The 54,739-nt window shown below is 62.1% G+C and carries 61 protein-coding genes (1 of these 61 cut by a window edge); 30 read left to right on the top strand and 31 right to left on the bottom strand.

The genetic code is table 11. The features are described 5' to 3' along the window. The 4 genes from LQ231_RS00305 to LQ231_RS00290 all read right to left on the bottom strand — a co-directional run. Positions 1–1,264, bottom strand: partial view of a murein L,D-transpeptidase family protein gene (locus tag LQ231_RS00305; protein ID WP_113142608.1) — the 5' portion only. 110 nt of this gene lie to the left of the window's left edge; 1,264 of the gene's 1,374 nt are visible here — the first part of the coding sequence; the start codon lies at positions 1,262–1,264; the stop codon falls past the left edge of the window. 171 nt (positions 1,265–1,435) lie between these two features. After that, a complete protein-coding gene (locus LQ231_RS00300; protein ID WP_230169850.1) occupies positions 1,436–2,389 on the bottom strand; it encodes an acetyl-CoA carboxylase carboxyltransferase subunit alpha in 954 nt (317 codons plus the stop codon). Between the two features lie 62 nt (positions 2,390–2,451). Then, entirely contained in the window at positions 2,452–3,393 is a 942-nt protein-coding gene (gene xerD / locus LQ231_RS00295; protein ID WP_113142606.1) for a site-specific tyrosine recombinase XerD, read from the bottom strand. Positions 3,394–3,423: 30 nt separating this feature from the next. Beyond that, positions 3,424–3,621: a hypothetical protein gene (locus LQ231_RS00290; RefSeq protein ID WP_230173431.1), complete on the bottom strand. Its 198-nt coding sequence runs from the start codon at positions 3,619–3,621 to the stop codon at positions 3,424–3,426. A gap of 104 nt (positions 3,622–3,725) precedes the next feature. Between LQ231_RS00290 and LQ231_RS00285 the strand changes: the two genes are divergently transcribed. Genes LQ231_RS00285 through LQ231_RS00275 form a run of 3 tightly spaced genes read left to right on the top strand, consistent with a single transcriptional unit; the run spans position 3,726 to position 6,771 of the window. After that, positions 3,726–4,346 (top strand): shikimate kinase, encoded by a 621-nt coding sequence (locus tag LQ231_RS00285; RefSeq protein WP_230169849.1) that lies wholly within the window; start codon positions 3,726–3,728, stop codon positions 4,344–4,346. Continuing rightward, positions 4,343–5,470 carry a 3-dehydroquinate synthase gene (aroB, locus tag LQ231_RS00280; RefSeq protein ID WP_230169848.1) on the top strand — a complete coding sequence of 376 codons (1,128 nt, stop codon included), beginning with the start codon at positions 4,343–4,345 and terminating at the stop codon, positions 5,468–5,470. The genes LQ231_RS00285 and aroB overlap by 4 nt, the downstream gene beginning before the upstream one ends. Further along, on the top strand, positions 5,467–6,771 hold the full coding sequence (locus tag LQ231_RS00275; protein WP_230169847.1) for an HlyC/CorC family transporter: 1,305 nt from the start codon (positions 5,467–5,469) through the stop codon (positions 6,769–6,771). Before aroB ends, LQ231_RS00275 begins: the two co-directional genes overlap by 4 nt. Before the next feature lie 45 nt (positions 6,772–6,816). On the opposite strand, the gene LQ231_RS00270 is transcribed toward LQ231_RS00275, so the two are convergent. Beyond that, positions 6,817–7,098, bottom strand: coding sequence for a BolA family transcriptional regulator (locus LQ231_RS00270; protein WP_113142601.1), 282 nt, complete (start codon positions 7,096–7,098; stop codon positions 6,817–6,819). A 118-nt stretch (positions 7,099–7,216) separates the two neighbouring features. Between LQ231_RS00270 and LQ231_RS00265 the strand changes: the two genes are divergently transcribed. Genes LQ231_RS00265 through LQ231_RS00250 form a run of 4 tightly spaced genes read left to right on the top strand, consistent with a single transcriptional unit; the run spans position 7,217 to position 11,819 of the window. Then, positions 7,217–7,843, top strand: coding sequence for a J domain-containing protein (locus tag LQ231_RS00265; protein WP_230169846.1), 627 nt, complete (start codon positions 7,217–7,219; stop codon positions 7,841–7,843). 58 nt (positions 7,844–7,901) lie between these two features. Next, positions 7,902–8,894 carry a cobaltochelatase subunit CobS gene (gene cobS / locus LQ231_RS00260; RefSeq protein WP_230169845.1) on the top strand — a complete coding sequence of 331 codons (993 nt, stop codon included), beginning with the start codon at positions 7,902–7,904 and terminating at the stop codon, positions 8,892–8,894. A 14-nt stretch (positions 8,895–8,908) separates the two neighbouring features. Further along, positions 8,909–10,804 carry a cobaltochelatase subunit CobT gene (cobT, locus tag LQ231_RS00255; RefSeq protein WP_230169844.1) on the top strand — a complete coding sequence of 632 codons (1,896 nt, stop codon included), beginning with the start codon at positions 8,909–8,911 and terminating at the stop codon, positions 10,802–10,804. Positions 10,805–10,850: 46 nt separating this feature from the next. After that, the gene (locus tag LQ231_RS00250; RefSeq protein WP_230169843.1) at positions 10,851–11,819 is read left to right on the top strand and encodes an esterase-like activity of phytase family protein; all 969 of its coding nucleotides are present in this window, start codon (positions 10,851–10,853) and stop codon (positions 11,817–11,819) included. Between the two features lie 37 nt (positions 11,820–11,856). Here the strand turns inward: LQ231_RS00250 and LQ231_RS00245 are convergent, their stop codons facing one another. Both LQ231_RS00245 and rpmB read right to left on the bottom strand, forming a co-directional pair. Further along, positions 11,857–12,492, bottom strand: a complete 636-nt coding sequence (locus LQ231_RS00245) for a VUT family protein (RefSeq protein ID WP_230169842.1) — start codon at positions 12,490–12,492, stop codon at positions 11,857–11,859. Between the two features lie 149 nt (positions 12,493–12,641). Then, a complete protein-coding gene (gene rpmB / locus LQ231_RS00240) occupies positions 12,642–12,932 on the bottom strand; it encodes a 50S ribosomal protein L28 (protein ID WP_113142595.1) in 291 nt (96 codons plus the stop codon). 238 nt (positions 12,933–13,170) lie between these two features. Here rpmB and LQ231_RS00235 point away from each other — a divergent pair, with 238 nt between their 5' ends. Genes LQ231_RS00235 through LQ231_RS00225 form a run of 3 tightly spaced genes read left to right on the top strand, consistent with a single transcriptional unit; the run spans position 13,171 to position 15,525 of the window. Further along, positions 13,171–13,935 (top strand): DUF3108 domain-containing protein, encoded by a 765-nt coding sequence (locus tag LQ231_RS00235; RefSeq protein ID WP_230169841.1) that lies wholly within the window; start codon positions 13,171–13,173, stop codon positions 13,933–13,935. 55 nt (positions 13,936–13,990) lie between these two features. After that, positions 13,991–14,869, top strand: coding sequence for an EamA family transporter (locus LQ231_RS00230; protein WP_113142593.1), 879 nt, complete (start codon positions 13,991–13,993; stop codon positions 14,867–14,869). 11 nt (positions 14,870–14,880) lie between these two features. Next, positions 14,881–15,525: a lysoplasmalogenase gene (locus LQ231_RS00225; protein ID WP_230169840.1), complete on the top strand. Its 645-nt coding sequence runs from the start codon at positions 14,881–14,883 to the stop codon at positions 15,523–15,525. A 4-nt stretch (positions 15,526–15,529) separates the two neighbouring features. Here LQ231_RS00225 and LQ231_RS00220 read toward each other — a convergent pair whose 3' ends face one another. After that, entirely contained in the window at positions 15,530–15,958 is a 429-nt protein-coding gene (locus LQ231_RS00220) for a cupin domain-containing protein (RefSeq protein WP_230169839.1), read from the bottom strand. Next, positions 15,958–16,728 (bottom strand): hydroxyacylglutathione hydrolase, encoded by a 771-nt coding sequence (gloB, locus tag LQ231_RS00215; RefSeq protein WP_230169838.1) that lies wholly within the window; start codon positions 16,726–16,728, stop codon positions 15,958–15,960. Before gloB ends, LQ231_RS00220 begins: the two co-directional genes overlap by 1 nt. A gap of 86 nt (positions 16,729–16,814) precedes the next feature. Between gloB and LQ231_RS00210 the strand changes: the two genes are divergently transcribed. The 3 genes from LQ231_RS00210 to LQ231_RS00200 all read left to right on the top strand — a co-directional run bounded on the left by LQ231_RS00210 (position 16,815) and on the right by LQ231_RS00200 (position 19,697). Further along, positions 16,815–17,567 carry a class I SAM-dependent methyltransferase gene (locus tag LQ231_RS00210; protein WP_113142589.1) on the top strand — a complete coding sequence of 251 codons (753 nt, stop codon included), beginning with the start codon at positions 16,815–16,817 and terminating at the stop codon, positions 17,565–17,567. A 100-nt stretch (positions 17,568–17,667) separates the two neighbouring features. After that, positions 17,668–18,774 (top strand): histidinol-phosphate transaminase, encoded by a 1,107-nt coding sequence (gene hisC, locus LQ231_RS00205; RefSeq protein WP_230169837.1) that lies wholly within the window; start codon positions 17,668–17,670, stop codon positions 18,772–18,774. Next, positions 18,774–19,697 (top strand): prephenate/arogenate dehydrogenase family protein, encoded by a 924-nt coding sequence (locus tag LQ231_RS00200; RefSeq protein ID WP_230169836.1) that lies wholly within the window; start codon positions 18,774–18,776, stop codon positions 19,695–19,697. The genes hisC and LQ231_RS00200 overlap by 1 nt, the downstream gene beginning before the upstream one ends. Before the next feature lie 40 nt (positions 19,698–19,737). On the opposite strand, the gene LQ231_RS00195 is transcribed toward LQ231_RS00200, so the two are convergent. Continuing rightward, positions 19,738–20,751, bottom strand: coding sequence for a DUF2125 domain-containing protein (locus LQ231_RS00195; protein WP_230169835.1), 1,014 nt, complete (start codon positions 20,749–20,751; stop codon positions 19,738–19,740). 52 nt (positions 20,752–20,803) lie between these two features. On the opposite strand from LQ231_RS00195, the gene LQ231_RS00190 reads away from it, so the two are divergent. Then, a complete protein-coding gene (locus LQ231_RS00190) occupies positions 20,804–21,337 on the top strand; it encodes a gamma-glutamylcyclotransferase (protein ID WP_230169834.1) in 534 nt (177 codons plus the stop codon). A 21-nt stretch (positions 21,338–21,358) separates the two neighbouring features. Here the strand turns inward: LQ231_RS00190 and LQ231_RS00185 are convergent, their stop codons facing one another. From LQ231_RS00185 to ftsE, 4 genes are all read right to left on the bottom strand, one after another. After that, the gene (locus LQ231_RS00185) at positions 21,359–22,147 is read right to left on the bottom strand and encodes a 1-acyl-sn-glycerol-3-phosphate acyltransferase (RefSeq protein WP_230169833.1); all 789 of its coding nucleotides are present in this window, start codon (positions 22,145–22,147) and stop codon (positions 21,359–21,361) included. Positions 22,148–22,225: 78 nt separating this feature from the next. After that, positions 22,226–22,903, bottom strand: a complete 678-nt coding sequence (locus LQ231_RS00180; RefSeq protein WP_230173189.1) for a YdcF family protein — start codon at positions 22,901–22,903, stop codon at positions 22,226–22,228. Between the two features lie 126 nt (positions 22,904–23,029). Then, a complete protein-coding gene (locus LQ231_RS00175; RefSeq protein WP_230169832.1) occupies positions 23,030–24,043 on the bottom strand; it encodes an ABC transporter permease in 1,014 nt (337 codons plus the stop codon). Then, positions 24,036–24,695, bottom strand: coding sequence for a cell division ATP-binding protein FtsE (gene ftsE / locus LQ231_RS00170; protein ID WP_037075196.1), 660 nt, complete (start codon positions 24,693–24,695; stop codon positions 24,036–24,038). The genes LQ231_RS00175 and ftsE overlap by 8 nt, the downstream gene beginning before the upstream one ends. Before the next feature lie 201 nt (positions 24,696–24,896). Between ftsE and LQ231_RS00165 the strand changes: the two genes are divergently transcribed. From LQ231_RS00165 to LQ231_RS00155, 3 genes are all read left to right on the top strand, one after another. Then, complete coding sequence (locus tag LQ231_RS00165; protein WP_230169831.1) at positions 24,897–25,553, top strand: hypothetical protein; 657 nt, start codon at positions 24,897–24,899, stop codon at positions 25,551–25,553. A gap of 81 nt (positions 25,554–25,634) precedes the next feature. Further along, complete coding sequence (hpt, locus tag LQ231_RS00160; RefSeq protein WP_113142581.1) at positions 25,635–26,177, top strand: hypoxanthine phosphoribosyltransferase; 543 nt, start codon at positions 25,635–25,637, stop codon at positions 26,175–26,177. A gap of 152 nt (positions 26,178–26,329) precedes the next feature. Next, positions 26,330–26,689, top strand: a complete 360-nt coding sequence (locus tag LQ231_RS00155) for a response regulator (RefSeq protein ID WP_113142580.1) — start codon at positions 26,330–26,332, stop codon at positions 26,687–26,689. A 74-nt stretch (positions 26,690–26,763) separates the two neighbouring features. Here LQ231_RS00155 and LQ231_RS00150 read toward each other — a convergent pair whose 3' ends face one another. The 4 genes from LQ231_RS00150 to argH form a co-directional block, all read right to left on the bottom strand. Then, positions 26,764–29,403, bottom strand: coding sequence for a TIGR02302 family protein (locus tag LQ231_RS00150; RefSeq protein WP_230169830.1), 2,640 nt, complete (start codon positions 29,401–29,403; stop codon positions 26,764–26,766). A gap of 170 nt (positions 29,404–29,573) precedes the next feature. Continuing rightward, complete coding sequence (lysA, locus tag LQ231_RS00145) at positions 29,574–30,842, bottom strand: diaminopimelate decarboxylase (RefSeq protein WP_113142578.1); 1,269 nt, start codon at positions 30,840–30,842, stop codon at positions 29,574–29,576. A gap of 13 nt (positions 30,843–30,855) precedes the next feature. Next, entirely contained in the window at positions 30,856–31,044 is a 189-nt protein-coding gene (locus LQ231_RS00140; protein WP_230169829.1) for a lipoprotein, read from the bottom strand. A gap of 121 nt (positions 31,045–31,165) precedes the next feature. After that, complete coding sequence (gene argH, locus LQ231_RS00135) at positions 31,166–32,569, bottom strand: argininosuccinate lyase (RefSeq protein WP_230169828.1); 1,404 nt, start codon at positions 32,567–32,569, stop codon at positions 31,166–31,168. 24 nt (positions 32,570–32,593) lie between these two features. Here argH and LQ231_RS00130 point away from each other — a divergent pair, with 24 nt between their 5' ends. Beyond that, a complete protein-coding gene (locus LQ231_RS00130; RefSeq protein WP_230169827.1) occupies positions 32,594–33,265 on the top strand; it encodes a TlpA disulfide reductase family protein in 672 nt (223 codons plus the stop codon). A gap of 13 nt (positions 33,266–33,278) precedes the next feature. Here the strand turns inward: LQ231_RS00130 and LQ231_RS00125 are convergent, their stop codons facing one another. From LQ231_RS00125 to LQ231_RS00075, 11 genes are all read right to left on the bottom strand, one after another. Next, the gene (locus LQ231_RS00125) at positions 33,279–34,301 is read right to left on the bottom strand and encodes a sulfate/molybdate ABC transporter ATP-binding protein (protein ID WP_230169826.1); all 1,023 of its coding nucleotides are present in this window, start codon (positions 34,299–34,301) and stop codon (positions 33,279–33,281) included. Beyond that, positions 34,298–35,191, bottom strand: a complete 894-nt coding sequence (gene cysW / locus LQ231_RS00120) for a sulfate ABC transporter permease subunit CysW (RefSeq protein WP_230169825.1) — start codon at positions 35,189–35,191, stop codon at positions 34,298–34,300. The genes LQ231_RS00125 and cysW overlap by 4 nt, the downstream gene beginning before the upstream one ends. A gap of 4 nt (positions 35,192–35,195) precedes the next feature. Further along, positions 35,196–36,017, bottom strand: coding sequence for a sulfate ABC transporter permease subunit CysT (gene cysT / locus LQ231_RS00115; protein ID WP_230169824.1), 822 nt, complete (start codon positions 36,015–36,017; stop codon positions 35,196–35,198). 75 nt (positions 36,018–36,092) lie between these two features. After that, the gene (cysP, locus tag LQ231_RS00110) at positions 36,093–37,088 is read right to left on the bottom strand and encodes a thiosulfate ABC transporter substrate-binding protein CysP (protein ID WP_230169823.1); all 996 of its coding nucleotides are present in this window, start codon (positions 37,086–37,088) and stop codon (positions 36,093–36,095) included. Between the two features lie 149 nt (positions 37,089–37,237). Continuing rightward, a complete protein-coding gene (locus LQ231_RS00105; RefSeq protein WP_007607424.1) occupies positions 37,238–38,119 on the bottom strand; it encodes a 3-hydroxybutyryl-CoA dehydrogenase in 882 nt (293 codons plus the stop codon). A 141-nt stretch (positions 38,120–38,260) separates the two neighbouring features. Further along, complete coding sequence (locus LQ231_RS00100; protein ID WP_230169822.1) at positions 38,261–39,190, bottom strand: electron transfer flavoprotein subunit alpha/FixB family protein; 930 nt, start codon at positions 39,188–39,190, stop codon at positions 38,261–38,263. A gap of 25 nt (positions 39,191–39,215) precedes the next feature. Next, positions 39,216–39,965: an electron transfer flavoprotein subunit beta/FixA family protein gene (locus tag LQ231_RS00095; protein ID WP_230169821.1), complete on the bottom strand. Its 750-nt coding sequence runs from the start codon at positions 39,963–39,965 to the stop codon at positions 39,216–39,218. A 185-nt stretch (positions 39,966–40,150) separates the two neighbouring features. Beyond that, positions 40,151–40,948: a rhomboid family intramembrane serine protease gene (locus LQ231_RS00090; RefSeq protein ID WP_230169820.1), complete on the bottom strand. Its 798-nt coding sequence runs from the start codon at positions 40,946–40,948 to the stop codon at positions 40,151–40,153. Positions 40,949–42,632: 1,684 nt separating this feature from the next. Continuing rightward, a complete protein-coding gene (locus tag LQ231_RS00085; protein WP_230173188.1) occupies positions 42,633–43,211 on the bottom strand; it encodes a cob(I)yrinic acid a,c-diamide adenosyltransferase in 579 nt (192 codons plus the stop codon). A gap of 5 nt (positions 43,212–43,216) precedes the next feature. Continuing rightward, complete coding sequence (locus tag LQ231_RS00080; RefSeq protein ID WP_113142907.1) at positions 43,217–43,414, bottom strand: twin transmembrane helix small protein; 198 nt, start codon at positions 43,412–43,414, stop codon at positions 43,217–43,219. Between the two features lie 28 nt (positions 43,415–43,442). Further along, positions 43,443–44,267, bottom strand: coding sequence for an SDR family oxidoreductase (locus LQ231_RS00075; protein ID WP_113142908.1), 825 nt, complete (start codon positions 44,265–44,267; stop codon positions 43,443–43,445). A gap of 90 nt (positions 44,268–44,357) precedes the next feature. Between LQ231_RS00075 and LQ231_RS00070 the strand changes: the two genes are divergently transcribed. After that, entirely contained in the window at positions 44,358–45,254 is an 897-nt protein-coding gene (locus LQ231_RS00070) for a YihY/virulence factor BrkB family protein (protein WP_113142909.1), read from the top strand. Here LQ231_RS00070 and gluQRS read toward each other — a convergent pair. Next, positions 45,222–46,115, bottom strand: a complete 894-nt coding sequence (gene gluQRS / locus LQ231_RS00065; protein WP_230169819.1) for a tRNA glutamyl-Q(34) synthetase GluQRS — start codon at positions 46,113–46,115, stop codon at positions 45,222–45,224. The two genes, LQ231_RS00070 and gluQRS, sit on opposite strands and share 33 nt — an antisense overlap. Before the next feature lie 105 nt (positions 46,116–46,220). Here gluQRS and LQ231_RS00060 point away from each other — a divergent pair, with 105 nt between their 5' ends. Together LQ231_RS00060 and LQ231_RS00055 are read left to right on the top strand one after the other, a co-directional pair. Beyond that, complete coding sequence (locus LQ231_RS00060) at positions 46,221–46,865, top strand: DNA-3-methyladenine glycosylase (protein ID WP_230173187.1); 645 nt, start codon at positions 46,221–46,223, stop codon at positions 46,863–46,865. A 96-nt stretch (positions 46,866–46,961) separates the two neighbouring features. After that, positions 46,962–47,519, top strand: a complete 558-nt coding sequence (locus tag LQ231_RS00055) for an HNH endonuclease (RefSeq protein ID WP_007599738.1) — start codon at positions 46,962–46,964, stop codon at positions 47,517–47,519. Between the two features lie 48 nt (positions 47,520–47,567). Here the strand turns inward: LQ231_RS00055 and LQ231_RS00050 are convergent, their stop codons facing one another. Further along, complete coding sequence (locus LQ231_RS00050) at positions 47,568–48,080, bottom strand: disulfide bond formation protein B (protein ID WP_230169818.1); 513 nt, start codon at positions 48,078–48,080, stop codon at positions 47,568–47,570. Between the two features lie 856 nt (positions 48,081–48,936). On the opposite strand from LQ231_RS00050, the gene LQ231_RS00045 reads away from it, so the two are divergent. The 9 genes from LQ231_RS00045 (at position 48,937) to LQ231_RS00005 (ending at position 54,644) form a co-directional block, all read left to right on the top strand. Further along, positions 48,937–49,140: a hypothetical protein gene (locus tag LQ231_RS00045; RefSeq protein WP_230169817.1), complete on the top strand. Its 204-nt coding sequence runs from the start codon at positions 48,937–48,939 to the stop codon at positions 49,138–49,140. A 46-nt stretch (positions 49,141–49,186) separates the two neighbouring features. After that, complete coding sequence (locus LQ231_RS00040; RefSeq protein WP_230169816.1) at positions 49,187–51,706, top strand: DNA-directed RNA polymerase; 2,520 nt, start codon at positions 49,187–49,189, stop codon at positions 51,704–51,706. A gap of 131 nt (positions 51,707–51,837) precedes the next feature. Beyond that, on the top strand, positions 51,838–52,146 hold the full coding sequence (locus LQ231_RS00035; protein ID WP_230169815.1) for a hypothetical protein: 309 nt from the start codon (positions 51,838–51,840) through the stop codon (positions 52,144–52,146). Positions 52,147–52,162: 16 nt separating this feature from the next. Continuing rightward, complete coding sequence (locus LQ231_RS00030) at positions 52,163–52,783, top strand: hypothetical protein (RefSeq protein ID WP_230169814.1); 621 nt, start codon at positions 52,163–52,165, stop codon at positions 52,781–52,783. Next, positions 52,783–53,019, top strand: coding sequence for a hypothetical protein (locus LQ231_RS00025; protein WP_230169813.1), 237 nt, complete (start codon positions 52,783–52,785; stop codon positions 53,017–53,019). Before LQ231_RS00030 ends, LQ231_RS00025 begins: the two co-directional genes overlap by 1 nt. Positions 53,020–53,105: 86 nt before the next feature. After that, positions 53,106–53,591: a hypothetical protein gene (locus tag LQ231_RS00020; RefSeq protein ID WP_230169812.1), complete on the top strand. Its 486-nt coding sequence runs from the start codon at positions 53,106–53,108 to the stop codon at positions 53,589–53,591. 73 nt (positions 53,592–53,664) lie between these two features. Then, on the top strand, positions 53,665–53,871 hold the full coding sequence (locus LQ231_RS00015; RefSeq protein WP_230169811.1) for a hypothetical protein: 207 nt from the start codon (positions 53,665–53,667) through the stop codon (positions 53,869–53,871). Beyond that, a complete protein-coding gene (locus LQ231_RS00010) occupies positions 53,868–54,371 on the top strand; it encodes an N-acetylmuramoyl-L-alanine amidase (RefSeq protein WP_230169810.1) in 504 nt (167 codons plus the stop codon). Before LQ231_RS00015 ends, LQ231_RS00010 begins: the two co-directional genes overlap by 4 nt. A gap of 27 nt (positions 54,372–54,398) precedes the next feature. After that, positions 54,399–54,644 (top strand): helix-turn-helix domain-containing protein, encoded by a 246-nt coding sequence (locus LQ231_RS00005; RefSeq protein WP_230169809.1) that lies wholly within the window; start codon positions 54,399–54,401, stop codon positions 54,642–54,644. Positions 54,645–54,739 lie beyond the last annotated feature (95 nt).

Here is a 54,739-nt window from a genome sequence, read left to right as displayed (position 1 = left end):
CAGTTTGGGCCGTTGCTGTTGCCGCAAGCGGCGCAGCGTGTGTCGGTGCTGCGGTCTCCGTTGCCGCTATTGCCGGAGCCGGGACAGTGGTCGGAGCCGGCGTGATAGCTGCAGTTGCTGTCGTTGCCGGCGCTGCGACGGGTGCTGCCGTTGCCGTTGCAACGGGCGCCTCCGCGGTTGCGGCGCCTGCGGGCTTCTTCGCCGTCAGTTGGTTGATCGCGGCGCCAGCCGATGTCGCGGTCGCGATCTTTGCCGGATCGGTGTTGTCGATGTCGATCAGCTTGCCGGCCTTCAGCGCTGAGCCTGTCGGGGCAAAGGCGAGGTCGTGCGAGCGCGACTTGCGCAGATCGACGACCAGGGCCTTGCGTTCGGCTTCGCTCGGATCGTACCAGATCTTCCCGTCAAATTTCTTCATCGCCTTGGCATAGTCACGGTCATAGGCGCTGTTGTACTGCGCCAGGGACATTTGCAGGGCCGGCGGTGTCGACATCGGCGGGCAGGCGGCTTGCGGGTTGAAAGCCTGGCCACCTGCCGTCAACTGGTTGAAGACGTAGCCCTTGTTGCAGACGCCCACTTCCGGCGGGCGCTTGGTCACCTCGAAATTGTCGTAGCCGACCTTCAGCATCTTCCAGAAGTCATAGTGCTGGCTGTGGCGGTGGCGTGCCATGTTTTCCGCCGTCATGCGGAACGGGAATGCCTGCAACTGAATGTTCTGCTGGCCGCCCTTGAAGGCGTCGCGGGCAAAAGCATAGATTTCCAGAATCTGCGCGTCGGTCATCGAATAGCAGCCCGATGACGAGCAGGCGCCATGGATCATCAGGTTGGAGCCGTTGCGGCCGTTCGCCTGGTCGAACCGGTTGGGGAAACCGGTATTGATCGCGAGGAAATATTTCGAATTCGGGTTCAGGTGATACGGCGACAGCGGATAGAAACCTTCCGGTGCCTGCCGGTCGCCTTCCTTGACCTTGGGACCCAGTCGTCCCGACCAGGCACAGATGTCATACTGGACCACCTTGTCGAATCGATTGTTGGTCTTGGCCTTCCAGACCTCCAGCACGCCTTCTTCCTTGAAGATGCGCAGCATGATCGGCGCATTGCGATCCATGCCCTTCTGCCGGATCTCGGCGAGCAGGCGCGCTGGCAGTGGCTGTTCTATCTTGTTGGAGACCTTGGGAGAATCATACGTCGCGCTTTCCAGCGTGTCGTTGCAGCCGGCAAGCGCTGCAGTGAAGATCAGTACAAGGGCTGTCGATTTCCAACGCATTCGCAAAAGCTCTTTTCAAGAACAGATCAAGCGACCCGAGCAAGCCAGGCCTCTTTTAGTTTATGACTGCTTTCTTCACAAATTATAAACCACGGAGCAATTCATCCCGTGGGCATTTTGCTGCGATACTGTTGCAAAGCGGCAGAGTGATGGCCGGATCCGGCCGTCGCCCTAGAGATTGCGACCGATATCGAGGAATTTCTGGCGACGGTCGTTGCGCAGTTTTTCGCCCGGCAGCGGCGTCAGGTCGGCCAGTGCCGCTGCGATCACATCGCCGGTCGCCTTGATGACCACGTCCGGCGCACGGTGAGCGCCGCCGACCGGTTCCTGGATGATGCCGTCGATAATGCCGAAGCCCTTCAGGTCTTCCGCCGTGATCTTCATGTTGGTCGCCGCTTCCTTGGCGCGGGTCGAATCGCGCCAGAGGATCGAGGCTGCCCCTTCCGGCGAGATGACCGAGTAGATCGCATGCTCGAGCATGTAGACCCGGTTGCCGGTGGCAATCGCGATCGCGCCACCGGAGCCGCCTTCGCCGATGACCACCGATACCATCGGCACCTTGAGGCCGAGGCACATTTCGGTCGAACGGGCGATGGCTTCCGCCTGGCCGCGTTCCTCGGCGCCGACGCCAGGATAGGCGCCTGCGGTATCGATCAGGGTAATCACCGGCAGGCCGAAGCGATCGGCCATTTCAAGGACCCTGATCGCCTTGCGGTAGCCTTCGGGGCGTGGGCTGCCGAAATTGTGCTTGAGGCGCGACTTCGTGTCGTTGCCCTTTTCCTGTCCGATCACCGCAACCGGCTGGCCGCGGAAGCGGGCGAGGCCAGCCTGGATGGCGGCGTCCTCGGCAAACTTGCGGTCACCGGCAAGCGGCGTGAAGTCGGTGAGCAATAGGCCGGCATAATCGACGAAATGCGGACGGGACGGGTGACGTGCAACCTGCGTCTTCTGCCAGGCGTTCAGCTTGGAATAGATGTCGGCCATCGCCTCTTCGACGCGGCCTTCGAGCCGGCTGATTTCTTCCGAAGTGTCGATGCTCTCGTCCTCCTCCGCGATCTTCTTCAGTTCGCGGATCTTGGCTTCGAGGTCGGAGATTGGCTTTTCGAAGTCGAGATAATTATGCATGGAGTGCGTTCCGATCGTTTTGTCCCTTGCCTTCCGGCTGACAGGAACCGGTATTGCCGGTCCTAATCGTGGTTTTTCGCCTGTTTTGCAAGGGGGTGATGCGTTTGGACCAGTTGCTGCAGCCTCTCGTCCAGTACATGTGTATAGATTTGTGTCGTTGAAATGTCGCTATGGCCGAGCAATTCCTGCACGACGCGCAGGTCGGCACCATTGCCGAGAAGATGGCTGGCAAAGGCATGGCGCAGCACATGCGGCGACACACTTGCCGCCGGCAGGCCCGAGCGAATGGCAAGATCCTTCAGGTCGCGGGCAAAGACCTGGCGGGGCAGATGGCCCTCCTTGCTGGTGGATGGGAAAAGGAAGGGGCTGTCGGCATGGCCGGGCGTTGCCGCCCGCGTTTCGCTGTAGCGGGCCAGCGCCTCGATGGCTGTGCGCGACAGCGGCACCAGGCGCTCCTTGTTGCCCTTGCCCTTGACGACGAGAAACCGTCCCTCCTGCGCCAGCACCTTGGCCGGCAGCGACACCAGTTCGCTGACGCGCATGCCGGTCGCATAGAGCAGTTCCAGAAGCACCAGCAGCCTGAGCCGTGCAGCTTGGTCCGTGCCGGGCTGAGCCGCTTCCTGTTCGGCCAGCGCCAGCATGGTGCCGACATCCTCCACCGTCAGTGTTTTCGGCAGCGGGCGCGCCTTTTTCGGCGCATCGAGGATGGCCGTCGGATCATCGGCTCTCAGGCCTTCGGCATACAGAAACTTGTAGAACTGGCGCATCGCCGAAAGCCTGCGGGCTTGCGATGTTGCCTGAAAACCGCGTTTGGCGAGATCCGACAGATAGGCAGTCAGGTCGGCGCGGTCAGCGCTGCCGAGTGTTGCCTTGCGACTTGTCAGGAAGGACTGCAGGTCGTCGAGGTCGCGCTCATAGGACGAGAGTGTATTGGCCGCCGCGCCGCGTTCGGCGCTCATCATTTCGAGGAAAGCCTCGACCCGTGCCTGGCTCAGATCCGCCACAGAATTGGGTGTCCTTGCTGTTGTCTAGCGTTACTGTTCGACCGGGTTCACGCGTTCGGACGAGATCTTGATCGTTACATCCCGTTCCCTGGGCTCGACGAACACCGTGAGCGACCACATGATGGCATAGATGATGCCGGCGATCGTTGCGCAGATGAAGAGAAAGCGAAACAATGTCGGCATGTAGGGTCCTTGGCCTTCGAAGCGCTGAACATAGGGAATAGGCATTGTGACTTGCAAGGGTGCTGTGATCCTTGTGTCGATTTGCGTCAACGGCTTGACGCTTGCCCCGCATTTGTCAATACCGTGATGAAACAGTTGCGAACGGGCCGATGACCGATACGATCCTCAATCTTGCCTCCAGTCTGGGCGCGCGCGCCAGGGCAGCGCTCGGTAGACGCAACCTGGTTTTCGTCGGCCTGATGGGTGCCGGCAAGTCGGCGGTCGGCCGGATGGTCGCCAACCAGCTTGGCTTGCCGTTCGTCGATACCGATGTCGAAATCGAACGCGTGTCGCGCATGTCGATCAGCGAATTGTTCGCCGCCTATGGCGAGGATGAGTTTCGGGCATTGGAAACGCGGGTGATCAAGCGCTTGCTGCGCTCGGGGCCGCGCGTGGTGTCGACCGGCGGAGGAGCCTTCATCAACGAGAAGACGCGCAAGCAGATCGAGCGTGGCGGTATCTCGCTGTGGCTGAAGGCCGATCTCGATGTCCTTTGGGAGCGTGTCAACAAACGCGACCATCGGCCGTTGCTGAAGACGGAAAACCCCAAGCAGACCCTCAAGGATCTGATGGACAAGCGCTATCCGATCTACGAACTGGCGGATCTGACGATCCAGTCACGAGATGTGCGCAAGGAAGTGATTGCCAACGAAGTGCTGATGGCGATCCTCGAACAGAGTGGCATCGAAAAGACTGGTGCAGAACACAGCGGCAAAGGTGACACAGCATGAGCAAGGTGGAGAATTCGGAACGTTTGGTGCATGTGCCGCTTGGCGAGCGCGCCTATGATATCCTGATCGGGCCCGGCCTGCTTGCACGTGCCGGCGGCGAGATTTCCAGCCGGATCAAGGGCAGACGGGCGGCCATCGTCACGGACGAGAATGTCGGCGCCCAATATCTCGACGGCCTGATGGACAGCTTGCAGACGGACGGCATCGAGGCGGTTTCGGTGACCTTGCCCGCCGGCGAAAAGACCAAGAGTTTTTCCAGCCTGACCCAGGTCTGCGACGTGCTGCTCGAGGCGCGCATCGAGCGCAATGATGCGGTGATTGCGCTCGGCGGCGGGGTGATCGGCGATCTGACCGGCTTTGCCGCCGGCATCGTGCGCCGCGGCGTGCGCTTCGTGCAGATCCCGACCTCGCTTCTGTCGCAGGTCGACAGTTCCGTCGGTGGCAAGACCGGCATCAATGCAAGACAGGGCAAGAACCTGATCGGCATCTTCAACCAGCCGGATCTGGTTCTGGCCGATACCGATGTGCTCAATACGCTGTCGGAGCGCGAATTCCGCGCCGGTTACGCGGAAGTGGCGAAATACGGCCTGATCGACAAGCCGGATTTCTTCGAATGGCTGGAGACGAACTGGCGCGACGTCTTTGCCGGCGGGCCTGCCCGGATCGAGGCAATCGCCGTGAGCTGTCAGGCCAAGGCCGATGTCGTGGTAGCCGACGAACGCGAAAACGGTCGCCGGGCGCTGCTCAATCTCGGCCATACCTTCGGCCACGCGCTCGAAGCGGCGACGCACTATGACAGCAAACGCCTGGTGCATGGCGAAGGCGTGTCGATCGGCATGGTGCTGGCGCACCAATTTTCCGCCCGGATGAACCTTGCCAGCCCGGATCTTGCAAGCCGCGTCGAAGCGCATCTGCGCGCGGTCGGTCTGCCCACCCGGATGGACGAGATCCCCGGCGAACTGCCGCCGACGGACGTCCTGATGGATGCGATCGCGCAGGACAAGAAGGTGAAGGGCGGCAAGCTGACCTTCATCCTGACGCGCGGCCTTGGCGAAGCCTTCGTCGCCGATGACGTGCCGTCGTCCGAGGTCGTACGATTTATCGACGAGATGCGCCCGTCATGACCGAGGCCATCCTTTCCAACCTGTCGGATTATTGGCTGACGCTCGTGGCCATTTTCCTGCTGATCTGTGCGTCGGCTTTTTTCTCCGGATCGGAAACCGCGCTGACGGCAACGTCGCGTGCCCGCATGCACAGCCTCGAGGTCAATGGCGATGTGCGCGCCGGCCTGGTCAATTCGCTGATCGAGCGCCGTGACCGGCTGATCGGGGCGCTCTTGATCGGCAACAACCTGGTCAACATCCTCGCCTCCTCGCTCACCACCAGCCTCTTCCTCGGTCTTTTCGGCGATTCCGGCGTGGCGATTGCCACCGTTCTGATGACGGTTTTGCTTGTCATCTTTTCCGAGGTTTTGCCGAAGAGCTGGGCTATTTCGACGCCCGAGCGGTTCGCACTTTTCGTCGCGCCGGCAGTGCGACCCTTTGTCGCCGTGGTCGGCCCGTTGTCGAGCGTGGTCAACTGGATCGTGCGCAAGCTGCTCGGCATTTTCGGCGTATCAATCTCCGGTGAGGCCTCGATGTTGTCCGGCCACGAGGAGCTGCGTGGTGCGGTGGCGCTGCTGCATCGTGACGGCGCCGTGGTCAAGGCCGACCGCGACCGCCTCGGTGGCGTTCTTGACCTCGGCGAGCTGGAAGTTTCCGACATCATGATCCACCGCACGGCCATGCGCGCGGTCAATGCGGATGACACGCCGGAAAATGCGATCCGCAACATTCTCGAAAGCCCCTATACCCGCATGCCGGTCTGGCGCGGTGCGACAGACAACATCATCGGCGTCATTCATGCCAAGGACCTCATCCGGGCGCTGGCCGAGCCGAATGTCGAGCCAAAGGACCTCGACATCGTCAAGATTGCCCAGAAGCCCTGGTTCGTGCCGGACACGACCAATCTCAAGGATCAGCTCAACGCCTTCCTGCGGCGCAAGACGCATTTTGCCGTGGTGGTCGACGAGTATGGCGAAGTCCAGGGCGTCGTGACGCTGGAAGATATTCTCGAAGAGATCGTCGGCGACATTTCGGACGAACATGACCTGGAAATCCAGGGCGTTCGGCAGGAATCCGACGGATCGATGGTGGTTGATGGCGCCGTGCCTATCCGCGATCTCAATCGCGCCCTCGACTGGGATCTGCCGGACGAAGAGGCAACGACAATTGCCGGCCTTGTCATCCACGAATCAAAATCGATTCCCGAAGAACGGCAGGCCTTCACCTTTTACGGCAAGCGCTTCATCGTGATGAAACGGGAAAAGAACCGCATCACCAAATTGCGCATTCGGCCGATCGAACCCGTCAAGACAGAGGCTTGACAAGACAGCGGTGTGGCAAGACCGAGGCCTGAACGGCTGCCGGCTCTACCAGCGCGTCGGTTCGCCCGGTGCAGCCGGCTCGATCGCCAGCGCATGCAGGCCGGCATCCAGCTCCGGCTTCAGCAATTCGGTCACGGCGCGGTGGCGTGCAAGCCTGCTCAGGCCGTTGAATTTTTCAGACACGATGCGCACCCGCATATGGGTTTCGCCGGTGCCGGTAATGTCGGGCTGATGGCCGGCGTGATGAGCGCTCTCATCGATCACATCCAGCCGCTCCGGGGCAAAGCCCTGACGCAGTGTTTCCTCGATGCGGTTGCGCACGGACATGTGATGTTCCCTGTGATCTGCTGGCGTGGTCTGGCTTGCGGCAAAAGCCCCACAAAGCGCGCAACATTCCGATTTGTCAATTCTTGTCGCGCCACTGTCTAGGCACCATAATTACCGCATGAAACTCGACTCGAAATATTTCGATCGGATCCGGACCAGACGCAGACGCACTGCGGAGCCGGAGCCATCCAATCCAGTTTGCCAGTGGGACGGCTGTGAAAAGCCGGGTGCCCATCGCGCGCCCGTGGGCCGTCATGCCGAGGGCCAGTTCTTCATGTTCTGCTTCGAGCACGTGAAGGACTACAACAAGGGCTACAACTATTTTTCCGGCCTGTCGGACACAGAGATCGCGCGCTACCAGAAGGAAGCAATCACCGGACACCGGCCGACCTGGACCGTGGGTGTCAACAAGGCGGCCAAGTCCAGCCCGCTGCATTCGACGGCGCGCTCCGGTTCGGCTGCGTCACAGGCGCGCATGAAGGACCCTTTCGGCTTCGTGCAGCAGGGCAAGCCCGGCGGTTCGCGCTTTCAGCCGCAGTTGCGCAAGCTCAAGACGATGGAGGCCAAGGCGCTGGATACGCTTGGCCTTTCGGCCAGTTCGACGGCGACCGAGATCAAGACCCGCTACAAGGAGCTTGTAAAAAAACACCATCCCGATGCAAATGGCGGAGACAGGGGTTCGGAAGAGCGTTTTCGCGCTGTTATTCAAGCCTACCAATTGTTAAAGCAGGCGGGTTTCTGTTAATCCGAGAAGCAGCAGCGACGATATGCGGCCAGTCGGCAGCGCCTGGCATGGAGAAACGATGAGCAAAATTGATCTTGATATTTCCAATCTCCCCGACACGACCGTGTCGGTGCGCGAGGTTTTTGGAATAGACAGCGATATCCGCGTCCCAGCCTACAGCAAGGGCGACCCTTACGTGCCGGATTTCGATCCGGACTATCTGTTCGATCGCGACACGACGCTCGCCATCCTCGCCGGTTTTGCCCATAACCGCCGCGTCATGGTGTCGGGCTTCCACGGCACGGGCAAGTCGACCCATATCGAGCAGGTCGCCGCCCGTCTCAACTGGCCCTGCGTGCGCGTCAACCTCGACAGCCATGTCAGCCGTATCGATCTCGTCGGCAAGGACGCCATCGTCCTGAAGGACGGCAAGCAGATCACCGAATTCAAGGACGGCATCCTGCCCTGGGCCTACCAGCACAATGTCGCGCTCGTCTTCGACGAATACGATGCCGGTCGCCCGGACGTGATGTTCGTCATCCAGCGCGTGCTGGAAAGTTCCGGCCGCCTGACCCTGCTCGACCAGAGCCGCGTCATTCGCCCGCACCCGGCCTTCCGCCTGTTTGCCACGGCCAATACCGTCGGCCTCGGCGATACCACCGGCCTCTATCACGGCACGCAGCAGATCAACCAGGCGCAGATGGACCGCTGGTCGATCGTCACCACGCTGAACTACCTGCCGCACGACAACGAGGTCGGAATCGTCGCCGCCAAGGTCAAGAGCTTCGGTGCAACGACTGAGGGCCGTGACACGGTTTCGCGCATGGTCCGGCTTGCCGATCTGACCCGCGCCGCCTTCATCAACGGCGACCTGTCGACCGTGATGAGCCCGCGTACCGTCATCACCTGGGCCGAAAACGCCGAGATCTTCGGCGATGTCGCCTTTGCCTTCCGCGTCACCTTCCTTAACAAGTGCGACGAGCTGGAGCGGACGCTGGTCGCCGAACAGTATCAGCGCGCCTTCGGCGTCGAGCTGAAGGAAAGTGCAGCCAACATCGTGCTTGGCGCGTAAGGGAACGGATCAGCATGGCAGGGCGCGGCGACAACAGCAGGGCCAAGACGGGCGCAGGCGTGGACACGGAGCCTTTGCGCCGTGCGATCACCGGCTGCGTCCGCTCGATTGCGGGCGATCCGCAGGTCGAGGTGGCCTTTGCCAATGAACGACCCGGCCTTGCCGGCGAGCGCGTGCGCCTGCCGGAACTGTCGAAACGTCCGACCGCCCATGAACTCGCCGTGACCCGTGGTCTCGGCGATTCGATGGCGTTGCGCATTGCCTGCCACGACCAGAAGATCCATGCGAGCATGGCGCCGCAGGGTGCCGACGCCCGGATGATCTTCGATGCCGTCGAGCAGGCGCGCGTCGAGGCGATCGGCTCGCTGCGCATGCCGGGCGTTGCCTCCAACATCCAGTCGATGAACACCGAGAAATATGCGAAAGCCAATTTCTCCACGATCAGCCGCCAGGAAGATGCGCCGATCCAGGAAGCCGTTGCCATGCTGGTGCGCGAAAAGCTCACCGGCCAGAAGCCGCCGGAGTCGGCCGGCAAGGTGCTTGATCTCTGGCGCTCGTTCATCGAGGACAAGGCCGGCGCCGATCTCGACAATCTGCCGAATGCGATCAACGACCAGCAGAATTTTGCCCGGGTGATCCGCCATATGCTGTCGGCCATGGAAATGGCCGAGGATGTCGGTGATGATCAGGAGCAGGGCGAGGACGACGAGTCGACCGACGAGGACCAGCCGCGCAGCGGTGACGAGGACCAGGAAAGCACCGAGGAAGAGGCGGGTTCCGAATCTGCGCCGGCTGATGAGAGCGAAGCCTCTCAGGAGCAGATGGACGACGGCGAAATGGACGGCGCGGAGATTTCCGACGACGACATGGCCGACGAGGGCGAGGACGATAGCGAGACGCCCGGCGAGATGCGCCGGCCATCGACGCCGTTTGACGATTTCAACGAGAAGGTCGACTACAAGATCTTCACCGAGGAATTCGACGAGGAGATCACTGCCGAAGAGCTGTGCGACGAAGCCGAGCTCGATCGTCTGCGCGCTTTTCTCGACAAGCAGCTGGCGCATCTGCAGGGTGCTGTCGGTCGCCTTGCCAACCGGCTGCAGCGCCGCCTGATGGCGCAGCAGAACCGCTCCTGGGAATTCGACCTGGAAGAGGGTTATCTCGATCCGGCCCGCCTTGTGCGTCTGGTCATCGATCCGATGCAGCCGCTTTCCTTCAAGAAGGAAAAGGACACCCAGTTCCGCGATACGGTCGTGACGCTGGTGATCGATAATTCCGGCTCGATGCGCGGCCGTCCGATCACGGTTGCCGCCACCTGCGCCGACATCCTTGCCCGCACGCTGGAGCGCTGCGGCGTCAAGGTCGAGATCCTCGGCTTCACCACCAAGGCGTGGAAGGGCGGGCAGTCCAGGGAGAAATGGCTGGCCAGCGGCAAGCCGCCGACACCCGGCCGTCTCAACGACCTGCGCCATATCATCTACAAGTCGGCCGACGCCCCCTGGCGCCGCGCACGGCGCAATCTCGGCCTGATGATGCGCGAGGGCCTGCTCAAGGAAAACATCGACGGCGAGGCGCTGATGTGGGCGCATAACAGGCTGATGGCGCGGCGCGAACAGCGCAAGATCATGATGATGATCTCCGACGGCGCGCCGGTCGACGATTCGACGCTTTCGGTCAATCCGGGCAACTATCTCGAGCGCCATCTGCGTGCGGTCATCGAGCAGATCGAGACGCGCTCGCCGGTCGAACTGCTGGCGATCGGCATCGGCCACGATGTGACACGCTACTATCGCCGCGCCGTGACCATCGTCGATGCCGATGAATTGGCGGGTGCGATGACCGAGCAGTTGGCCTCGCTGTTCGAAGACAATGCCTCTGGCTCGGGTGGCGGACGCCGCCGTCGTGCCTAGGCCTCCTCCGGCGCGCTCCACTTCCGTCGGTCTTGGCGCACTTTCCTTGGCGCTGCTTTTGGCCTCCTGCACGCCATCGGCGCTGAAGCCGGGCGAGGCGCTGCCGATCAGCATCGAGTCCCGCGTCATCGCCACATTGGGCGGATCGCCGCGCCTTGCCGAGGGGGTCCAGTTTATCGGCGGGCTGGAGCTTTCGTCCGATGAGCCGCTGTTCGGCGCCTTTTCCTCCATTCGTTTTCTGGACGATGCCCGCTTTGTCGGCGTGTTCGACACTGGATACTGGGTCGAGGGCCGGATAGAGCGTGGCCCCGACGGCATGCTGTCGGGCGTCAGCGATGCCAGGCTTGCCGCCATGCTCGATCGGGATGGCCGCGAGAGCGCCAGCAAATACCAGGTCGATGCCGAGAGCCTTGCGATTGTCGATGGTGCGGCTCTGGTCGGCTTCGAGCAGCGCCATCGGGTCGTTGCCTATACCCCGCTTGCCTCATTGGCGACGGCGCGCCCGTCACCGGCTTTGCCGCTGCCCTTTGCGGTCTCGCGCCTGCGCGGCAATGGCGGCATAGAGGCGCTGGTGGTCTCGCCGGCCGATGGCCCGCTCGCGGGTGCGGTTGTGGCGATCTCGGAAAAGAGCGTCGATGAAGACGGCAACAACTTTGCCGGCATCCTTGATGGACCGCTTGCCGGAGAATTTCGTGTGCGCCCGCATGACGGCTTCGAGATCACCGATGGTGTCTTCCTGCCGTCCGGCGAGCTTGTGCTGCTGGAGCGGCGCTTCTCGATTGCCAGCGGGGTTGCCATGCGGCTGCGCCGCATCGATGGCGCCTCTATCCGGCCCGGCGCGATCGTCGATGGCCAGGTCATCTTCGAGGCCGACAACGCATCCGAGATCGACAATATGGAGGGGATCGACGCCGTCGTGGCGGATGATGGTTCCACGCACCTGATCGCCGTCTCGGACGACAATCATTCGATCCTGCAGCGCACGGTGATGCTGGAGTTCCGCCTGGAGCCCTGAGCGGGGTCCAGGCGGTCTTGATCCGGTTATTGCCGGATCAGGCGGTCGTGCGTGACGGCATCGGCCTGACAACGCTCATCAGCGCACCGTAGGGCAGCAGCATGACGATGCCGACCAGCATCTTCACGGCGAAGTCGCCGAGTGCCCAGGAGATCCAGCGCGGGGCTTCCGTGGCGAGCACGCCGAAGATCGGTGCCGAGGCGATGGCAAAATCGTCATTCGGGCCGATGAAGCTGAAGATCGGCGCGAAGGACAGGGAGAAGAAGATCACCGTGTCGAGAACCGAGCCGACCAGCGAACCCATCAGCGGGGCCTTCCACCAGGACAGCTGACGCAGGCGGTTGAACACCGAGATGTCGAGAAGCTGGCCGACGAGGAAGGCGGAGCCGGAGGCAATCGCGATCCGCGGGCTAGCGAGTGCGATCGACAGGGCGACGCCGACGATAAAGCCGACAAACACGACCTTCCGCGCGGTGCCCGGGCCAAACTGACGGTTGGTCAGGTCGGTGATCAGGAAGGAGATCGGATAGGTGAATGCGCCAAACGTCAGAAGGTCGGCGAGATTGATGCCTGCCAGCGTGCCGCCCAGAGGGAACTGCACGAGGAAGTTGGAGGCGACGACGATTGCCGTCATGAGCAGGCTGTAGAGAACGAAATAGCGCGTCTTCAGCATTTTTTTATCCTGGGTGATGCCACCAGTTGGAGGGACAATAATTTTTCTGGTCGTCGATGAAGCCGATGGCATCCGCCGGATTCATCTCAAACGAAAAGGCTTGTCCGGATGTCCGGCCAAGCCTTTTAAGCCTGCGTCAGCGCTTGAAATTAAGCGGCTTCGGCGGTCTTCTTGACGATCTGGCGACGCAGCAGACGAGCGCGCATGCTCAGGTCGGTTTCAGAAGCCTTGATCAGGAATGCATCGAGACCACCGCGATGCTCGACCGTGCGCAGTGCTGCAGCCGAAACGCGCAGACGGTAACGCTGGTTGAGAGCATCCGAAATCAACGTGACATCGCACAGGTTCGGCAGGAACTTGCGCTTGGTCTTGTTGTTCGCGTGGCTAACATTGTTGCCCGACTGGACGCCCTTGCCGGTCAATTCGCAACTGCGGGACATGGTACACCTATTTTTTTCTAGGCTATCGCATCGCTTCCGGCCAAATGCCGGGCAGGCAATCCAACAGCGCTTGATTGGAAAGTTGCGGTTCTATAGTCAGGCTGAACCCGCGCGTCAAGCCAAACCTTGGATTTTCCGGGCGCGCAACCGTCATTGCGTTATTTTATCGCCATAGTCCACGGTAAGATGCCGAAATCGGGATGCCGGATTTTCGGCCCCATTCGCTGAGGGTCGTTCATTGCGTACAGCCAGTCTGGTTATCGGTCTAGTCCTGTCCTCCCTCGGCGCTGCCGATGCCGCGGAGGTGCGCTACAATACAGAATACAGCGTTTCCCTCGGTGTCCTGCCGATCGCGCGGCTGTCTTTCGAGACGGCTGTCAATGATGGACGCTACACGATCGGCGGACGTTTCCGCTCCTCTGGCATTGTCGACCTCGTTAAGGAAATCTCGGCCACAAGCAGCGTTTCGGGCCAGGTCGATGGCCAGCGTTTCCAGCCCGAGCGCTACCAGCTTGAATACAAGGATGGTCGCAAGACCAGCACCTATGACGTGAAGTATCGCGGCGGCAGCGTGGTGGAAACCTTGGTTGAACCGAAGCCGAAGCCTCGGCCGGACACCTGGGTTCCGATTGCCGACGGCGATCTGAAAGCCGTACTCGATCCGATCGGTGCCTTTCTCATTCCCGGAGACGCCGATGTCTGTTCGCAGACGCTGCCGGTCTATGACGGCGAGAGCCGGATGGATCTGGTCCTGTCGCCGAAGCGGACCGAAGGTTACTCCGCCGGCAAGCTGAAGGGTGAGGCGGTGGTCTGCGGGGTCAAGTATGTGCCGAAATCCGGCTATCGCAAAGGCCGCAAGGATATCGAATACCTGCGCTCGGTCGAGGGCATGGAGATCTGGTTTGCCAAGACCGCAACCCTCAAGCTATATGCTCCGGTCTATGCGCGCGTGCCGACACGCTATGGGACGATTTACGTTTCAGCGCAGAAATTCGACGGCTAGCAGACGCGGGTTTTCATCCCAGCCTGCGGGCTGCATGGGCCGGCATGGGGGATGAATGAAGACCAAGGCGACGCTGATCGGCTTTACCGCAATCTTGATGTGGTCCTTCCTGGCGCTGATGACGGCCGCCTCCGGCACGATGCCGCCGTTCCAGCTGTCGGCGATCACCTTTGCCATCGGCAGCCTGCCGGGACTTCTGATCTTTGCGGCAAGGCCTGAACGGCTGAAGGCGCTGCGCCAGCCGGCAAAGGTCTGGCTGATCGGCGTCGGCGGGCTGTTCGGCTATCATTTTCTCTATTTCACAGCCCTTCGGAATGCACCGGCGGTCGAGGCCGGTCTGATCGCGTATCTGTGGCCGCTGCTGATCGTCGTCGGCTCGGCGCTTTTGCCGGGCGAACGGCTCGGCTGGCATCACATCGTCGGCGCGCTGGCCGGCCTTGCCGGCACAATCCTGATCGTCGCCAAGAATGGCGTCGCCTTCGATCCGGCCTATACGCTGGGTTACTTCGCCGCCTTCCTCTGCGCTTTTACCTGGGCCGGCTATTCGCTGCTCAGCCGGCGTTTCGAGGCGGTGTCCACCGATGTCGTCACCGGTTTCTGCCTCGCCACCTCGCTACTGTCGCTCGCCTGCCATCTCGGGCTGGAGACCACCGTCTGGCCGGTCGACTGGATGCAATGGGCAGCGGTCGTTGGCCTCGGTCTGTTGCCGGTCGGTGCCGCCTTCTATGTCTGGGACTACGGCGTCAAGAACGGTGATATCCAGATCCTCGGCGCCTCGAGCTATGCCGCGCCGCTTCTCTCGACGCTGATCCTGATCTTTTTTGGCTTTGGCGAGGTTAGCGTCAGAATTGGCCTGGCCTGCGTGCTGATCACCGGTGGCGCGATGCTGGCGGCGCGCGATATGGTGTTCAAACGAAGCAAGGTTCAGTCCTAGACGGAGACAGCATGGCCACGCCAGCGACCGGTGTTCTGATGCTCTCGGTCGCGCTGGGCCTCGGCTATTTCTGGGTTCTGCCGCGACCGAAGACCACGTGGCGGGCGGTGTGGAAAACACTGCCGATCCTGCTGCTCGCTGCCTATGGCCTGCTTGTCGGTGCGCCCGTTCTGCTGATTATCGCCCTGCTGCTCGGTGCTGTCGGTGATGCCTTCCTCGCCTTTGACGGTGCCCGCGCCTTTGTCGGCGGGCTCGTCGCCTTTCTCCTGTCGCATCTCGTCTATGCCGCCGTCATGGCGCCGCTCGGTATACCCGGTCTCGTGTTTGCCGAAGGTTGGCGCCCGGTTGCGGGCCTGCTGCTGCTTTTCCATACCCTGATCGTCGTCGGTCTGATCCGGCGTGAGGCCGGTCGGCTTTTGCCGGCAATCCTCGCCTATGTGGCGGTTTTTCTTTTGGTGGGCTGGACGGCGCTCAGGATCGCCAATCCCTGGGTAGTCGTGGGCACGGCCACTTTCATCGTGTCGGACACCGTGCTTGCGCTGCGCCGGTTTCGCTGGGGGCCGGATCACCGGTTCGATAGCCCGGCCGCCTATGCCGTCTGGGCGACCTATTATGCGGCGCAACTGATCCTGACCGTCACGCTGTCGGCTGCCTGATCGTTTAGTCGCCCTTACCCGGCGCCCAGCCGGGTGGCGCCATCTCGAAGGCGGAAAAGTCGAAACCGGGTGCCACGGTGCAGCCGATCAGCGTATAAGCGCCGAGGCTTTCGGCCGCCTGCCATTCATTGGCGGCAATGATCGCCTGCGGCCGTTCGCCCTCGAGGAGATCGGTGCCGAGAATGACCGTTTCGACCGTCTGTCCGTCGCTCGACCTGCTGAGCGCCAGCGGCGCGCCGGCATAATAATGCCAGACCTCGGCGGCATCCCTGACCCTGTGCCAATGCGAGCGCTCGCCGGCTTCAAGCAGGTAGTAGATCGCGGTGGAATGGCCGCGGGTGCCGCCGTTGGCATCCTTGAAGGTTTGCACATACCAGCCGCCCTCGGGATGGCGCTCCATGCCGAGGGTTTCGATGATATCGGCTGCCGTCATCAGAAATTGTCCTTGCGCTTGCGGATCTCGGCAAAGACATCCTCATTGCTTTCGGTCGGCATGCCCAGCGTCCGGCGGATGTCCGGTTCGTTGGCGCGCAGGAAGGGGTTGGTTTCCTTCTCCAACGCAATCGTCGTCGGTACGGTGAAATCGCCGCGCGCCCGCATGATCTCGATATCCTGGGCGCGCGATTTCAGGCGGCTGTTGTCGGGATCGATGGTCAGAGCAAACCGTGCGTTCGACAGGGTATATTCATGGCCGAAATAGACGATCGTTTCGTCGGGCAATTCGGCCAGCTTCTGCAGCGAATGCCACATGTCTATCGCCGAGCGCTCGAACAGGCGGCCGCATCCGAGCGCAAACAGCGTGTCGGCAGAAAACAGCAGCTTGTCTTCCGGCAGGTGATAGCAGACATGGCCCGCCGTATGGCCAGGGGTCTCGATCACGCGGACCAGATGTTTGCCGAAGGTGAACTCGTCGCCGTCACCGACGGTCCGGTCAATGCCGGGGATGGCCACGGCCTCGTTTAGCGGGCCGATGATCTCGCAATTGAACCGCTCCTTCAGGGCCAGATTGGCTTCCACATGGTCGCCGTGATGGTGCGTCGTGAAAATATGGGTGATCGTCCAATCGCGGCGCTTGGCGGCTGCCAGGATCGGTTCGAGTTCGGGCGCGTCGATGCAAGCCGTGAGGCCTGAATCCGGGCAATGCAGCAGCACGCCGAAATTGTCGCTGCGGCAGAGAAACACATCGATTTCAAGGGATTTCATTGTCCAGCCATCCGTTCCCACGTTGTTGGCGCGAATGTAGCTGGTAAACTCTTGAAGTCCAATCGCTGGCTGCTAACAATGGTGTCATGCATGTCGATATCGTTGACCTTCGCCAATTCTACTACACCATGCTCGGGCGCGTGGCTGAACAGTCGATTGCTCTGGCGCTTTCTTCGCTCTGGGCCCGGCTGCCGCAGGAGCGGCTGGTGGGGCTCGGCTATTGCACGCCGTTTCTCGATCGCTTCCGCGCCGACACCGAGCGTACCTTCGCCTTCATGCCGGCAGGGCAGGGGGCGGTGAACTGGCCGGTTGGCGAACCCTCGGCCACGGCACTGGTCTTCGAGGAAGAACTGCCGCTGCCGGATTCCTCCGTTGACCGCGTATTGATGGTGCATTCGCTGGAATTTGCCGAAAACCCGCGCGAGACACTGAAGGAAATCTGGCGGGTTCTGGCGCCCGGCGGTCGGCTGGTCATCGTGGTGCCCAATCGCCGCGGTGTCTGGGCGCGCATGGAGCATACGCCGTTCGGATCCGGCCGGCCCTATTCGCGCGGGCAGCTGACGGCCTTGTTGCGCGAGACCAATTTCACCCCCGGTGCCAGCGCCGAAGCGCTGTTTTTCCCGCCGTCAAAGATCCGTGCGGTGCTGCGCCTGCGCCGCGGCTTCGAAAAGCTCGGCGGCATGTTGTGGCCGGCATTTTCCGGGGTGATCGTCGTCGAGGCACAGAAACGGCTGTATCAGGGGCTGCCGGTGGCGTCGCGCGCGTCGCGACGGGTCTTTGCGCCGGTGCTTGCGCCGCATGGCGTGCCGACCACCAGAGCCGCCGCTGACCACCCTTGATGGCGCGGGCGAGCCTCGACAAAAGCCTTTATCCATTTTATGCCATGAGCTTATCCAGGGGTGCCGTTGCCGCACCGTTTCACGACAGAGAGACAGTCGCATGCGTGTCGCCATGACAAAGCCGATGCCACGGCCGGGCATCCTCGATATCGCCGCCTATGTGCCCGGCAAGGAACATGCGCCGGGTGTCGCCCGCGTCTTCAAGCTGTCGTCGAACGAAACACCGTTCGGGCCGAGCCCGAAGGCGATCGAGGCCTTTGCGTCGGCGGCCGTTCAGCTGGAAAAATACCCGGATGGCCAGGCCAATGCCTTGCGCGCGGCGATTGCCGATGTGCATGGGCTGAACACGGCCAATATCCTCTGCGGCAATGGTTCGGACGAGCTGCTCGGCCTGCTCTGCCACGTCTATCTCGGCCCCAGCGACGAGGGCATCGTCACCGAACACGGTTTCCTCGTCTACAAGATCCAGATCATGGCAGCAGGCGCCACGCCGGTCACGGTCAAGGAGAGCGAATGCCGGGTTGATGTCGATGCGATCCTTGCAGCGGTCACCGACAAGACGAAGATTGTCTTTCTCGCCAATCCCGGCAACCCGACCGGGACTTATGTGCCGCTCAGCGAGGTGCGCCGTCTGCATGCCGCCCTGCCGCCGCATGTCATCCTGGTTCTCGACGCCGCCTATGCCGAATACGTCCGTCGCAACGATTACGAGGCCGGCATCGAACTTGTGTCCAGCAACCGAAATGTCGTGATGACGCGCACCTTCTCCAAGGTCTACGGGCTTGCGGCGCTTCGTATCGGCTGGACCTATGCGCCGGCCGAGATCATCGATGCGCTCGACCGGGTGCGCGGCCCGTTCAACATCAACACGCCAGCGATCGCCGCCGGTGCCGCGGCGATCCGTGACCAGGCCTTCACCGCAAGGTCGGTCGCGCATAATCTCAACTGGCTGGCCCGGGTGTCGGAGGCGCTGACCAACCTTGGCCTGACGGTTACACCGTCGGTTGCCAATTTTGTCCTGATCCATTTTCCGGATATTGATGGCAAACGCGCCACCGATGCGGATGACTTCCTGACCAGCCGTGGCTTCATCCTGCGTGCGGTGCGCGCCTATGGCTTTGCCAATGCACTTCGCATGACGATCGGTAGCGAAGAGGCCAATACCGGCGTAGTTGCCGCCCTCACAGAATTCATGGAACGCACGTGATGTCTGAAATCCTGTTTAATCGCATTGCCCTGATCGGTATCGGCCTCATCGGTTCGTCGATCGCACGCGACATCCAGAAACTGGGGCTGGCGCGGGAGGTGGTGATCTCGACGCGCAGTGCCGAAACCCTGAAGCGGGCGGAAGAGCTCGATCTCGGAACATCGTATACGACATCGGCGTCAGAGGCGGTCCGGGATGCAGACTTGGTCATCGTTTCGGTCCCGGTCGGCGCATCGGAAGCGGTGGCCATACAGATCGCGTCCAGCCTGAAGCCTGGCGCCATCGTCACCGATGTCGGCTCGACCAAGGCTTCGGTGATCGCGCAGATGGCGCCGCATATGCCCGAAGGCGTGCATTTCATTCCCGGCCATCCGCTGGCGGGTACGGAAAAGTCAGGCCCGGATGCCGGTTTTGCCGGCCTGTTCAAGGGCCGCTGGTGCATTTTCACGCCGCTGCCGGATACCGATGCTGATGCACTGGCACGCCTTGGCGGCTTCTGGCAGGCGCTCGGGTCGCGGGTTGACGAGATGGATCCGCACCATCATGACAAGGTGCTGGCGATCGTCTCGCACCTGCCGCATATCATCGCCTACAACATCGTCGGCACGGCGGATGATCTGGAAGCGGTGACCGAATCCGAAGTGATCAAGTATTCGGCCTCGGGTTTCCGCGATTTCACCCGTCTTGCCGCCTCCGATCCGACCATGTGGCGCGATGTGTGCCTGCACAACAAGGATGCGATCCTCGAAATGCTGGCGCGCTTTTCCGAGGATCTTGCCTATCTGCAGCGGGCAATCCGCTGGGGCGAGGGCGACAAGCTGATCGAGCTGTTCACCCGTACCCGCGCCGTGCGCCGCTCGATCATCGAGGCCGGCCAGGATGTCGACGTGCCGGATTTCGGCCGCCATACGCTCGACAAGTAGCGTTTTAGCCCTTGCCGTCCAAGCCCTGCCGCTGTGCTCCTCAGAGCGGCGGGATGGTGCCGAGCGGGATGAAACCGAGCGAGGCAACGCCGTCGCGGATGGTGATCTCGGCCGAGCCCTTGTCCTGGCCGAAGGAGACCACGGCCAGAACCTTGGCCACGTCGTCGAACGTCTCCCTCATCTGTGGATAGGCGATGCCGAGCGCGTCGTTCCAGGCCCTTATCCCCTCGATTTCCGCACGGACCTCACCGGAAATCAGGCCGTCCTCGCCGACCGAGAACGGGCCGCTGAGGGTCAGCACACGGCCTTCGCCGAGATCGGTGACAAGCCGGCGGATTTCGCCCTTGGTGCCGTAGAGCCTCTGGTTGTGCGCATTGGCCGGCTGCAGCAGGCCACCACGGTCGGCGAAGGTCACGTCGATGCTGGCCGAGGCGGGCGGCAGGCCGACCGGATTGCCGCCGATCGCGATGACCGCGTCGCGCAGCAGGGCGGCATAATCCAGGTTGCCCTCGCGTTCGCGCAGGTGGCTTTCGGCATGCGGTGCGCTCAATTCGAGCTTGAGCGGGCTGACCGTCGAGACAAGCTGCGCCTTCAGGTCGCGGATCTCCAGCGAACTGCGCTGCAGGCCGGAGAGTGTTGCGTTGAAGCTCGACCGCAGGTCGTCCCATTCGATCGTCGAGTTGAAGCCGAGCGCCGAGCGGATTTCGGCCGGCCCATCCAGCTCCCAGACGACATGGCCGGGCGCATAGATCTGGGCCGCGGCCCGCACGGCGCCGAAGGAGGCCGAGATGCCCTGGTAGTTGTCGTCGAGCGACAGGCGATCACAATTCAGCCGGAAGCGGAACGGATAACCGCCGATCCGCGGCTGCTCGCAATTGGCGGTGATGGCTGCCGGATTGCCGCCCTCGAAGAAGGCAACGATCTGCCGGCGCAGATATTCGGCGGCAAAATACCAGGCGACGCTATAGACAGCGATGAACAGGACGATAAAAACGCCCAGACGAAACACCTTGCGGCTTGTGGCGCTTGCGGGCGCTGTGGACGGCGTTGCCATGGGGTGCTCCTGATTGACGATCAAATCCTGAGTGAATGGATTGGCCTGCGATATGGACGAATTTTGGGTCTTTGGCTACGGATCCTTGATGTGGAACCCGGGCTTTGAATTCGAGGAGCGGGTTCAGGCCCGCCTGACCGGCTATCGGCGGTCGCTCTGCGTGCGCTCCTGGGTGCATCGGGGAACCGAAGCGCGACCCGGCCTGGTGCTGGGCCTCGATCGTGGCGGCTCGTGCCGCGGCATCGCTTTTCGCGTCGATCCCGCGCAATGGCCGGAGACGCTCGCCTATCTGCGCGAGCGTGAGCTGGTCACCAATGTCTATCTCGAGCGCAGTGTCCGTCTCAGGTTCGATGACGGACGCCAGGTGACGGGGTTGACCTATGTTGTCGACCGGGCGCATCCGCAATATGGCGGCGCGGTCACGGTCGAGGAGGCGGCGCAAATCGTTGCCAGCGCGGTTGGCCAGTCGGGCCCGAACCCGACCTATGTGGCCAATACGGCTGCCCATCTGCGCGAAATGGGCATCCGCGATCACTGGCTGGAGGGTGTCGTGGCCGCGATCGAGGCGATCGGCCTGCCGGGCTGACAGGCAGCCCGGCTGTTGTTCTTACGCTGATCTTGCCTGCAGTTCCGCCAGACGCTTTACCGCCGTCGGTGGCAGCGGCACATCCGGGTTGTCACGCGCGGTCTCGATCAGCAACTCGTCGCTCGCTGCCTCGAGGCGTGCCATCAGCGTGTCGAAAAACACGTCCGGATCGAGACCCGGCTCGATGGCCGGCAGGATGCGCACCTTGAAATGGCCCGGATAGCGCTGGAACTTGCGGCGTGGCCAGAACAGGCCGGGATGCATGGCGATCGGCACGACCGGAACCCCGAGATCGCGGTAGAGGCGGGCGATGCCGTATTTGTATTCGGGCGTGGCGCCCGGCGGCCGGCGGGTGCCTTCCGGATAGATGATCAATTGGCGGCCGTTGCGCATCTCCGTCTTGGTGCGCTCGATCACGTCCGCCATGACCTTGCCCTTGGCGCCGCGGTTGACCGGGATCATACGCTGCTTGGCGACATACCAGCCGAAGACCGGGATCCACATCAGTTCGCGCTTGAGAATATAGACCGGGTCGTCGAGCCAGGGCAGCAGGGCAAACGTATCCCAGAAGGACTGGTGCTTGGGGGCGAGGATATAACCGCCCTTGGGAATGTTCTCGAGCCCCTCGATGGTGAAGGTCGTGCCGACGATCATCTTCATCAGCCAGTGCGAGGAACTTGCCCAGCCCTTCGGCACCCAGAACGCCGTCTTGCGAGGGGCGAGAAAATAGAAAGGTGACAACAGGATCATGCGAAGGATCATGTTGATGTAGAAGGCCGTGTTGAACAGGATGGAACGCAGGGTGATCATCGGGACATTTCCGTGGACAGGCGAAAACGTGCCTATCGCAAAACACCGCCAAGCAAAAGCCGGTTTACCGGGAATCGCTCAGGGCTTGATCGCCGGATCCGCGATTTCTCCCGAGGAACGCAAGCCGGGACCGACGCTCCAGCCGACAATGCCTCGGGCATAGGCGATGACGCTCTTGGCATATTCGGCCAGCATGGTCCGCATCGCATCCGGCTCACGGTACCAGGCGCGGGTCTTCAGGTCGGCATTGACGACCGGATAGCCGATGAACTGCGTCACCGTGTCGGAGCGGCGCAATTCCATCAGGCTGCGGGCCATGTGGTAATTGCTGGTGACAACAAGGACGGATTTGTAGCCGCGGTCGCGGATCCAGGTGGCTGTTTCGTTGGCGTTGCCGATCGTGTCGATGGCGGCATAGCCGATATCGATGCAGCAATCGAAGAGTTCGGGAGAACTGCGCGTGGCGCGGCGGATCTGGCCGGCGGTCGTCGACGGGTTGACGCCCGAAATCAGCAGGCGTCCGCCATAGCCGCGTTTCAGAAGGTCGATGGCCTGGTCGATGCGTTGATAGCCACCGGTCAGAACGACGATCGCGTCCGCCTTGACGTTTTCCGGTGGACGCAGATTGGCGACGTCGTCGGCGAAATGCAGGAAGCCAGCGACCAGGAGTGCCACACACAGAAGAATGAGCAGGCCGGTATAACGCAGGAAACGACGCAGCAGACCACGGCGCGCAAACAGGCTGCGGCCCGACATGTCGGGCTGGCCCCCTTGAGACGGTTGGTTTCGGGTCATCCGGTCCATGCTCATTGTCCGTGAATAGCGCGGATTTTCCACACGGAACAGGCGGCTTTAAGGCAAGTCAACAAGCTTAGTTGACGATTAATCGTCCATAAGTCCATCGGTGCGCGCCGGATCCGACCGAATGAGGTCGATCTCGTAGATGGTGCGCATCACGGTCAGGCGTGCCGTGATCGTGGTCAGCAGCGCAATCACGATCATTGTGGCGAATATCCCGAGATAACCGGTCCAGCCGATGGTGAAGGTGCCGAACAGAGCCGTTGCCTGATCGCTTTCCGGCGTGGCCATCGACCGGGTCTGCCAGAAGTTGGCAGCCGCAAACAGGCCGGCTGCCAGCAAACCGCCGGCGGCAGCACCCTTCAGGCTGATCTTGAGGAAGTGCTTCTGGAATTCCTGGGCGACGAAGCTGCTTTCCGCGCCGACAAAATGCAGCACCTCGATGATATGGCGATTGCCCGACAGCGCGCCGCGCGTGGCAAAGACCACCGTCAGCACCATGGCGGTAAATACCAGGATCAGCACGCCGGAACCGATCAGCACGGTGGTGCGCGCCATCTGCACCAGCCGGTCGACCCAGGTGCGATGGTCATCGAGAAACGCCTGCGGCACTTCGACCTTCAGCAGGTCGCGCATCGAGGCAAAGTCGGGTGGATTGCTTTCGTCGATGGTGATGACAATCAGGCGCGGAACCGGCAGGTCCTCGAGATTGAGGCCGGTGCCGAGCCAGGGCTCAAGAAGGCGTGCCGTCGCATCGTCATCCATGATCCGGCCATCGCGCGTGCCGACAAAGGTCAGCGCAAGATCGCGCGCCTTGACCAGGGCCGCCCCCATATCGAGCCCGTCCTCCGGCTTGATCTGGATGGTGACCTCGCGGGAAATCTGGCTCTGCCAGCCGGCAGCCGTTGCCCGAACCATCGACACGGCTCCGAGCGTCAGGCAGGCGAGGAATGCCATGATGGCAATGACCACCATCAGCGCATTGCCTTGAATGTTGGAGGGCGGCAGGATCGGTCCGGTCGGCCTGACCGTCATTTCGACCCGGCGTTTCTGCTTGCCATCCGGCTGCTGCGGGTTGTTGGTGCCTGTCTCACTCATAGATATCGAGCCGCCCGTCGGTGAGGATCATGCGGCGCGCATCGACCTGGTCCATCAGCGCCAGGTCGTGGGTGGCGATGACGACGGCCGTGCCCAGCCGGTTTAGTTCGAGAAACAGGCTGAGCAGGCGGCGGGCCATCGGCGGGTCGACATTGCCGGTCGGTTCGTCGGCGAGCAGGATTTCCGGCCTGTCGATCAGGGCGCGGGCGATGGCGACGCGCTGTTTTTCGCCGCCCGACAGCACGGCCGGCAGTACGTTGATGCGCTCGCCCAGGCCGACCCATTTCAACAGTTCGATGACGTCGCGCCGGTAGCTGCCCTCCTCCTTGCCACGCACGCGCAGCGGCAGGGCGACATTTTCATAGGTGGTCAGATGGTCGAGCAGGCGAAAGTCTTGGAAGACGATGCCGACGCGGCGGCGCAGCATCGGCAGTTCGCTCCTGGGGATGCGGGTGATGTCGCGGCCGAAGCTCTGGATGATGCCGCGTGTCGGCTGCAGCGACATGAACAGCAGGCGCAGCAATGTCGTCTTGCCCGCACCGGACGGGCCGGTGAGGAACTGAAAGGAGCTCTTGGGAATGTCGAAGGTCAGGTCGCGGAGGATCTCCGGTCCCATTCCATACCGAAGGCCGACATTTTCAAAGTGGATCAACGGCTGGGCCAGTCTGACGTGTCCGAGGTCTGGGGCTCGTAAACGAGGATCGTCAACGGCCGGTAAACATGCCCGCAAAACGGCAGCCTGATGGCCGACATTTTCGAAGCATTAACCATTTGAATTTACGTCTGGAGTGGATTCGTTTCAACTGCCGAGTTTCGGGTATCCGGAATTGGCTGTGCGAAAGGTACGGCTGAGATGAACGCCTTCCGTTTCCAAAAGCAGGCAGCGGCCCCGGACCATGATCTGCTGCCGCCAGACCGGGCGCGCCGCCGCATCGAGCGCCAGCATTTCCAGACGGCCAATGATGTCGTCGATGCGCATTTCGTCGTGGTGCGCGATCCGCCGCAGAGAGCCAAATTCCAGGCGGCATCAGCGGCGAGCGTTCCTGCTGCCCCGGATTTCCTCGCCGGCCTGAAGACGGCGCTGCGCAGCGTCGAGCACCATCTGCAGCGGTTGTCCGATGTCAGCTTCGCCCTTCTGGTCGCCGGCTGCTTCGCTGCCATCTTCGGCATGGCGGGACAGCTCTATTTGGGCTCCGGCTCGACTGATACCGTGCGCAACCCGCTCGACATCACCCATGTCAGCCTGACGCCGCAATACAGGAACGGCATGCAGGTCCTGCTGCTGAACGCGATTGTCGAGAATCGTTCCGGAGAAAGCGTCAGCCTGCCGAAACTCAGGGCCGATCTCTTGATCGGCGGGCAGATCATTGCCAGCACCTATATCGATGCGCCGGTCACCGATCTCGATGGCGGCCATAGCCGCGGCGTGGCCGCCCGACTCCAGCATCCTGGTGGAAAAACGCCGGAACTCAGGCTTTCCTTCGAGGATCCGGGTGTCTCGCCTTCCTGACTGTGCTAAGGGCTTGCCTTTCCGGCAGTCTCAGGCTGCCGGGCTGAAGGCCGAAACCGGCCGATCATCAAGGAGAAGTCCATGCCCGTCGTCCGCGGCAAGAATATCGAACCCCTGTTCACCGCCGCGCAGATCGCCGAGCGCAATCACGAGCTTGCCGCCGAGATCATGAAGGGTCCCTGTGACGATCTTCTGGTGATTTCGGTGCTCAAGGGCTCGTTCATCTTCGCCGCCGATCTCATTCGTGCGTTGCATGATGTCGGACTTGCGCCGGAAGTCGAATTCATCACCCTGTCCAGCTATGGCACAGGCACGGTGTCGCAGGGTGTCAGGATCATCAAGGACATCGACAGCGATGTGAAGGGCCGCAATGTGCTGCTCATCGACGATATTCTCGAGTCCGGCCGCACGCTGCTGTTCGCCAAGGAACTGATGTACGAGCGCGGCGCTGCACATGTCACCATTGCCGTGCTGCTCGACAAGAAAGTGAAACGGAAAGAAGTGTTTGAGGCTGATTTCGTCGGCTTCGAATGCCCCGACTATTTCGTCGTCGGCTACGGCATGGATGTCGCCTACGCCTTCCGCGAACTGCCGTTCGTCGGCGTGGTGACCGGCGACGCATAGCACGTATCGTTTCACGACATCTGGCCGTCTGTCACTGACAGCTTGTTAACTATGGCGCGGGACCGGGTGTCCCGCGTTTACCTCTCGACAAGGAAACTCTGTTGATTTGCCCTGACAGGCATGAAAACGGATCGCGGGAGTTGAATGCAATCATGGCGAGAATCTTGATCACCGAAGACGAAGATTCGCTGCGCACCTTCGTCGCCCGCGCCCTGCGTCTCGACGGCCACGAAACCAGCGAGGCCGCCGATGGTGAAGAGGGCCTTGCGCTGCTCTGCGAGGCGCCTTTCGACCTGTTGCTGTCGGATATCCGCATGCCGGTCATGGACGGCATCGAGCTTGCCCACCGGGCCTCGTCGCATTTCCCCGACCTGAAGATCCTTTTGATGACCGGCTATGCCGAACAGCGCGAGCGCGCCGACGACCTCGCCTCGAAGATCATCGACGTTGTGCCGAAGCCCTTCGCGCTGACCGATATCCGTGCTGCCGTGGCCAGCGCTCTGGCCGGCTGACTTGCCGCTGGGGCAACCGACCCGGTTCAGCCCACAGAACTGCTTCAATCTGCAATGCCCGACGTTGACGTCGTCTACTGGATTTCCAGCAGGCGCTCGAGATAACGCCGTTCCAGCTCGGGGCTGGAGTTCTGGCCGAGCTTTTCGCGGATGGCCTCGAGAATTTCGCGAGCGCGCTGCACGTCGATCTCGTCCGGCACCCTGACCCGTTCGCCGAAATCCGGGCCTGACGTTGCGCGCGGCCGGCCGAGCGGATCACGGCCGTTCTGGTTGCCCTGACCCATCTGCTGGCCTTCGCCCTGCTGGCCCTGCATGGCCTGCATCTGGCCCATCATGTCGCGTGCACCCTGGCGCAGCGCTTCCAGTGCGCGGCCCTGGCCTTCCACGGCACGGTCACCCTGGCTCTTGCCAAGTGCTTCGCCGGCGCCCTTCATTTCTCCCTGCGCCTGGCCGAAACCTTCGCCGGGATCAAGGCCGAGGCCTTTCAGCCCCTCCTGCAACTCGCCGAGCTGCTTGCCGAGGCCTTCCTGCTGCTGGCGCAGGTTCTTCAGCGCCTCGCGAAGCTGTTCGGCCGTCATCTGATCGGTGCCCTGCTGACCTTGTTCACCCTGCTCGCCTTGCCCCTGCGGATCCTGCTGCGGTTCGCCGTTTTCGCCCTCTTCGCCTTCGCCCGGGTCGCCGCGCTGCATGCGGTCGCGTAGCGCCTGGTCGAGCTTGAAGGTCTCGTCCATCAGCTGCTGTTGCTGCTGCATGATCTCGCCGAGCTTGTCGATTTGCTTGCGCGCCTCGCTGTTCTGCTGCTCGCCGCCGCGCTGCGGGCGTCCGGCCTGCATGTTGTTCATCATCCGGCTCAGTTCGTTGAGCAGCTGGCGCGCCTCGTCCTTGTTGCCAGAACGGGCGAGGTTTTCCAGCTGGTCGAGCAGGTTGTCGAGATCCTGCTGGCGCACGGTATTCTGGGCGCTCTGCTGTTCGCCGTTCTGGTTTTGCATGCGCTCGGCCATCGCGGTCATGAATTCCTGCATGGCGGCGCGAAGCTCGTCCATCAGCTTCTTGATTTCCTCGTCCGGGGCATCACGATCCAGCGCGTCCGCGAGGTTCTTCTGCGCGTCGCGCAGCCGCTTTTCTGCCAGCGACAGGTCGCCATCCTCGATGCCGAGCGCGATCTCCCAGAGATAATCCGCCGTCTCCTGCAGTGCCTCGGTGCCCTTGGCCTGCTGCATGCGGGCGCGGGCCGATTCGATCAGCAGGAAATGGGTGAGATTGGGGATGGTTTCGTCGGCGCGAAGGGTGATCGCTTCGTTCAGCGCAATGGCCCGCGGCATGGCGCGGGTGTCGAGCGAAAAGACCTGTCGCTGTTCGGCCACGGCGGCTGCCAGCTTCTCCGAGAAGTTTCGCGACGGCAGGACCATCTCCACCGGCGGACTGCGGCCGACCTGGCCCGCGCCATCGGTGGCGACCAGCGTGATCGATACCTTGGCGCCGGCCAGCGGATGCTCAGTGATATTGCGGCTCGAAACACCCTTGGTGTCGCGGGCATTGTTGCGCGGCAGGTCAAGCTTGTAGTCCGGCTGCGGATAAAGCGGCGTTGCGCCGGGCTTGGTTTCGAGCGGCACGATCTCCGCATGGGCCTTCTGCAGGCCGTAGTCGTCCTTGGCGGTGAAGGCGATTTCCAGGGCGCCGTTGATCGCGCGGCGCGGCGTGCCGTCGAAGGCGATCTCGGGTGCCTTGTCTGGTGTCACCTGAATGGTCCACTGGCGCTGGCCAACGCGCAGCTGGCCGGCGTCGGCCAGCTCCAGTTCGTGGGTGCGGGCGGCCAGCGGGGTCGCAGGTACCGGAGGCTGGTCGCCGGACGCCGGCGAACCGGAGGCTGGCGAACCGGTCGCTGTGGCAGTTGCAGCCTCTTCCTTGGCTGCCACCTCGATCACTTCGCCGTCGTCCGCCTTGCGATAATAGACCTTTTCGTCGGCCACCCCGCCGCTGATGCGCACGGTGATCTTCGAATGCTGCGGCACACTGACGCCGTTGTCGTCCTGGGTTCCGAGACCCGACAGGAAGACGGGCGCCTGGCCGGTATAGGCCGGCGGGGTGATCCAGGCATCGATGCGCATATCCGGCGTCTGGCTCTCGGCCACATGCTGACGGAAGGCATCGGCAATCGTGCCGGCGCCGTTCGAGCCGGAATAGGCAAGTGCCGTCACGAACAGCAAAGCCGGGATCGCCCGGAGGGCATAACGGTCGAAACGGGCGATGTCGGGCTGCGGCAGTCCGGTGTCGAGGGCGGCGATGCGCTCGGCCATGCGGCGCTGGTGTTCCTGCCAGAGCGCACGGGCAAACGGTGTCTCGAAGGCGGGCTCGTCGTCCTGCACCGCAACCGGCTGGTGCGGCAGGCCGTTGCGATCCTCCAGCAGCCGGTCGGCTTCCTGCGTGGTCGGCAGTTTCAGCCGCAGGAAGGGCAGGAGCGACGCGACAAGCGCGAAGATCAGGACAAAGACCAGCGGCAGGCGCAGATATTCAGGCAGTTCGCGATAGACGCCGAGCCAGGCAAGCGAAACGAAGACGGCGGCAATGCCGGCAACCGGGAGAAACAGCGGCAGGAGGCGTTCGGCAAACAGCACCAGCCGTGCCAGCAGGCGCTTGAAACCAACCCGGCGCGCAAGAGCAGGATCTGTCTTGAACGCGCCTTTCCGTTGGCCGGCCGGGCGGGATTGCGGCATCCGTCAGGTCTCCGAGTGCACAGGCCGCCGCATGACGACCTCAGGCCTCAAAGATAGCAGGCTTTGTGGCGAAGACGAGGGCGAGGCGGGAAAGCCGGTGGTTTTTCCCGCCATATCGCTGAAATGTGAACGCCGAGCCATTCGGTTCCGCTGGAAACCGAGAGGCCCGGTCAGTCGAGCCAGTCGGGAACGGAATCGAGTCCGATCAGCTCTTCATAGCTCGGGCGAGGGCGAATCACATGGAATTCGCTGCCCTTGACCAGCACTTCGGGGATCAGCCGGCGGGTGTTGTAGGTGCCGGCCTGCACTGCGCCATAGGCCCCGGCCGAGCCGACCGAGATCAAGTCGCCGGGCTTCGGCATCGACATTTCTCGGTCGAGCGCCAGATAGTCGCCGGTTTCGCAGACCGGACCGACGACGTCGGCGCGAATGCGCGGCGCGCTGGCAGCCGACAGGATCACCGGGCGGATCTCGTGATAGGCCTCGTAAAGCGTCGGGCGGATCAGGTCGTTCATCGCCGCATCGACGATGACGAATGTCTTGTTGCCGCCATCCTTCACATAGATCACCTCGGTGACCAGAATGCCGGCATTGCCGACAAGCAGGCGGCCGGGTTCGGTGACGATCTTGCAGTTGAGGCTGGCCAACTGGTCCTTGACGATCCGCGCATAGGCGTCCGGTTCGGGCGGCGGGTTGTTGTCGTCCTTATAGGGAATGCCAAGGCCGCCGCCGACATCGACATGGTCGATCGCATGGCCATCGGTGCGCAGGGTCTCGACCAGTTCGCGCAGCAGGCGGAAGGCTTCCTCGAATGGCTGCAGCTCGGTGATCTGGCTGCCGATATGCATATCGATGCCGCTGACCTGGATGCCTTCGAGGGTGGCCGCGCGGGCATAGACGGCACGGGCGCGCTCGTAGGAAATGCCGAACTTGTTTTCCTTCTTGCCGGTCGAGATCTTGGCATGGGTCTTGGCATCGACATCGGGATTGATGCGGAAGGAGACATGCGCCTTCTTGCCGGCCTTGATGGCGCGCTGGTTGAGGATTTCCAGCTCGGGTTCGCTCTCGACGTTGAAGCAGTAGATGCCAACCTCAAGCCCGAGATCCATCTCGCTCGGCGTCTTGCCGACGCCGGAAAACATGATGCGCGATGCCGGAATGCCGGCGGCGAGCGCACGGCGCAATTCGCCTTCCGAGACTACGTCAACGCCGGCGCCAAGGCGACCCAGCGTCTTCAGCACGGCCTGGTTTGAATTGGCCTTCATCGCATAGCAGACCATCGCGTCGACACCGTCGAAGGCTTTGGAAAAGACCTTGTAGTGGCGCTCGAGCGTGGCGGTCGAATAGCAGTAGAAAGGCGTGCCGACGGCGCGGGCGATCTCGGGGATGGCCACGTCCTCGGCATAGAGGACGCCGTCGCGATAGTCGAAATGGTTCACCGGAAAAAACCTGTCAAAGGAGCGGATCGAGGAGGAAAGGCGAGTCGGGCGTCGCCTGCGGCTTGGAATCGCGCTTGTTCTGCTGGTCGACAGGCGTGCTCGGCGGATCGAGGTCGCCCTTGCGGCCGCAGCCGGAAAGCGCAAGCGTTGCAGCCAGAAGCAGAGATACGGCGATCGTCGGGCGGTTAAGCGTTTTCACCATGATCCAATCCATCGAATTATGTTGTCCAAAGGCTCTAGCGAAAAACAGGGCGCTTGTGCACCCTGATTCTCGTGATGAATACCTGACGCCTGCGTGATCGGTCGCCCGACCTGGTGCTTGATCAGTTTCTGGCACGCCACCAGGCGATCTGCTTCCTGACTTCCGAAGGGGCCGTGCCGCCGAAGCTCTTGCGGCTGGCAACCGAGGCTTCGACCGTCAGCACGTTGAAGACATCGGCGGTGATTGCCGCGTGAATGCCCTGCAGGTCTTCGAGCGACAGTTCGGCCAGATCGCAGCTCTTGCTTTCGGCCAGCGCCACGGCGCGGCCTGTCACATGGTGGGCGTCGCGGAAGGGAAGGCCGGCTTCCCGCACCAGCCAGTCGGCGAGATCGGTCGCTGTGGAATAACCGGAGCCGGCTGCTGCCTTCATGCGGTCGGTCCGGATCGTCATGTCGGTCACCATGCCGGTCATGGCGGCGATCGCCAGTTCCAGGCTCTCGGCCGCGTCGAAAACCTGCTCCTTGTCTTCCTGCATGTCCTTGGAATAGGCGAGCGGCAGGCCCTTCATGATGGTGAGCAGCGCGATCAGCGAGCCGTTGATGCGGCCGGTCTTGGCGCGCACCAGTTCGGCCGCATCCGGGTTCTTCTTCTGCGGCATGATCGACGAGCCGGTCGAGAAGGCATCCGACAGCCGGATGAAGCCGAATTGCGGCGTCGACCAGATGACGATTTCCTCGGCAAGCCGCGACAGGTGCACGGCGGCGATCGAGGCGATCGAGAGGAATTCGAGCGCAAAGTCGCGATCTGAAACGGTGTCGATCGAGTTGCGGGTCGGCTCGCGGAAGCCGAGCGCCTTGGCGGTCATATGGCGGTCGATCGGATAACCGGTGCCGGCAAGGGCAGCAGCCCCGATCGGGCTTTCGTCGAGGTGTTCGATCGCATGGCGCACGCGCTGACGATCACGGCCGAACATCTCGACATAGGCCATGCAGTGATGACCGAAGGTCACCGGCTGGGCGGTCTGCAGATGGGTAAAGCCGGGCATGACGGTGTCGGCATGTTCTTCGGCGCGGTCGAGGAAGGCGGCGATCAGGCCGGTGAGGGCCTGTTCCGTCCGCTGTAGCTCTTCCTTGACCCAGAGGCGGAAGTCGAGCGCCACCTGGTCGTTGCGCGAGCGGGCGGTGTGCAGGCGGCCGGCGGCCGGGCCGATCAGGTCGGCGAGGCGCGCCTCGATGTTCATGTGGATGTCTTCGAGCTTGCGCGAGAAGACGAACTGGCCGGCCTCGATCTCTGACAGGATCGTGTTCAGGCCGTGAAGGATCTTGTCTTTATCTTCGGCCGAGATGATGCCTTGCTGCGCCAGCATGGTCGCATGCGCTATAGAGCCGCGGATGTCCTGGGCGTAAAGCTTCTTGTCGAAACCGATCGAGGCATTTATCTCCTCCATGATGGCTGCCGGGCCGGAGGCGAAGCGACCGCCCCACATCTGGTTGGAGGATTTGGTGTCCTTATTGTCCTCGGCCATGAAATGCCTATCCTGGAGAATGACATGACTGAAAAAAGACCGTCCGGCCTCTTCCCCGCCAAGCTGGTTGCGATTGCGGCGATTGCCGGCGTAATCGCCGGCGCGGCAGCGGTATACGTGAAGCAGACGGTGTCTGGCAATGGCGCGACGATAGCGGCTGCCGGCCAATGCGAGGGCTCTGTCGCCCGCGCCAGCGCCTTGACCCCCTACATGACCGGCGATGTCGCGGCCATGGTGCCGGTCGAACAGCCCAAACCGATCGAGGGCCTGACATTCGCCGATGCCTCCGGCAAGTCGATGACGACGGCCGATTTTGCCGGCAAGACGGTGCTTCTCAATCTCTGGGCCACCTGGTGCGTGCCCTGTCGCGAGGAGATGCCGGCGCTCAACAATCTGCAGAAGGCGGCCGGCGGCGAGACGTTCCAGGTCCTGGCGATCAATATCGACACGGGCGACGTGGAAAAGCCGAAGACCTTTCTCGAGGAAACCGGTGTCGATGCGCTCGGCCTTTACAGCGATGCCTCGATGGGCGTGTTCAACAGCCTGAAAAAGCAGGGCCTCGCCTTCGGTCTGCCGGCGACCCTTCTGATCGATGGCAAGGGTTGTCTGCTCGGCGCGATGAACGGCCCGGCCGCCTGGGACAGCCCGGACGCCAAGGCGCTTGTCGGGGCCGCCAGCACGGCGATCGGGATCTGATCGGTCCCTGTGCTCAGACGGCGTAGATGCGCGGGCGGCTGATTTCGATCACGCCGACATCATCCTTGCGATAGGGGAATTCGGGCGTGGTGTCGAATTCCACCGGCTGGCCGCCGAGGGTCTGGGCCAGCACGCGCCGTGAACCGGGCCGGTCGAGAACGCGCAGGATACGGGCGGCGATGCCTTGGCCGCCTTCGGCATGCCAGGTCGCGTCCGATGGGCGAAACAGGACCTCGGCCGGACCATCCTTGACCTCCGGCGCGTCATAGGCCACTGCCTCAACATCCGCCTTGCCGTCGAGGGCCGTGGCACTCAGGGTGTTGGCGTCGCCGAGAAAGCGCATGACGAAGGCATTTGCCGGGGTGCGGCAGACCTCTTCCGGCGTTCCCTGCTGGACGATCTGGCCCTTTTCCAGGATGACGACGCGGTCGGCGAGGTCGAGCGCCTCTTCCTGGTCATGGGTGACAAACAGCGTGGTGATGCCCAGCTCGTCGTGAATTTTGCGCAGCCAGCGGCGCAGGTCGCGGCGCACATTGGCATCCAGTGCGCCGAAGGGTTCATCGAGCAGCAGAACCTTGGGATCGACGGCCAGCGCCCGGGCGAGCGCCACGCGCTGGCGTTGGCCGCCGGAGATCTGGGCCGGGAAGCGATTGCCGAGACCGGTCAGCTGGACGAGCGCCAGCAGTTCCTCGACGCGAGTGTCGATGGCCGCCGTGTTGCGCTTGACCTTGGAAACCTTCATGCCAAAGGCGATGTTTTCAGCGACTGTCATATGCGGGAAGAGCGCATAGTGCTGGAAGACGAAACCGACGCCGCGGTCGCGCACCGGGATATTCGTCGCATCCTCGTCGCCGAAGAAGATCTGGCCGCCATCGGCGTGTTCGAGACCCGCCACCATGCGCAGAATAGTGGTCTTGCCGGAGCCCGAGGGGCCGAGAAGTGCGACCAGTTCGCCGCTCTCGATATCCAGCGAAACGCCATGCACGGCGCGAAAGGTGTCGAAGGTCTTGACGACGGTGTCGAGGCGGATTTTCACGATTTGACCTCCGGAAGAACAGCTGTGCCGGCAAGCGTGGCCGGGCGAGCGCGACGGCCTGCCCCCTGGCGCTCCAGCAGGACCTTGGCAAACAGGGTGACGATGGCAAGCGTTGCCAGAATGGTGGCGGCGGCAAAGGCGCCGATGGCGTTGTAGTCGTGGTAGAGCAGCTCGATATGCAGCGGCAGCGTGTTGGTCTGGCCGCGGATATTGCCCGAGACGACCGAGACGGCGCCGAATTCGCCCATGACGCGGGAATTGCACAGCACCACGCCGTAGAGCAGGGCCCATTTGATGTTCGGCAAGGTCACCGAGAAGAAGGTGCGCAGGCCGCTCGCGCCGAGCGAGGTTGCCGCTTCTTCGAGATCGCGGCCCTGGGCCTGCATCAGCGGAATGAGTTCGCGGGCGACAAACGGGGCCGTGACGAACATCGAGGCGAGGACGATGCCGGGCAGGGCGAACATGATCTTGATCTCGGCGCTGTCCAGCGCCGGGCCGAACAGGCCCTGCAGGCCGTAGACGAAAAGATAAGAGACGCCGGCAACGATCGGCGAGACCGAGAACGGGATCTCGATGAGGATGGTCAGCAGGCGCTTGCCGAAAAAGTCGTGTTTGGTGATCGCCCAGGCGGCGGCCACGCCAAAGACCGTGTTGATTGGCACGGCGATCAGCGCCGTCAGGACCGTCAGCATGATCGCGTGGCGCGTGTCCGGGTCGGCGATCGTCTTGGCAAAGAAGGGCAGACCCTTCGAAAAGGCTTCGATGCCGATCACCAGCAATGGCGCGACGATGACAAGCGCCACCAGGATGAGAATGACGGTCAGCAGGATGGCCTTGAACAGCGGCGCATCTCCGACCCGGGGCGGCCGTTGGCCGGTGACTTTGCTCATGACGTCAGCCCTTCACCGTGTAACGCAGCGCGCGCGCCTGCAGGATATTGGTGATCGCCAGCATCAGGAAGGCGGCGATCAGCATGACGGAGGCAATCGCGGCCGATGCCGGATAGTCGTATTCCTCGAGCCTGATGAAGGCGAGAAGGGCGGTGATCTCCGTCTCGTAGGGCTGGTTGCCGGCGATGAAGATGATCGCGCCGAATTCACCCAGGCTGCGGGCAAAGGCAAGCGACGTCCCGGCCAGCAATGCCGGCGCCAGCAATGGCAGCATCACCCAACGGAAGATCGACCAGTCGCTGCTGCCGAGCGTCTGTCCTGCCTCTTCGAGCGCCGGATCCAGTTCCTCCAGCACCGGCTGAACCGTGCGGACGATGAAGGGCAGGCTGGTGAAGGCCATGGCAATCATGATGCCGAACGGCGTATAGGCGACCTTGATGCCGATCTGGCCAAGCGCTGATCCAAACCAGCCATTGGCGGCAAACAGCGTGGTCAGCGCGATACCGGCAACCGCCGTCGGCAGGGCAAAGGGCAGGTCGACCAGGGCATCGATGATGCGGCGGCCGGGAAAGCGGTAGCGCACCAGGATCCAGGCAAGGCCGAGGCCGAAGAACAGGTTGAAGACGGTTGCCGCCAGGGCGCTGCCGATGGTGACGACATAACTCGCCACCGCACGCTCGGACGAGACGATGCGCCAGTAGTCAGCCGGGCCGAGGCTGGCCGCCTTGAAGATCAGGGCCGCCAGCGGCAGCAGGATGATGATCGCCGTATAGACCAGCGTGATCCCGAGGGACACTTTCAGGCCCGGCAAGACGCGCCGTTTCAAGGGCGGATCCTTTCCAGAAAACAGGGAAAACCGGCGGGGTTTCCGCCGGTTGATCGAGGTGGTGCGATGGCGGTCTTATCGGCTGCCATAGATCCTGTCGAGGATCGTGCCTTCGGCAAAATGCTCGGCAGACACCTTGCTCCAGCCGCCGAAGACGTCTTCGACCGTCACCAGGCGGATGTCGGGGAACTGGTCCTTGAATTTGGCGGCAACCGCCTCATCATGCACCCGGTGGCCGAATTCGGCGGCAATCGTCTGGCCTTCCGGCGTGTAGAGGAAGTCGAGATAGGATTTGGCAAGCTCGGCGGATCCCTTCTTCTCGGCGACCTTGTCGACGATGGCGACCGGGAATTCGGCGAGAAGGCTGACCGAGGGCACGACCTGGGTGAACTTGTCGGTGCCATACTGCTTGGCGATCGCCTTGGTCTCGGCTTCGAAGGTGATGATCACGTCGCCGATCTCGCGCTCGACAAAGGTGGTGGTGGCGGCGCGGCCACCGGTGTCGAAGACCGGAACATTGTCGAAGATCTTGGTGACGAATTCCTCGACCTTGGCCTCGTCGCCGGCGAACTTTTCCTTCGCATAGGCGGTGGCTGCCAGATAGGTATAGCGGGCATTGCCCGAGGTCTTCGGGTTGGGGAAGACCACCTTGACGTCGTCACGGGCGAGATCGTCCCAGTCCTTGATGCCCTTCGGATTGCCGGCCCGCACGAGGAAGGACGGGAAGGAATAGAAGGGCGAGGCATTGTTGGGGAATTCGCTCTTCCAGTTCTCGGAGACGAAGCCCTGCTTTACCAGGAAGTCGATGTCGGTCACCTGGTTGAAGGTCACAACGTCGGCTTCGAGCCCTTCGGCGATGGCGCGTGCCTGCTTGGAGGTGCCGCCATGCGACTGGTCGATGGTGACGCCGGGATGGCTCTTGATGAAGGCCTCGTTCTCGGCAGCAAAAACCTCGCGGGCGACGTCATAGGATGCATTGAGCAGGGTGTCGGCTGCCTGGGCCGGACCGGTTGCGGACAAAGAGGCGGCGAGCGCAGACAGCGCGGCCCCGATCAAAAACAGACGCTTCATCGTGTATTCGCTCCAAAAGCATTCACTATCGAGCCCGCAACCTACGGGCTTCGATCGCTGCTTCCGAGGCATGGCCGCCTAATCATCATGGCAGACGGCAAAAATCTTTGCGCCACAATCGTTTGCGCGCAAAATTCGACGCCTTTGCACTAACGGGTCGGAACCGGTACTTCGCCGCGATAGTCGTAGAAACCACGGCCGGACTTGCGTCCCAGCCAGCCGGCCTCGACATATTTCACCAGCAGCGGGCAGGGGCGGTATTTCGAATCCGCCAGGCCGTCATGCAGCACCTGCATGATCGAGAGACACGTATCGAGGCCAATGAAGTCGGCGAGCTGCAGCGGGCCCATCGGATGGTTGGCGCCGAGTTTCATCGCCGTGTCGATCGCCTCGACCGAGCCGACGCCTTCATAGAGCGTATAGATCGCCTCGTTGATCATCGGCAGCAGGATGCGGTTGACGATGAAGGCGGGGAAGTCTTCGGCGACCGTGATCGTCTTGTCGAGCGAGCGGACGAAGGTCTTGGCCGTCTCGAAGGTGTTTTCGCCGGTGGCGATGCCGCGCACCAGTTCGACCAGCTTCATCACCGGGACCGGGTTCATGAAGTGGATGCCCATGAAACGTTCCGGCCGGTCGGTCGCCGAAGCAAGCCGGGTGATCGACAGGGAAGAGGTATTGGTGGCGAGCAGTGCCTCGGGCTTCAGCACCGGGCAGAGCTGGGCGAAGATCTTGCGCTTGACGGTTTCGTCTTCGGTGGCGGCCTCGATGACGAGGTCGGTGGCGGCCATGTCGTTGATGTCGCTCGAGCCCGAGATCAGGGCAAGTGCGGCCTTGCGTTCGTCTTCGGTCAGCTTGCCGTTGGCGACCTGGCGGGCGAGATTGCCGTGGATGGTGGCAAGGCCGGCCTCGATGCGCTCCTTGGCGAGATCGTAGATTTGGACCTTGTAGCCGGCGATGGCCGAAACCTGGGCGATGCCGCAGCCCATCTGGCCTGCACCCACCACGCCTACATTGGTGATCGTCGTCGTCATCCCGCTCTCCTACCCATCGACTTTGTTATTCATCGCGAAAATACCGGACAAAAATGCCGAGCCCGCTTTCGCGAGCCCGGCAATTGATAGACCCATGCCGGGTGTTTTTCCAGCCCTTTCGCGGGTGCGAAGGGCACCGGATCACAGCGCCTTTTCAAGCTCCGGTAGGGCTTCGAAGAGATCGGCGACGAGGCCGTAGTCGGCAACCTGGAAGATCGGCGCTTCCTCGTCCTTGTTGATCGCAACGATGACCTTCGAGTCCTTCATGCCGGCGAGATGCTGGATGGCGCCCGAGATGCCGCAGGCGATGTAGAGCTGCGGGGCGACGACCTTGCCGGTCTGGCCGACCTGCCAGTCGTTCGGCGCGTAGCCGGCATCGACGGCGGCGCGCGAGGCACCGACGGCAGCACCGAGCTTGTCGGCGACCGGCAGGATGACCTGCTGGAACTTTTCCGACGAACCGAGGGCACGGCCACCCGAGATGATGATCTTGGCCGAGGTCAGTTCCGGACGGTCCGAAGACGACAATGCGTCCGAGACATGGGTCGAGAGGCCTGGATTGGCCGTGGCTGCGATCGTCTCGACGGCGGCCGAACCGCCTTCGGCTGCGGCGGCAAACGAGGCGGTGCGCACCGTGATGACTTTCTTCGCGTCGCTCGACTGCACGGTCTGGATGGCGTTGCCGGCGTAGATCGGACGCTTGAAGGTGTCGGCGGATACCACTTCGATGATTTCCGAGACCTGCATCACGTCGAGCAGGGCAGCGACGCGCGGCAGAACGTTCTTGCCGATCGATGTCGCGGGCGCGATGATCGTGTCATAGCTGCCGGCGAGCGAAACGATCAGGGCCGCCAGCGGCTCTGCGAGGTTGTTGGCAAGGCTTGCGTCGTCGGCAAGCAGGACCTTGGTGACGCCCGAGAGCTTTGCGGCGGCGTCGGCGGCTGCCTTGGCGCCGGCGCCTGCGACCAGCACATGCACGTCGGAGCCGATCTTGGCGGCGGCCGTCAGTGTCTTGGCGGTCTGGTCGGACAGCGTTGCATTGTCATGTTCTGCCAGAAGAAGAATGGCCATTTTCGTAATCTCCTATGCGTTCCGCTTACAGCACGCCGGCTTCGTTCTTGAGCTTGTCGACCAGTTCGGCGACGCTCTTGACCTTGACGCCGGCCTTGCGGCCCGACGGTTCCTCGGTCTTCAGCACCTTCAGGCGGGCCGTCGTGTCGACGCCGAAATCGGCAGGCGTCTTCTTGTCGAGCGGCTTCTTCTTTGCCTTCATGATGTTCGGCAGCGAGGCGTAACGCGGCTCGTTCAAACGCAGGTCGGTGGTGACGATCGCCGGCAAATTGACATCGATGGTCTGCAAGCCGCCATCGACTTCGCGGGTGACGGTTGCCTTGTCGGCGCCGAGATCGAGCTTCGAGGCAAAGGTCGCCTGGCTCCAGCCGAGCAGGGCTGCGAGCATCTGGCCGGTCTGGTTCGAATCGTCGTCGATGGCCTGCTTGCCGGTGATCACCAGGCCAGGCTGTTCGGCTTCGACGACACCTTTGAGGATCTTGGCGACGGCGAGCGGCTCGACGGCATCGTCGGTCTCGACGAGGATGGCGCGGTCGGCACCCATGGCCAGCGCCGTGCGCAGCGTTTCTTCCGCCTTGGCGGGGCCGATCGAGACGACAACCACTTCCTCAGCCTTGCCGGCTTCCTTCAGGCGCAGTGCTTCCTCGACGGAGATTTCGTCGAAGGGATTCATCGACATCTTGACGTTGGCCAGCTCGACGCCGGTGCCATCCGGCTTCACCCGGATCTTCACGTTGTAGTCAACAACCCGCTTTACGGTCACTAGGATTTTCATGGGTTCCTTCCTTCACTGCTTTCCGCCGGAAAATGCGCTTGAAAGCGGTCCGCCGTTTGTCGATTGGCGACATCGATACGCATTTTTTGTCCAAACACAACGCCTGACGCCGAATGCAGGGGCGTTTGATGACAGCAATAATTGACGTTGACGTTCACGTCAATAAGCGGGGCGGCGCGGACAGCTTATCGTCCCCAATGGGTGACCCGGGGCGTGGTCCGGCTTGTCGGCTGCGCTGCCGCCGGAACGACGACTTCGGCGACAGGGGTTTCACGGTGCTCGACGGCGCGCGGCGTGACGATGGTGCGGTCAAACAGCGGCACGCCCGGACGGCGCAGCACAAGCACCAGCAGGGCGCCGGCGATGATGCCGCCGACATGCGCGCCGAAGGAGACATTGCTGTCAGCGTTGAACAGCAGCAGGGCAAATTGCTGGCCGATCCACAGCGCCAGCGGGATGAAAGCGGGCAATGGCAGCGGGAAACGCATCAGCACCAGAACCCAGACGCGCACCTTGGGATGCAGCATCAGATAGGCTGCCACCACGCCGGACACGGCACCCGATGCGCCGATCAATGGCGCCTGCGAGGTGGGCGCCAGCAGTCCATGCACCAGCGCGCCGGCTGCGGCGCAAACGAGATAGAAGAACAGGAAGCGCCAATGCCCGAGCGCGTCCTCGACATTGTCGCCGAACACCCAGAGGAACAGCATGTTCGAGCCGAAATGCAGCCAGCTGGCATGCAGGAAGGCGTAGGTCACATAGGTCGTGTCCTCCGGCACCAGCACCAGCGACGGATCGAGATCGGCAAAATCGAAGACGACCGCGGCAATGAAGCCGAGGCCATAGATGCACATTTCCAAGAGCTTTTCCGGCATCAGCAGCGTCAGCACATGGATCACCACATTGGCCGCGATCAGCCCCAGCGTCACATATTGTCGTTTGATGTGCTTGAGCGCGTTGCGGTCATGCAGTGGAATAAACATCGTGCCTCGTCGCGCCTGGCTTTTCGGTTGCTGCCAGCCTAGCCGAAGCGTGGTGCAAACGACAGAGGCCTCCTGTGTGGGGTGCCACAAACCGGCAGCAACCGATCACCCTGCTCCGGCCTTGCGGTTCCACGCTATTCGTCAAGGCGAGGACCTCGTCCATGACATGGCTCCTGTCTTGCGATCCAGACGCACCGGTTCACGCAACACCGATAGTGGCTCGTTCTCCGTCGCCGCATCGCGAGGAGGAAAGGCCCGAACGGACGGGGCCTGCCGTATCGCCTGCGAATGAAGAGAACTTGCGCATGGATCCTCGGGTCAAGCCCGAGGATGACGGAGGGGAGGTGTCGGTGTTGGTGACTTCAGTCGTCGCCTTGAATATTCGCGTTCTTGGGTCATCCTCGTCCTCGGGTTAATCCCGAAGACTGCCCCGCGCTCTGTCATCCTCCTCGTCCTCGGGTTTAACCCGAGGATGACCCGAGGATCCAGACACAAGGGGTTGCAGCAGAACGCTGCCCATCTCCTTCAAACCGCCCTAAAATCCACTTCCGCGGGGATGACTTTTTCAAATCTCCCAACGTTTTCAACAAAACGCACCCCATTTCATCCCCCTCGTTTTTCCATGTGCCATACTCCCCTCCGTTCCGCTTTCGGATACACCGGGGATTGCGAGCCCGGCGAAGCGGAACCGGCGCCGGAGGGCGCGGCTGTCGCTGGCCAGATCCTCCGGGCCGGATGCAACGGTCTCCCTCCGGTGGCGGGACGGTGGATGGCGAACACCTCGGATGGTTTGAGCCAGCCCCGATCCCAACGGCCATCGGGCGTGCCTCAGGGGCACACAAACAAGGCGCCGGACCCGGTCAAACGGGTCTGGTGACAAAGACGGCGGGAGCTGGGATCGTAAATGACCCGCTCCCCGGGCGAGGGTCAGGTCGGGATGTGCGCACATCCGCCGGAAACCTGAAACCTCCCGGGCACCCGGCCAGGACGTCTCAACGAGACGTTTCGGACCCGCGCCCGGTTGACGACGAGACGCCAAGTTTCGTCGGCCAAAGCCGCCTTGCCAGAGAGACGCATGCAACCGGCAAAAATCGCCGAACGGGGCGCCGGAAGGAGCCATATAAATTATTCAACAGGTTGCTTCTGGCGCCCTGTCCGAGACTGCCACCATCCCCGGAGGAGGAAAGTCCGACCGGTGTATTGGCATGGGATTTTTGAAGGTTCTGAGTGATGAAGAGGACGTTGAACCATGTGGATGGAAGTCGAAGCGTGGCCGTAGCAACAGTCTTGCCGGCAGCCGTCAGCGCCAGTTCGCCCCCCTCTGTCGGCTCCGCCGACATCTCCCCCACACGGGGGGAGATCACCGAGACCTCGGCGCAAGGGAGAGGATGGTGACCTTGGTGCAAGGGCGACAAAACACCGACAGTCAGAAATTCCTCGTCGCACCGGCCTCATTTGCACAAGCTATCCGGTTGGACGAGCGGCCAGCCACCTGCCGATCTCCCTCCTTGTGGGGGAGATGCCCGGCAGGGCAGAGGGGGGTGTCGCCGGGTTGGATGGGTCTTGCCGAAGGGGCAAACGATCCAGAGAATCATCTGCCGCGACGAACGAACGGCAGGGCAGAAGGGGGATTGCGAGGCAGAGTTCATCGTCCGTGGGACAACTGACCGTCGAATACACCCCTCTACCGGTTCTTCCCCGGCACCCACAACACATCCGCCTTGCCGTCGTCATTGGCGTGGCGGGCGGCGACGAAGAGGAAGTCGGAGAGCCGGTTGATGTATTTCAGCGCTGGCGCGTCGACCAGTTCGCCCTCGATATGCGACAGGTCGACCATGATGCGCTCGGCCCGGCGGGCGATGGTGCGGGCGAGATGCAGGTGGGCGGCGGCCGGCGTTCCTCCGGGCAGGATGAAGGATTTCAGCGGGTCGAGGCGGGCATTGATCGTGTCGATCTCCTGCTCGATGCGATCGACCTGCCCCTGGATGATGCGCAGCGGCTCGTAACTCAGCGCCTCGCCTGTGTCGGGGGCGGCGAGATCTGCACCGAGATCGAACAGGTCGTTCTGGATGCGCATCAGCATCGCGTCGAGGTCGGCGAGACCGGCCGTGTAGAGGCGGGCGATGCCGATCGCCGAATTGGTCTCGTCGATCGTGCCGTAGGCATCGACGCGCAGGTCGTGTTTCAGGCGGCGTGGACCCGATACCAGGGCCGTGGTGCCGTCGTCGCCGGTGCGGGTATAGATCTTGTTGAGCTTGACCATCGGCTTCAGCGCCCGCCGCCGGTCAGCCACAGCGTCAGCATGATCAGCGCGATCGCGACGGCCTGCAGCACGATGCGCGCCTGCATCAGCTTGTTCGAGGTATTGCCGCTGCCGCCCTTGAGCATGGTGAACAGCCCGCGAATGAGAACGAGCACGACCAGGCCCATGACGATCAGGGTAAGCGTAGTAAGGAAGGCTGACATGGCGTGTTTATGCCCTTGTTGGTGCTGGTCAGTCCAGCGATCGCATCAATCTGTAGAAGAGGTCTGCCGGCAGCAGGCGCTTGAGCAGTGCACCCTGTTTTGCCGGCTTGGTCACGAGGTAATGTGGGCGCGCCCGCGACGCGGTCAAGGCATGAACCAGGACTTTGTAGACGGCGTCCGGGCCGAGCTTGTGGCGGTTGACCGGGCCGGTGCCGTCGAGCCGCGCCAGTTGTTTGCTGTAGTCTGCGGCGTGGGGCGAGTTCACAAGATCGATATTCTCGCGGATTTTTGCCAGCGCATTGGCGGTGAAGCGGCTTTCGATCGGCCCGGGTTCGATCAGGCTGACCTGGATGCCGCTGCCTTCGAGCTCCATGCGCAGGGTCAGGCTCAGCCCCTCCAGCGCGTATTTCGACGCGGTATAGGCGCCGCGCCAGCGATAGGGCAGGAGGCCGAGGATCGACGAGCATTGGACGATGCGGCCGTGGCCCTGAGCGCGCATGAAAGGGATGACACGCCGCGTCAATTCGTGCCAGCCAAAGACATTGGTCTCGAACTGGCGGCGCAAAACCTCGGTCGTCAGGTCCTCGACGGCGCCCGGCTGGCCATAGGCGCCGTTGTTGAACAGCGCGTCGATGCGACCGTTCGTGCGCTCGGCGACGATCTCGACCAGCCTTGCGATGCTGTCGGCGTCGGTATAGTCCATAACGACTGCTTCGATGCCTCTTGCTTCGAGTGCTTGCATCTGGTCCGGGTTGCGGACCGTGGCGAAAACCCGCCAGCCATCGCGTTTGAGGGCTTCGGCGCAATAGGCGCCGATGCCGGACGAACAACCGGTGACGATGATGCTGGGCAAACGAGACCTCGTTGTTCCTGTACAAACGGGAACGGGTTTCCCATATTCGTCGGCGCGTGACAATCGGCGCGCCGCAACCAAGGAGACGGGATGCCGGCTTTTTTCCGCATGCTCTACAAGGTCAGCTACGATGCCCTCTACCACTTCACCGAGGACGACGGCTGGGCCATGGCGAGCCATGTCTCGCTGTCGGCGCTGCTTGCGGTCTTTCCCTTCCTGATTTTCGGCACGGCACTGGCAAGCTTTCTCGGCGCAGACATGTTTGCCGAAACGGCCGTGCACATCATTTTCGACACCTGGCCCGAGACCATCGCCAAGCCGCTGTCGGATCAGGTGGTCGAGGTGCTGACCATTCCGCGTGGCGGCCTGTTGACGGTGTCGGTGCTGGCCGCGGCCTATTTCGCCTCCAATGGGGTCGAGGCGCTGCGGGTGTCGCTCAACCGTGCCTACCGCGTGCCCGAGACGCGACCGTGGTACATCACGCGCCTGGTCTCCTTCGGTTTCGTGCTCGGTGCGGTCGTGGTGCTGGCCGCCATCAGCGCGCTCCTGGTCGCCGTGCCCGTGGCGCTCGCCTTTGCCGAGACCTGGTTTCCGCTGTTGAAGGAATTCCTGCTGACGGTCGCCAACTGGCGCGTCTATGGCACGATCGGGCTCCTGGTGATCGGCCTTATGGTCTTTCACCTCGGCCTTCCGGCCGGACACCGGCATATCCTCGACGTGTTGCCCGGTGTGCTTCTGACCCTGGTCCTGTGGCTGATCGGGGCTCTGGTCTTTGCTTCCTATCTCGCCAGTTTTGCCAATTATGCCGCGACCTATGCCGGTCTTGCCTCGGTGATGATCGTGCTGGTGTTCCTCTACATGGTCGGGGCGATCTTCATCATCGGTGCCGAATTCAATGCCGCGCTGATGAAGTTTCGCGTCATGCCGTCGCGGCGCCGCAAGCCGCCGGTGCGTTCAGAGGCAGACCAGCCGGCGGATATCGGCTGAGGACCTGCCCTGCTGCCGAAGTGCTGCCAGTGCGGTATCGCCCTGGCTTTTCGACAGTTTTCGCCCATCCGGGCCGAGCACCAGCCGATGATGATAGTATGTCGGCGCCGGCAGGTCGAGCAGCAGCTGCAGCAGCCGATGCACCGAGGTTGCGTGAAACAGGTCCAGCCCGCGCACGACATGGGTAATGCCCTGCGCGGCGTCGTCGAGGGTCACCGAAAGGTGATAGCTCGACGGCGCATCGGAGCGCCACAGCACGACGTCGCCCCAGGCGGCCGGATCGGCGGCGATCAGACCTTTTTCGCCATCGCCCGTCTCCTCCCAGGCAAGTGGCGCCACACATGCCTGTCGGGCTTCGACCAGAGCCCTGTCCATATCGAGCCGCCAGGCATAACGGTCGGCGGTGGCGATCTTCTGCCGACGGATCGATGGATCGAGATGCCGTTCGTCCGTCGGATAAAGCGGCGCTCCGTCGGGGTCGCGGGGCCAGATTTCGCCACGGTCCTCGACTGCTGCAACCTTCGCCTTGACCTCGCCTCGGGTCAAAAAGGCGGGATAGACGAGGCCGCGTGCAATCAGGTTGTCGAGAGCTGCGCGGTAGAAGGCGAAATGCTCCGACTGGCGCCGGACCGGTTGTTGCCAGTCGATGCCGAGCCACCGAAGATCCTCAAGGATCGATCGTTCGAATTCGGGGGTACAGCGCAGAACGTCGATGTCTTCCAGGCGCAGCAGCAGGCGGCCGTGCATCGCCTTGGCCATATCGGCATTGGTCAGGGCGGATAGAGCGTGGCCGAGATGCAGCCGGCCGTTGGGGCTCGGGGCAAAACGCAGGATAGGCTCTTGGCGGACAATCGGGATCATGGTCCTACTTGGCACGAAACGGGTTGCGCCGAAAAGTTGCTCCGGCAAAAGATCGCGTGAGGTGAGGCCGCTGCGAATCGGCAGAAGATACAGGATGGGAAATCTCTGGTGATCATCCGGAACGATGCGGATCTCAAATTCGGGCTTGAGGCGCTGCTGGCGGTCGACCCCAGCCTTCGGACGATTGCCGAGGGCTGCGGCCAATTGCCGCTTAGGCTGTCGTCCGCCGATTTTGCCGGGCTGGCGTCGATCATCGTCTCGCAGGTGGTGTCGCGGGCCAGCGCCGATGCGATCTGGCGGCGGATGACATCGGTGCTCGGCGAGCGGCCGACTGCCGCCGGCTATCTCGCACTGGATGCGGCCGTCATCGGCGGGTTCGGGCTGTCGCGCGGCAAGGCGGAGACGCTGCGGACCGTGGCGAGCGCCGAGGCCGAGGGCCGGCTCGCGCTGGCCGAGATTGCCGGATTGGAGGCAACTGAGGCCATGCGGGCGCTGACGCAGCTGAAGGGCATCGGCCCGTGGACAGCGGAGGTCTATCTGATGTTCTGCGGCGGCCATGCCGATATTTTTCCGGCCGGCGACGTGGCGCTCCGGATCGCCGTCGGCCATGTGCTGCTGGACGGACGGCGACCGGAGATCGCCGAGGTCCGGGCAATTGCCGAGGTGTGGTCGCCGTGGCGATCGGTCGCCGCGCGGCTGTTCTGGGCGCATTATGCCGGCCTCACCGGCCGGGTCGCGGTGCCCGCCTGAGCGCAACATCGGGCATGGAAATTATTTGGGCTTCACAATGCTGTAACAACAGACCTAATATAGAAATGCAGATGCCGAATCGATCAGGAGAACGCCTTGACGATCGCAGTTTCGCCCCAGGCCCTGCCGGCGCTCGTCCTGAACGCCGACTACCGGCCACTGAGTTATTATCCCTTGTCGCTGTGGTCCTGGCAGGACGCGATCAAGGCGGTCTTTCTCGACCGTGTGAACATTATCGCCGAATATGATCAATCGGTCTGCTCACCGAGCTTTTCGATGCGGCTGCCGAGTGTCGTCAGCCTCAAGACCTATGTGCAGCCGACACGCAATCCGGCCTTTACCCGCTTCAACGTCTTCCTGCGCGACAGGTTCGAATGCCAGTATTGCGGCTCGGAAGACGACCTGACCTTCGACCATGTCATTCCGCGCGCCCATGGCGGCGAGACGACCTGGGAAAACGTCGTGGCGGCCTGTTCGCCCTGCAATCTGCGCAAGGGCTCGAAACTGCCGAGACAGGCGAGCATGTTCCCGCATCAAAAACCCTACCGACCGACGGTGCAGGACCTGCACAACAATGGCAGGCGCTTTCCGCCGAACTACCTGCATGACAGTTGGGTCGACTATCTCTACTGGGATTCGGAACTGCAGCCGTAAGCGTTCAGTGACGCTTTCAAGGCCGCAGTCAACGGCGCGTGCGGGCTGTCAACCGCGCTTGCGCACGGTGGCCCAGATGGCGATTGCGGCAAGCCCAGCACTGGTCAGCACATTCCAGCCGGCAAAGGACAGGCCGAGCACCCGAAGCGTGGCTTCGGTGCAGGATGGCGCCTTGGTGCTGTTGAGCGCTTCGAGCACATTGGTCGGTGTCGCGCCACCGGTCGCGCCGATGCTGCAGCTCGCCGGGCCGTCCCAGAACTTCCACTCGACGCCGGAATGGTAGATGCCAAGCCCCATGCCGACGAGCATCAGCACGGCGATGACGAGGAAAAGACCGCGAACGACCGCGGGCGGCAGGCGCAGCGCCGCGGCGATGATTGCCGCCAGTCCGACGCCGATGCCGATATAGTAGGGATTGCGCTGCATCAGGCAGAGGGCGCAGGGCACATAGCCGCCAAGGTGTTCGAAGCCGAGCGCCGATCCGACAATGACCGCCATGCCCAATGTGAGAAGGCAAGCTGCGGCGAGGTCGGAATTTGCAAGCGTGGCGGGAAGGCGCATCGGATTTCCTTCGAATGACGGGTTTGACCGGTGGATGCTGTTGCGCATTGCGGTCAGGGCATGGCGTTTGCTGCGCCGGGCATCGGGCAGGAGGGTCTGTGTTGCCAAGGCGGCGCGGCATGTGCCGTTTCCGATTTCAGCAGGCCGTTTCTAGTCAAGCGACCGAGGACTGTAAATGGCCAGCCCCATGGCCGCGTCATCCTGCAACGGAACTTTCATGTGATCGCCGCGCATGGCAAAAAGGTGGTTGACCAGCTCGGCTTCCTTCGTATAGTCCGGCGCTGTCCACCCGGCGTTTGACGCTTTGTGCCCCATTGGCGGAACTGGTAGACGCGCTCGACTCAAAAGCAACTCCCCATACTACGATCTTGCACACAATGTGCCGAATATGGTAAGGACCTCAGTCATGCGCTTCTGCATCGTCACTACGCATCTACAGACCCTGGTCGCTCGCATCCGCCGAGTTGTGCCACCGAATGCCACAGCCTGGAGACCCTACGCTTCGACCGGAAGCAACCTCTCTCAGGACGAAAAGTGGAGGAGCCTCAAGCTCCGTAAGCGGCGCATGAAGGTGGACTCTGAGGGACGTTGGTGGCTGATAGAGGAGCGCCAGTGCATGTACACGGGAGCCATCTTCCGGAGAACTAGAAGGATCACGGAATGAAAGACCACCACTGCCGAATCAAAACAGTGACCCTACGTCCTGGACGAGAGGTATTCCCTGCCGCCCAGAAGACCGTACGAGTTACTCCAGGGGACTACTTCCGGAAGGTATCCGCTCTGGTCTGGGAGCGTACCGACCTCTCTACCTACGTCAGAACTTCACGCTGACACTACGCATCTACATGGAGTCGAAATGATCAAAGCAGCAGCATTCACAATCTTCATCGTATCCCCGCTCGGGCACGTAGAGCCTCTCACACAGAGACCCGACCAGTATAACCGCTTTACCACGGAGGAGGCGTGTCAGGAGGCCAAAGTTCTGGTGAAGGACGCCCTGAAGCAGGAGCAGATGAACCTCCATCTTGCCTGCCTACCTTCGTCGTTCCAGAGGGACTGACCTCTCTTTAATTGCACACTACGACATTACAGCACGAGGAATATCCATGAACCAGCACGTCGAAATCGCGGCACACCTCCACACTCGCTGGGAGGATCAAGTGGCACTCGAAGAGGAGATGCTGACTGAGGGGAAGAAACGCGCCCAGCAAAGGATCGACAAGGCCAAGGAGAAGCAGGACATGACACGCCTGCGTCCGTACCGGAGTCTGGTCACCGAGTGGGTCACGCCAGTGGCAGACGGCCTGAAGGATTGGATCACGAAGGCAGGGACTAAGCGCGGCGTGAAGCCCATCGCACTACCACGTCTTCAGGAGCTTGACCCCGAAGTCGCCGCCCTGGTCGCGCTCCGAGCGATCCTCCGCATGATGGCCATTGAGCAGCGGCACGTCCTGGCCATCGCCGTAGAGATCGGCACATGGTGCGAACATGAGGCCCGCTGCAAGAAGTGGAAGGAGGAGGAGCCGGAGGACTGGAAGAAGACCGCCGCACACTATGCCGAGCGAGGCTCCAACGCGGCACACCAGCGCCGTTCCCGTATCTCCCTATTCAACAAGTACATCTGGGAGAAGATCGGATGGATCGAGTGGACCGAGACCGACCGTCAACGGGTAGGGCTGGAACTCATCAACATCGTCATCACGAAGACCCGCCGCTTCTACATCGCACAGGACCCGTCCTGGGTACCTAAGAAGGGAAAGAGCTACGGCTACATGAAGCGTCCTTACATCCTGGAGGCAGACGAGGGTCTACTCACATGGATTAAGACGGCGATGGACGGAGAGCTTGTCTTCGCACCGACCTACATGCCAACCCTCATTCCGCCCTTGTCGTGGACCGGCCCGCGTGACGGCGGATACTACACACCATTCGTGAAGCCACCCTTCATGATCCGCTTCAAGGCGAACCACCAGGACCAGCGTCAGAACGCCCTGGAGGAGTACGAGGCGCTGGACATGCCGGAGGTCTACAAGGCCCTCAACCGTGTGCAGTCCACACCGTGGAAGATCAACCAGCGGGTACTCGACGTAGCCAAGTACTTCTGGGACCGCGACCTCGCGCTTGCCGGTATCCCACATCAGGAGGAGGAAAACGTAGAGGAACGTCCAGCCCACCTCACAGACGAGGATAAGGGGACGGAGGAGTACATCGCCTGGGCACGTCGAGCCTCCGCCGCAAGGGCCAGGAATGCACAGCGGATCTCCGTCGCGATGTCCTTCGAGAGAACCCTCAATATGGCCGTCCGCTTCAGCAAGGAGCCTGAGTTCTTCTTCCCGCACATGCTGGACTTCCGGGGACGCATGTACCCGATCCCGTCCGATCTCTCTCCTCAAGGGGCAGACTTCCACCGAGGCGTCCTGACGTTCTCCCGTGGGAAGCCAATTGACGGTGACGATGCACAGTGGCTCGCCATTCACCTCGCTAACACCTTCGGGGTGGACAAGGTGGCATATGATGACCGCGTGGCATGGACGACCGAGAGGAACGACATGTGGAGGTCCATCGCGGCTGACCCGACCGGCGACCGGAGGTGGATCGGAGATGATGACGACGACAACTGGCAGCGCCTTGCGGCAATCCTAGAGTGGGCGAGGTGGCTCGAAGAGGGGGAAGGTATGGTTTCCTCCCTCCCAATCCGCGTGGACGGAACCTGTAACGGTATCCAGCATCTCAGCGCCATGGTCCTGGACGAGAAGGGTGCCGCCTCGGTTAACCTGATCCCTGGCGACAAGCCGAATGACATCTACCAGGACGTGGCCGACAAGGTGACCGAGGAGCTATTCCACCGGATGCCGGATCGCTTCGCCGGTCTCTGGCTGGAGTTGTTCGATGGGAGGGCAAAGCGCGATGTTACCAAGCGCCCCGTGATGATCCTGCCGTACGGTGGGACCAAGAACGCATACTTCCGGTACACCCTGGAGTGGCTCAAGAAGAATGACCCCGATGGGATCATCAAGGGGCTAGATCGGGAGGACAGGAATGCCGCGATCACATACCTGACAGACATCCTTTGGGTCTCCGTATCGGGTACCGTGACTAAGGCCGTCGAGGTCATGACGTGGCTCAAGGACTGCGCCAAGGTGGCATCCAAGAAGGGCCTTCCTCTCTGGTGGAGGACACCGGCTGGCTTCTACGTGCGCCAGTTCTACGCGAAGATGCAGGATGATCAGATCAAAACCAACCTTGATGGGCAGACTATAAAGTTGTCCACCCGAACAGAGACTAAGGAGCTTGACACAGCAAGTCAGGCCCGAGGGATCGCTCCGAACTTCGTCCACTCAATGGATGCCGCCGCCTTGATGCTCTGCGTCAACATCGCCGCTGATCGTGGGGTGGAAAGCTTCACGTCAATCCACGATGCCTACGGGACCGTTTGCGCGGACATGTGGCACCTCGAAGCATCGATCCGACAGGCCTTCATATGGACCTACTCCGAGCCCGTCCTGGAGAACTTCCTGGACGCCTGCCGCCAAGTCGCTGGCCCTCGCGCCGAGTTTCCCCCGCTGCCCTCCTTCGGCAACCTAAACCTAGAGGACGTCGCCTCTTCGCTCTATTTTTTCGCCTGACACTACGACATTACAAACAATAGGACTGTACTTGAAAATCCCATATCGCCAGCTTCCTTCACGACAACACAACGTCCAACACTACGACATTGTTCCGTGATGGGGCTGGCCTTTTCAAGCGAGCACGAGGAATGACCAACTCACTGTCTAACCGCCTGGACCGCGACAAACTCTTGATGATCCCCAGGGACAGGGTGGCGAGCGTTGCTCACGCCCTTCTCAGCGGAGCCAACCATGAGCCCCCCGCCGAACTGACAGCAGGGATCGCCGTCCTCTTCTACGCAATCGCGGAGCGCAATGGCACCGACCCGGAGGAACTCTACCACCTGGGCCGGAAGCTGATCACCGATCCCTCCGCCTATCACGACAAGTCCAACGCCCAGATGGAATCCCTCCGCGACTTCTTCGGTCTGAGGGTCCGCAACGAGCCCGTCATCTAAGGAGACACCGAGACACATGGCAAAGTATCACATCTCGCCGGTAGGCCCACTGATCCACCCCTGGCTCAACAAGCCTGACACCAAGTTCAATTCCGATGGTCTCTTCCACACCGACCAGCGCCTCTCTGGTGACGCCGCCGAGAAGCTGGCAGCGAAGATCGAAGCCGCTTGCGTCGCCGCACTCCAGGAGCACACCCAGGAGATGAAGCCGGGTGAGGCCAAGAAGTGGAAGCTCTACGTTCCCTTTGAGCGGATCGAAGATGACGAGACCGGCGAGCCGACCGGAGACGTTGTGTTCTCCTACAAGCAGAACGCCAAGATCCCCTCGAAGAAGGAGACCTCCGGCTTCAAGGACGTCAAGATCGAACTCCGTGACTCCAAGGACAACGTCATCGACGTGTCTGTCTGGAATGGCTCCGAGGGCCGCGTGATGTTCTCGATGCGCCCCATCGTCATGGTCTCCTCCAAGGAGGTCGGGGTACGCCTGGACTTCGCCAAGGTACAGATCACCAAGCTGGCCAGTGGGTCCGGTGGTGGCGGTCGCGGCTTCGGTGAGGTCGAGGACGGCTTCGTGGCAGACGGTGAAGACCAGGGCTTCGGCCAGTCCGCCGACGAGGAACAGGGTGGTGACTACTGATGGGGAAACCTCGTCACCCGTTCAAGCGGGGTCAGACCATCCGCTGCATCCGCGCCCCTGAAGTAGGCATCCCGATCACCGAGGGGGAGAACTACACCGTCAAGCGGGCCTTCATCGGAGACCCAGACGGATGCGAGCGGACTGAGATCCCAGGGATGGAGAACACTCCTGGTGTCGAACTCGTGGAGCTTCCGGAGAACTACTTCACCGCAGATCGTTTCGAGGAGGCGCACTGATGGAGACTCTCCTCGTCTGCATCATTCTCGGTGTCATCGTGGCGGGTATCATTGAGGACCGCTACGGGTGGGACATGGAGACCTAGATGGGAGTCTCCAAAGGTAACTGGCGACAGGCACGGAAGGTGAATGCCCCCAAGACATCCCAGGAGGTCGGACTTCGGTTCGGCTTCCGGTCGGGACTTGAGGAAATGAACGCGAAGTTCCTGGAAGACCAGGGGGTGAAGGTCAGTTTTGAGTCGTTCAAGATACCATACACGGTACCCGAGACGCGGCGGAACTACACCCCAGACTTCCCACTGCCAAACGGCATCATCGTTGAGACCAAGGGCAAGCTGGAACCTAAAGACCGGGCCAAGCATATCCTCATCAAGCTTCAACATCCGGATCTCGACATCCGGTTCGTCTTTCAGCGGCCCTTCGACAAGATCATCAAGGGCTCCAAGACGACCTACGCAATGTGGGCTGAAAAGCATGGCTTCAAGTGGGCCAGCCGGATCATCCCCAAGGCCTGGATCGAGGAGCGGGGACCGAAGCGCAAGCCTGAGGATATTTTGGGTCTTGTGAAATAATTCCTATCGACAGAGGGGCAGAGGCACGTTAGGAGAATGTTCCTAGTTTGTTCTACCCAGAGGAGATTGAGTAATGCTTCCTACACCAACCCCACCGACCCTCAAAGATCGCCTGAACGCAACCCAAATGTCGCCCCTGGGTGGCGGGACCGATAGACAGGCCATCGAGTACGCGATGGGCCACCTGGAGGACTTCGAAGCGTTGAACTTCCTCAAGGACTGGCTCAAGGGGAAGGTCTGGCCCGAGTTCAAAGCGTGGGCAAATGGAGAGACAGATTGACCGTACCAATCAAGTACAAGACGCGGGAGAAGACCAAGAGGGTCATCCTGCACGACAGCCACACCAGACCAGATGTGTGCTGCACCGAGGACGTTCCGAGATGGTCCGTCCTGGCCCATGAGGGTGGCCTAAAGATGGGCATCCTTTCCATCGGCTACCAGTTCATCATTGAGCGGGACGGCAGCGTCACAGAGTGCCGCCCGCGTGACCTCGTAGGCTCCCACACCCCCGGCCACAACATGGACTCCATAGGGGTCTGCCTTGTAGGTGGCCGCGAAGAGGACGGCGGGGAAGGGGTGGACAACTTCACCCAGGAGCAGCGCCGAGCGTTCCTCCGACTGTTCAACGAACTGGTGCAACACTACGGCCCATTGGACCTGAAGGCGCACTCTGAGGTCCAGAGGTTCCGTCACCGCGACCATCCTCCGTGCCCACCCATCGACATGGATCTCCTCCGGGAGGACGTGGCTCTCTTCGCCCAGGGTATCGACTTGGGCTGACACTACGACATTACAGGAAGACAGCAAGTGACCCAGAACTTTCTCTCGGACGCCACGATCTACAACCTCTCTCCCCAACAGCGGCTCATCTACGACTACCTGATGACTGGCCGTGCGCTGACACGTCAGGTCGCGATCAACACGCTCAACGTCCAGGAGGTGACCACACGCATCTCCGAACTGAAGCGCCTCGGGCTGGAGATCAAGTCCCAGTTCAAGAAGGACTTCGGCGGTACCCGCTACAAAGCCTACTGGGTGGAGACCGAGAAGTGACAGCAGACGCAATCGTTGTGGTGACGATCTACCTGACCATCGTCCACATCCTAGCCTTCAAAGGCCTCCTCCACTTCATTACGGGGGACTGATGA

This window comes from Rhizobium sp. CECT 9324 (genome assembly GCF_918741265.1).
GTDB lineage: Bacteria > Pseudomonadota > Alphaproteobacteria > Rhizobiales > Rhizobiaceae > Allorhizobium.
Note: the sequence above shows the minus strand (reverse complement) of the source record. Positions and strands in the feature narration are given on the sequence as shown.

Excerpts from the sequence above, each read along its gene's own strand:
- LQ231_RS00030 (WP_230169814.1), top strand. The coding sequence starts at position 52,163 with ATGGCAAAGTATCACATCTCGCCGGTAGGCCCACTGATCCACCCCTGG.
- LQ231_RS00185 (WP_230169833.1), bottom strand. The coding sequence starts at position 22,147 with ATGATCACCCTGCGTTCCATCCTGTTCAACACGGCCTTCTACATCAAC.
- LQ231_RS00035 (WP_230169815.1), top strand. The coding sequence starts at position 51,838 with ATGACCAACTCACTGTCTAACCGCCTGGACCGCGACAAACTCTTGATG.
- hpt (WP_113142581.1), top strand. The coding sequence starts at position 25,635 with ATGCCCGTCGTCCGCGGCAAGAATATCGAACCCCTGTTCACCGCCGCG.
- LQ231_RS00140 (WP_230169829.1), bottom strand. The coding sequence starts at position 31,044 with ATGGTGAAAACGCTTAACCGCCCGACGATCGCCGTATCTCTGCTTCTG.
- LQ231_RS00290 (WP_230173431.1), bottom strand. The coding sequence starts at position 3,621 with ATGCCTATTCCCTATGTTCAGCGCTTCGAAGGCCAAGGACCCTACATG.
- LQ231_RS00300 (WP_230169850.1), bottom strand. The coding sequence starts at position 2,389 with ATGCATAATTATCTCGACTTCGAAAAGCCAATCTCCGACCTCGAAGCC.
- LQ231_RS00105 (WP_007607424.1), bottom strand. The coding sequence starts at position 38,119 with ATGACGACGACGATCACCAATGTAGGCGTGGTGGGTGCAGGCCAGATG.
- LQ231_RS00265 (WP_230169846.1), top strand. The coding sequence starts at position 7,217 with ATGAAACTCGACTCGAAATATTTCGATCGGATCCGGACCAGACGCAGA.
- LQ231_RS00195 (WP_230169835.1), bottom strand. The coding sequence starts at position 20,751 with ATGGCAACGCCGTCCACAGCGCCCGCAAGCGCCACAAGCCGCAAGGTG.
- LQ231_RS00225 (WP_230169840.1), top strand. The coding sequence starts at position 14,881 with ATGGCCACGCCAGCGACCGGTGTTCTGATGCTCTCGGTCGCGCTGGGC.
- LQ231_RS00045 (WP_230169817.1), top strand. The coding sequence starts at position 48,937 with ATGATCAAAGCAGCAGCATTCACAATCTTCATCGTATCCCCGCTCGGG.
- argH (WP_230169828.1), bottom strand. The coding sequence starts at position 32,569 with ATGGCCGAGGACAATAAGGACACCAAATCCTCCAACCAGATGTGGGGC.
- LQ231_RS00190 (WP_230169834.1), top strand. The coding sequence starts at position 20,804 with ATGGACGAATTTTGGGTCTTTGGCTACGGATCCTTGATGTGGAACCCG.
- LQ231_RS00200 (WP_230169836.1), top strand. The coding sequence starts at position 18,774 with ATGTCTGAAATCCTGTTTAATCGCATTGCCCTGATCGGTATCGGCCTC.
- LQ231_RS00155 (WP_113142580.1), top strand. The coding sequence starts at position 26,330 with ATGGCGAGAATCTTGATCACCGAAGACGAAGATTCGCTGCGCACCTTC.
- LQ231_RS00165 (WP_230169831.1), top strand. The coding sequence starts at position 24,897 with ATGAACGCCTTCCGTTTCCAAAAGCAGGCAGCGGCCCCGGACCATGAT.
- LQ231_RS00230 (WP_113142593.1), top strand. The coding sequence starts at position 13,991 with ATGAAGACCAAGGCGACGCTGATCGGCTTTACCGCAATCTTGATGTGG.
- LQ231_RS00220 (WP_230169839.1), bottom strand. The coding sequence starts at position 15,958 with ATGACGGCAGCCGATATCATCGAAACCCTCGGCATGGAGCGCCATCCC.
- LQ231_RS00050 (WP_230169818.1), bottom strand. The coding sequence starts at position 48,080 with ATGCGCCTTCCCGCCACGCTTGCAAATTCCGACCTCGCCGCAGCTTGC.
- LQ231_RS00285 (WP_230169849.1), top strand. The coding sequence starts at position 3,726 with ATGACCGATACGATCCTCAATCTTGCCTCCAGTCTGGGCGCGCGCGCC.
- cysP (WP_230169823.1), bottom strand. The coding sequence starts at position 37,088 with ATGAAGCGTCTGTTTTTGATCGGGGCCGCGCTGTCTGCGCTCGCCGCC.
- LQ231_RS00095 (WP_230169821.1), bottom strand. The coding sequence starts at position 39,965 with ATGAAAATCCTAGTGACCGTAAAGCGGGTTGTTGACTACAACGTGAAG.
- aroB (WP_230169848.1), top strand. The coding sequence starts at position 4,343 with ATGAGCAAGGTGGAGAATTCGGAACGTTTGGTGCATGTGCCGCTTGGC.
- LQ231_RS00025 (WP_230169813.1), top strand. The coding sequence starts at position 52,783 with ATGGGGAAACCTCGTCACCCGTTCAAGCGGGGTCAGACCATCCGCTGC.
- LQ231_RS00175 (WP_230169832.1), bottom strand. The coding sequence starts at position 24,043 with ATGAGTGAGACAGGCACCAACAACCCGCAGCAGCCGGATGGCAAGCAG.
- LQ231_RS00150 (WP_230169830.1), bottom strand. The coding sequence starts at position 29,403 with ATGCCGCAATCCCGCCCGGCCGGCCAACGGAAAGGCGCGTTCAAGACA.
- LQ231_RS00020 (WP_230169812.1), top strand. The coding sequence starts at position 53,106 with ATGGGAGTCTCCAAAGGTAACTGGCGACAGGCACGGAAGGTGAATGCC.
- LQ231_RS00070 (WP_113142909.1), top strand. The coding sequence starts at position 44,358 with ATGCCGGCTTTTTTCCGCATGCTCTACAAGGTCAGCTACGATGCCCTC.
- rpmB (WP_113142595.1), bottom strand. The coding sequence starts at position 12,932 with ATGTCCCGCAGTTGCGAATTGACCGGCAAGGGCGTCCAGTCGGGCAAC.
- LQ231_RS00100 (WP_230169822.1), bottom strand. The coding sequence starts at position 39,190 with ATGGCCATTCTTCTTCTGGCAGAACATGACAATGCAACGCTGTCCGAC.
- gloB (WP_230169838.1), bottom strand. The coding sequence starts at position 16,728 with ATGAAATCCCTTGAAATCGATGTGTTTCTCTGCCGCAGCGACAATTTC.
- gluQRS (WP_230169819.1), bottom strand. The coding sequence starts at position 46,115 with ATGATCCCGATTGTCCGCCAAGAGCCTATCCTGCGTTTTGCCCCGAGC.
- cobT (WP_230169844.1), top strand. The coding sequence starts at position 8,909 with ATGGCAGGGCGCGGCGACAACAGCAGGGCCAAGACGGGCGCAGGCGTG.
- LQ231_RS00270 (WP_113142601.1), bottom strand. The coding sequence starts at position 7,098 with ATGTCCGTGCGCAACCGCATCGAGGAAACACTGCGTCAGGGCTTTGCC.
- LQ231_RS00085 (WP_230173188.1), bottom strand. The coding sequence starts at position 43,211 with ATGGTCAAGCTCAACAAGATCTATACCCGCACCGGCGACGACGGCACC.
- LQ231_RS00040 (WP_230169816.1), top strand. The coding sequence starts at position 49,187 with ATGAACCAGCACGTCGAAATCGCGGCACACCTCCACACTCGCTGGGAG.
- LQ231_RS00210 (WP_113142589.1), top strand. The coding sequence starts at position 16,815 with ATGCATGTCGATATCGTTGACCTTCGCCAATTCTACTACACCATGCTC.
- LQ231_RS00275 (WP_230169847.1), top strand. The coding sequence starts at position 5,467 with ATGACCGAGGCCATCCTTTCCAACCTGTCGGATTATTGGCTGACGCTC.
- LQ231_RS00090 (WP_230169820.1), bottom strand. The coding sequence starts at position 40,948 with ATGTTTATTCCACTGCATGACCGCAACGCGCTCAAGCACATCAAACGA.
- LQ231_RS00180 (WP_230173189.1), bottom strand. The coding sequence starts at position 22,903 with ATGTCGGGCCGCAGCCTGTTTGCGCGCCGTGGTCTGCTGCGTCGTTTC.
- cobS (WP_230169845.1), top strand. The coding sequence starts at position 7,902 with ATGAGCAAAATTGATCTTGATATTTCCAATCTCCCCGACACGACCGTG.
- cysW (WP_230169825.1), bottom strand. The coding sequence starts at position 35,191 with ATGAGCAAAGTCACCGGCCAACGGCCGCCCCGGGTCGGAGATGCGCCG.
- hisC (WP_230169837.1), top strand. The coding sequence starts at position 17,668 with ATGCGTGTCGCCATGACAAAGCCGATGCCACGGCCGGGCATCCTCGAT.
- LQ231_RS00080 (WP_113142907.1), bottom strand. The coding sequence starts at position 43,414 with ATGTCAGCCTTCCTTACTACGCTTACCCTGATCGTCATGGGCCTGGTC.
- LQ231_RS00245 (WP_230169842.1), bottom strand. The coding sequence starts at position 12,492 with ATGCTGAAGACGCGCTATTTCGTTCTCTACAGCCTGCTCATGACGGCA.
- LQ231_RS00130 (WP_230169827.1), top strand. The coding sequence starts at position 32,594 with ATGACTGAAAAAAGACCGTCCGGCCTCTTCCCCGCCAAGCTGGTTGCG.
- LQ231_RS00015 (WP_230169811.1), top strand. The coding sequence starts at position 53,665 with ATGCTTCCTACACCAACCCCACCGACCCTCAAAGATCGCCTGAACGCA.